Consider the following 54,940-nt stretch of genomic DNA (forward strand, 5'->3'; position numbering starts at 1 on the left):
ACAACCCGTTCTCGATGCCGCAGGGCGGGCTGGATGCGCTGGAGGGCGACCCGCTGGCGGTCAAGGGCTATCAATACGACCTGGCCTGCAACGGCTATGAACTGGTCTCGGGCGCGATCCGCAACCACCGCCCCGAGATCATGTTCCGGGCCTTCGAACTGGCCGGCTATGGCCGCGACGAGGTGGAAAAGCGGTTCGGCGGCATGGTCAAGGCCTTTCGCTATGGCGCGCCGCCGCATGGCGGCTGCGCGGCGGGGATCGACCGCATCGTCATGCTGCTGGCCGACGAGGTGAACATCCGCGAGGTCATCATGTTCCCGATGAACCAGCGCGCCGAAGACCTGATGATGGGCGCCCCCAGCGAGCCGACGAACGAGCAGCTGCGCGAATTGCGCCTGCGGGTGCTGCCGCGCGAGTAAGCGTGGCGGCGCTGCGTCGGCAGTCTGTTGCCGCATCGCCGCATGCTGAAGAAAGCGTGAACTGACCTTGGGCCGAGGCCGTGCCATAACCCTGTGCATGGGGGCGATTTCCCCTGCAAGGATGATTGCATGAGCTTTGGATTTCCCGAACTGGCGGCGATCCGGCTGGGCTTTGGTCTGTCGCCGCTGATGCCGCCGCCCGCCGATGTCGAGGCGGTTCTGGCCGGTCCCGCAAGCGCCGGTCCTGGCCCCGAGGCGATGACCACCGAAAAGGCCAGCGCCTTCGCGACGCGGTTTCGCGAACTCCGCCTGGCCCGGCGCGAGGAGCGGCCCGAGCCGCCCGAGGGGCAGGAGGCCGAGCGCCGGCTCGGCGAACTGCCGGTCGAGGGCCTGCGCCTCCGGGTGATCCGCGCCCTGGACGACCCGATCGGCTTCGGCGAAAGGCTGGTGCAGTTCTGGGCCGACCATTTCACCGTCCGCGCGGCCGACAAGATGAACAATGCGCTGGCGCTGGCCTTCGTGGACGAGGCGATCCGCCCGCATGTGAACGGCCGGTTCGAGGACATGTTCCTTGCCGCCGACACCCATCCGATGATGCTGGTCTATCTGGACCAGATCTCCAGCCGCGGACCGGGCTCGCCCGTCGCCCGGCGCCGCCCGGATCGCCATTTCGGGCTGAACGAGAACCTGGCCCGCGAGGCGCTGGAGCTGCATTCGCTGGGCGTGGGCGCCGGCTACGACCAAAAGGACGTGCGCGAACTGGCCAAGCTGCTGACCGGGCTCAGCTTCTCGCATCAGGCGGGCTTCGCCTTTCGCCCGCTCTGGGCCGAGCCGGGCGCCGAGACGGTGTTGGGCCGGGCCTATGGCGGCGGCCGGCGCGACGGGCTCGACGCCATCCGCGACGCCTTTCGCGACATCGCCCGCCGGCCCGAGACCGCGCGGCATCTGTCGCGCAAGCTGGCGGTGCATTTCGTCTCGGACGACCCGTCCGAGGATCTGGTCGAGGCCATGGCGGCCACCTGGCGCGACACGGGCGGCGACCTGCCGCAGGTCTATCGCGTGCTGGCCAGCCATCCCGACCTGGCGTCCGGCCTGCGGCAGAAGGTGCGCCAGCCCTTCGATTTCTGCGTGGCCGGGCTCAGGGCGCTGGGCATCCGCGGCGAAGGGATCGCCCGGCTGGAACTGTCCGCGTTCCGCCGCATCGCCTGGGGCCCGCTCGAGGCCATGGGCCAGCCCTGGGGCCGGCCCAAGGGCCCCGACGGCTGGCCCGAGGCGGCCGATGCCTGGATCGCGGCGCAGACCCTGGCCGCGCGGATCAACTGGTCGCTGCGCATTCCCCGCCTGCTGCTGGACGAATTGCCCGACCCGCGCGAGATGCTGGTCTCGGCCTTCGGCGGCACGCAATCGGCGGAACTGGCCTGGGCCGTACCCAAGGCGGAATCGGCGGCCGAGGGCGTGGCGCTGATCCTCGCCTCGGGCGATTTCAACCGGCGATAGGAGGATGGGCAGATGCTGACACTGGACCGGCGCCTGTTTCTGAAGGGGGCGGCGCTGATCGGCTGCTCGGCCGCGGCGCATCCGCTGATGAGTTCGATGACCTTCGCGGCGCTGCCGGGCGAGAACCGGCTGGTCGTCATCATCCTGCGCGGGGCCATGGACGGGCTGGACGCGATCCAGCCCTATGGCGACCCGATGCTGCGCAAGCTGCGCCGCAGCCTGTCGGTCGGGCCGGAAAACGGTGCGCTGGACCTCGATGGCTTCTATGCGCTGCATCCGCGGCTGGAGCCGCTCTTGCCGCTGTGGCAAAAGGGCGAGCTGGCCTGCGCCCATGCCGTCTCGACCCCCTATCGCGACAAGCGCAGCCATTTCGACGGCCAGGATCTGCTGGAGGCGGGCACCGGCAACGACCTGCCGGTGGACCGGCGGGTGGGTGGCTGGCTGAACCGGCTGCTGCAGGCGATGCCGGACGCCACGGCCGAGACCGCCTATTCCGTCGGCGTCGAGCAGATGAAGATCCTGACCGGCAAGGCCGCGCATCTCAGCTGGGCGCCGCGGGCCTGGCTGAAGCTGTCGCCGCAGGCGCAGATGCTGCTGGAGCATGTCTATCACGACGACCCGCTGTTTCGCGACGCGGCGCAGGATGCGACGCAGATCAGCGCCGAGACCTCGGACCTGGGCAAGATGCCGGGGCCGACCGCCGATGCGCAGGCGCTGGCCGCCTTTGCCGCCAGCCGGCTGAATGCCGCAAGCCGCATCGCCGCCTTTTCGCTGGCCGGCTGGGACAGCCATGCCAACCAGGCCGCCGTGCTGGGCCGGGGGTTGGACCGGCTGGCGGCGGCGATCCTGAAGCTGCGCGAAGGCCTGGGGCCGAACTGGGATCGCACCACGGTTCTGGCCATGACCGAGTTCGGCCGCACCGTGCGCGAGAACGGCTCGGGCGGGACAGATCACGGCACCGGCGGCGCGCTGTTGATGGCAGGCGGCGCGATCCGGGGCGGTCGCGCCTTCGGCGACTGGCCGGGCCTGGGCGAGGGCCAGCTTTATGCCGGCCGCGACCTGATGCCCACGCGCGACATCCGCGCCTATGCCGCCTGGGCCATGCATGGGCTGTTCGGGATCGCGCGCGACAGGCTGGAGCGCGAGATCTTTCCCGGCCTTGACCTTGGCGGCGATCCGCGGATGCTGGCCTGAGCCTTCGCCGGAGCTCTGCCCATGTCCCAGGATCATCTCGACCGCGCGCCCGCGCCTTCGGCCCAGGGCGGCGGCTTGCGGCCGACCGGCCCGCTGGTCGCGGGCTTCGCTCCGCCGTCCCCGCCCGGTCCTGACCGGATCGAGGGCCGCCATGTGCTGCTGGAGCGCCTGGACCCCGACCGCCATGCCGAGGATCTGTTTGCGGCCAACCAGGGGCAGGATTGGGTCTGGGACTACCTGGGCTATGGCCCCTTTGCCGATCTGCCGGCCTATCGCGCCTGGCAGGCCGGGATGGCGGCCAAGGCGGACCCGTATTTCTATGCCCTGCGCGACCGCGCGACCGGCAAGGTCGGCGGGCTTGCCTCGTTCCTGCGCATCGACCCGGCCAATGGGGTGATCGAGATCGGCCATATCGAGATCGCGCCGCCGATGCAGCGCAGCCCGGCCGCGACCGAGGCCATCTCGCTGATGATCGGCTGGGCCTTCGATGCGGGCTATCGTCGGGTCGAATGGAAATGCGACGCGCTGAACGCCCCGTCCCGCCGGGCGGCACTGCGCTATGGCTTCGCCTTCGAGGGCGTTTTCCGCCAGCACATGATCTACAAGGGCCGCAACCGCGACACGGCCTGGTATGCGATCATCGACCGCGACTGGCCTGCCCTGGCGCGTGCGCACCAGGCATGGCTCGCGCCCGGCAATTTCGATGCCGAGGGGCGCCAGCGGCAAAGCCTGTCGGCGCTGACCGCGGGCTAGGCTTATGCGTTCCGCGCGCTTGCCAGCCGGTCCTGCACCAGCCCGCTGATCCGCGCCAGGCCGGTGGCGAGCGCCCGGCCCTGTGCATGGTCGCGCGCCAGCGTGGCCGCCGCATCCTCCAGCATCCGGTCATGGGCCGAGCGCGCAACCCCGGCCAGGAAGCGCGCGATATAGTCGATGGCCGCGGTGTCCTCGGCCTCTGCCAGCACGTCGGCGACATGCGCCAGATCGTCGCGCAGCGCCTCGGGATCGGCGGGGATCGTCTCGTCGGGCAGGATGCGCAGTCCTTGCGGCCGCGCATCGGGCGGCAGGGCGGCCAGGATCGCCTCCTGGAACAGCGCCAGGCTTTCGACGGGTTTCGCCAGGAAACCGTCCGCGCCGGCCGCGATCGCCGCCTCGCGCCTGGCCGGGTCGCCCGAGATGCCCAGGATTACCGGCACCCGCGGCATGGCGCGGGCGATGGTGGCGATCATGTCGGCACCGTCGCCGTCGGGCAGGCCCATGTCCACGATCACCGCCCCCGGCCGGTAGGTCTTTAGATGCCGCAGGGCCGAGCGGATGCTGTCGGCCCGCCGGATGCGCGCGCCCGAGCGCAGGCACAGCAGCCGCACCGCCTCCGAGGCGACGCGCGAATCCTCGACCACCAGCACCGTCAGCCCGGTCAGCGGCCGGTTCGGCAGGGTGGCCCGCCAGGTGGGAAAGTCTTCCGCACCGATGTTTTCCTGTTCCATCTCGTAAAATCCTAACTGGGAATCACATTCTGTCCCAAGGATTGCGCGTTTTCCCTAAGAAGCGGTTAACGGCGGCTTCTTTTCCTTTCCCCCGCGGGGCTCTGGCCTTAGAAGGGCGCAAATGACGGAGGAAGTGATGATCGGACGCCTGAACCATGTCGCCATCGCCGTGCCCGACCTGAAGGCGGCGGCAGCGCAATATGAAAACAGCCTTGGCGCCAGGGTGGGCGCGCCGCAGGACGAGCCCGATCACGGCGTCACCGTCGTCTTCATCGAATTGCCGAACACCAAGATCGAATTGCTCTATCCGCTGGGCGACGAAAGCCCGATCAAGGGCTTCCTGGAAAAGAACCCCTCGGGCGGCATCCATCACATGTGCTTCGAGGTCGACGACATCCTGGCCGCCCGCGACAAGCTGAAGGCCGAGGGCGCGCGCGTGCTGGGCAATGGCGAGCCGAAGATCGGCGCGCATGGCAAGCCGGTGCTGTTCTTGCATCCCAAGGATTTCAACGGCTGCCTGATCGAGCTGGAGCAGGTCTGATGAGCCTGACCGGGGGCATCGTCCTTTACGCCGTGCTGTGGTTTCTGGTGCTGTTCGTGCTGCTGCCGATCGGCCAGCAAAGCCAGGCCGATGTCGGGCAGGTGACGCCCGGCACCCCGGCCGGCGCCCCGCATGAGCCCAAGCTGAAGAAGAAGGCGCTGTGGGCGACGCTGATCGCCGCCCTGGTCTGGGGCGTGATCGCCTATGTCATCATCGCCGGGGTCATCACCCGCGCCGACCTCGAGGCCTGGACGCGCTGAGATGGTAGAGGTGGGTGAAGCCCGCCGCCGCCAGCACCGGGACGACCACGTTCAGGACCGGCACCGTCAGCAGGGCCGCGATCAGCACCCCCAGCGCCGTGGCCTGCACCGCCAGGCCGCGGCGCAGCGCGGTCGCCTGCGGCTCGTGCAGGTGGCGCCGCGCCGCCATCTGGAAGAACTCGCGCCCCAGCAGCCAGCCGTTGCCGCCATAGAACAGCAGCGAGGCCAGCGGGCCCAGGAAGGGCGCCAGCGCCAGCGTGACCAGCGTGACCAGGATCACCGCGCCCATGACCGCCAGCGATTCCCAAAGCCCGTCCCAGAAATCGATGGGCAGGCCCTTGTTGCCGGGATAATGCGTCTCTTCGATCGCTTCCGAAACCCGCTCGGCGAACAGCCCCGAAAAGCTCGCGGCGACCGGGATCATCAGGAAGATGCTCATCAGCGGGAACAGCAGCGGCGAGCCCCAGGACAGCGCCGGCGCCAACGGCACCGGGCCGATCCAGGGCAGGGCCAAGGTCTCGGGCGCAAAGGCGCGGATCGCCCAGAACGCCCCGACCTGCAGCGCCACCAGCAGGGCCAGCGTCAGCGCCACGCCAAGCGCGACCACGCCGAAGATGCGCGGCCGCAGCAGGTCGCCCCAGGCCAGAATCAGCGCCCGCAGCACCATCACAGGAAGGTCGTCTTGGCCGCGACATCCGGGCGCGGACGCTCGGGCGGGGTCGGGCCGCGCCGGCCGATATGGATCAGCCCGACGATGCGCTCGCCCGCGCCCAGGCCCAGATGGGCGCGGGCGAAATCCGGCTCGGCCGCCGGGCCGGTCAGCCAAGCCGCGCCATAGCCCGCCGCCAGCGCCGCGTTCACCAGCTCCAGGCAAACCGCGCCCGCGGACAGGAACTGCTCCCATTCCGGCACCTTGGGGCTTTCGACCGGGGTCGAGACCACCGCCACGATCACCGGCGAGCCAAAGGCGGAGCGCGCCTTTTCCGCCGCCGCCTCGTCCCCGCCCTTGGCCAGCACATGCTGGGCCAAGACGGGCGCCAGCCGGTCCAGCGTCGCGCGCTCCAGCACCGTGAAGCGCCAGGGTTCCAGCTTGCCGTGGTCGGGCACGCGGGCGGCCAGTTCCAGCAGTTCCATCAACGCCTCGCGCGAGGGGGGCGGGCCGGTCAGCAGTTTCGGCGGGTGCGAGCGTCGGCGTGCCAGGAAGGCCAGGGTGGCGGGATCGGCATATTCCATTCGGTCCTCGTCGGGTTCGCGCATGTCCTGCCCTTCAGATAGCCGCGCCGGCCCGCCGGCACCAGCCGGCATTGCCTTTTTCGCCGCGCCCGGCTTGAAAGGGGCATGACCGACCTTAGCCATCTTGCCCGGCCCGGCGCCGAAATCGCCGTCCGCGTCACCCCGCGCGCCTCGCGCAACGCGGTGATCCTGGACGGCGAGGCGATCCGCGTCACCGTCACCGTGGTCCCCGAGGACGGCAAGGCCAATGCCGCGGTGGTCAAGCTGCTGGCCAAGGCGCTGGGGGTGGCCAAGTCGCGGCTGGTGCTGGTCCGCGGCGCCACGGCGCGCGACAAGCTGTTCCGCATCGACTAGCCGGCCCGACTGGCTGGACCGACGAGCTAGCCGCGTTGCAGCCGATAGTTGCCCTCGGGCAGGTTCAGCGCGGCGCGCAGCTCTTCCAGCTGCTCGATGGTCAGGACGATCTGCGCCAGCTCGCCGGTATCGGGGTCGAATTGCTCGACCACGACGCGGTCGTCGAAGCTGTGGATGACCACATCCTCGTTCAGCGGGCGCGAACCGATCTCGCCCTGCGGCAATTCGTCGATCAGGGTGATGACGGTCGCGTCGAAATCATGCTCGATGGTGAACATCGGGGATCCTTCCCGTTCGGCTTTCCCCGACAATCGCGTGATATTGCGGCCGGGGCAAGTCCGGGGCTTGGCGCGGGGCGGCCGCCACGGCTAAAGTGGCGCAAACACCGGGCAGGCGAGGGCGGCAGATGATCAGGACATGGCAGGCGGTGGCGGCGGTCGTGCTGGTGCTTGCGGGCTGTGTCGCCGCGCCCGTGCCGCAGCCGGGCGGGCCCGATGTCGTCATCACTCCCGCCCCGGACACGCCGGCCAATGCCTCGGCCTCGGCGCGCACCTTCGTCTCGGTCGTCAGCCGCATGGAGCCGGCGGTTGAGCGCGAATGCCTGCAGCGGCGCACCCAGCCGATCAACTGCGATTTCCAGTTCGTCGTCGATGACCGCGCGGGGCTCGAGCCGAATGCCTTCCAGACCGTCGATCCCAGCGGCCGGCCGATCATCGGCTTTACCCTGTCGCTGATCGGCGAGGCGCGCAATGCCGACGAGCTGGCCTTCGTCATCGGGCACGAGGCGAGCCATCACATCCTGGGCCATATCAGCCGCAAGACCGGCGCCGCGACCGTGGGCGCGGTGATCCTGGGCGGGCTGGCCAGCGCCTATGGCGGCGATCCCGAGACGATTCGCACCGCGCAGGATTTCGGCGCCCAGTTCGGCGCCCGCTACTACTCGAAGGATTGGGAGCTTGAGGCCGATTACCTGGGCGCGATCATCACGCTGAATGCCGGTTTCGATCCCGAGCACGGCGCGCTGTTTTTCGCCCGCATCCCCGATCCGGGTGATAAAATTCTGGGCACCCACCCGTCGCGCAGCGCGCGGATGGGGCAGGTCGCGCGGGCGGTGGCCGATTACCGGGCGGGCCGGGTGCGCTAGCGTGGCCGCCGCGGCATTGCCGCAAGGGCTACGATCCGAACGGAACGGTTTGTTTTTGCGAAGGAAAGTTGCGATCCTGGCAATCTGCGGACGTAAAAGATCAATTTGCTTGCCGATTCTGCCCCGAACTGAACTGTTCCGCCAAAAATTGCTTTCATAGGCGAGAAATTGCCGATAGTTTCCCGCTTGGGCTGGGTCACGTCCTCGTTTGCCGGGCGGCTTTGTGTTTAGGAGCTTTCATGATCGGGGTTATTTTATGGAGCAGTCCGGCCAAGGAAAAGGCCGTGATCTGGTGCGAGGATCATGGCGCCCTGGCCTATTTGCAGGGCAGGGAGAACCTGTTCGTCCCGACGGAATGGCCCGAGGCCGGCGATCTGGTCGAGCTTGAGTTCGAAATGCAGGCCGACCTGCGCCATGCCCGCCTTGTCAGCATCGTCGGGGGCGACAAGCGGTCGCAACTGCCCGGCCTGCTGCGGGACATGGGCGAAAGGAACAGGGACGGAAAGGCCGCACCGGCCCGTCCTGTGTTGCGGGTGATCTCGAACGCCGAAGGCGAGGCGCAAGAGCGGCCACTGAAACTGGTGGCCGCCCGCTGATTCGTTCAGGCGCCGCGCGCCAGCGCGGCGACGCCGGTCCGGGCCTGGTCCGACAGGCCCAGCGGCCGCATCAGCTCGGCGAAGGCGTCCAGCTTTTCGGGCGTGCCGGTGATCTCGAAGACAAAGCTTTCCAGGGTCGAATCGACCACGCTGGCGCGGAAGATCTCGGCGATCCGCAGCGCCTCGACCCGCTTGTCGCCCTTGCTCGTGACCTTGAACAGGCCCAGTTCGCGCTCGACGCAGGGGCCCTCGACGGTCAGGTCGTGGACATCATGCACCGGCACGATGCGGCCAAGCTGCGCCTTGATCTGCTCGATCACCGCGGGCGTGCCGCGGGTGACGATGGTGATGCGCGAACGGTGGCCCAGGTGGTCCACCTCGGCCACGGTCAGGCTGTCGATATTGTAGCCGCGCCCGGAAAACAGGCCGATGACCCGCGCCAGCACGCCCGGCTCGTTCTCGACCAGCACGGCAAGCGTGTGGCTTTCGATGATCTGGGCGTTCGGGTCGCGCAGGTCATAGGCCGAATGGCTGGATGCGCCTTTCTGGATGTTCAGTGCCGCCATGTTCTTCTCCTAACCTCAGACCAGGGCCGCGCCGGCGCCGGTGATGGCGCCTTCGGTCGATGCCTCGCCCAAGAGCATCTCGTTATGCGGCTTGCCCGAGGGGATCATCGGGAAGCAGTTCTCGTGCTTTTCGACCAGCACGTCCAGGATGAACGGGCCGTCATGGTCGATCATCTCCTGGATGGCCGCGTCCAGGTCGGCCGGATCCGAGACCGTGCGCCCGCCGCAGCCAAAGGCCTCGGCCAGCTTGACGAAATCGGGCAGGCTTTCCGACCAGCTCTGGCTGTAGCGTTCGCCATGCAGCAACTGCTGCCATTGCCGGACCATGCCCAGGCGCTCGTTGTTCAGGATGAACTGCTTGACCGGGGCGCGGAACTGCACCGCCGTCGCCATTTCCTGCATGTTCATCAGCCAGGACGCCTCGCCGGCGACGTTGATCACCAGCGCCTCGGGATGCGCGACCTGCACCCCGATCGAGGCGGGCAGGCCATAGCCCATGGTGCCCAGCCCGCCCGAGGTCATCCAGTGGTTCGGATCCTCGAAATGCAGGAACTGCGCCGCCCACATCTGATGCTGGCCGACCTCGGTGGTGAAATAGGGCTTGCGCGCAGCGGTCAGCGCCTGCAGGCGCTGCAAGGCGTGCTGCGGCTTGATGACCTTGTCCGAGTTGCGATAGGCAAGGCAGTTGCGCGCCTTCCATTGCTCGATCTGCGCCCACCATGCCCGCAGCGGCTCGGCATTGGTCTTGCGGCCGCGGGCCTTCCAGACCTTCAGCATGTCTTCCAGCACATGGCCGACATCGCCGACGATGGGCAGGTCGACATGGATCACCTTGTTGATCGAGCTGGGGTCGATGTCGATCTGCGCCTTGACCGAGCCGGGGCTGAAATCCGCGACCCGCCCGGTGATGCGGTCGTCGAAGCGCGCGCCGACCGCGATCATCAGGTCGCAATCGTGCATGGCCATGTTGGCCTCGTAAAGCCCGTGCATGCCCAGCATGCCGATCCAGCCCTTGCCCGAAGCCGGATAGGCCCCCAGCCCCATCAGCGTCGAGGTGACGGGAAAGCCCGTCGCATCCGCCAGTTCGCGCAGCAGCTGGCTGGCGCCGGGGCCGGAATTGATGACGCCGCCGCCGGTATAGAAAATCGGCCGCTCGGCCGTCTCCATCAGCTCGACCAGCCGGGTGATGGTGGCCAGGTCGCCCTTTTTCGCCGGCTGGTAGCTGGGCGTCTCGATCTGCTTGGGGCCGACATATTCGCCGGTGGCGAATTGCACGTCCTTTGGGATGTCGATCAGCACCGGCCCCGGCCGGCCCGAGGTGGCAATGTGGAAGGCCTTGTGGATCGTCGCCGCCAGCTCGTCCGTTTCCTTCACCAGCCAGTTGTGCTTGGTGCAGGGTCGGGTGATGCCGATTGTGTCGGCCTCCTGAAAGCCGTCGGTGCCGATCAGGAAGGTCGGAACCTGGCCGGTCAGCACGACGATGGGGATCGAATCCATCAGCGCGTCGGTCAGCCCGGTGACGGCATTGGTCGCGCCGGGACCGGACGTGACCAGCACCACCCCCGGCTTGCCGGTCGAGCGGGCATAGCCCTCGGCCATGTGGACGGCGCCCTGTTCGTGGCGCACCAGGATGTGCTTGATGTCGTTCTGCTGGAAGATCTCGTCATAGATGGGAAGTACCGCCCCGCCCGGATAGCCGAATACCGTATCGACGCCCTGATCGCGCAGAGCCTCGATAACCATCCTTGCACCCGTCATCTGTCGGGACATGCCCATTCTCCATCTCTGAACAAAAACGCGGCGGGGATGCCGCCCCGCTGCGACGCGGAAAACTATGGGTCTGGCGCGGTGCGGTCAATGGCGATTGTCCAAGAAAATGACCCGCTGCCGCAAAATCTTGAAATATTCTTACCGAAGCCGCGCTTTTTCGGTAATCATTTCCGGCTCGCGGGCAGGTTGATGCGCGCCACCTGCTCGACGATGGGGTCGATGGACAGCGGGTGAATGTCGGAGGTGTGCTGCGCCGGGTCGCCGATCGGCTGCCAGACGCCGCCCTTGTAGATCTCCAGCGCCGAGAACTTGGCCTTGTAATCCATCTTGCGGCTGCCCGGCACCCAATAGCCCAGATAGACGAAAGGCAGGCCGGCGCTGCGCGCCAGCTCGATATGGTCCAGGATGATGTGGGTGCCCAGGCTCATGCCCTCCAGCGCCGGGTCGTAGAAGCTGTAGACCAGGCTCAGCCCGTCATCCAGCACATCGGTCAGGCAGACCGCGACCAGCCGGTCGCTGCCGGGCGGGGGCGGAGTTTCGCTGCTGTCGCACTGGTGCGTGCGATATTCGATGACGCGGGTGCGCACCGGCGTCTCCTCGATCATCGCGGCGAATTCGAAGATGTCCATGTCGGCCATGCCGCCATCGGCGTGGCGTTCGTCCAGATAGGCGCGAAACAGCTCATATTGCTCCTCGGTCGCCCAGGCGCTGGTGGCGAGGCGGCGCAGATGCGCGTTCCTGCGCAAAACCCGGCGCTGCGTGCGCGAGGGATGGAACTCGGACACCCGGATGCGCGCCGACATGCAGGCGACGCAGCTTTCGCAACTGGGCCGGTAAAGCACGTTCTGCGAGCGGCGGAAGCCCTGGCGCGACAGGGCGTTGTTCAGCTCATTGGCCGAATCGCCGGTCAGCGCGGTGAACAGCTTGCGCTCGGCCCGGCCATGCAGATAGGGGCAGGGCTGCGGCGCCGTCACATAGAATTGCGGCGCATGAGGCAGGCTGTGCCGCATCAGCCGCGCCCCCGGCGTCTGGGGCGCGCCGCGCCTGGCGGCGCATGCTGCGGTCGGGTCATTCTCATCTCGGCGCGCATTGGCGGCGGTCGGGGCTGCGTTGTCGATTGCTCTCAGGCCGAGCCTAGCAACAGTTGCACCTCGCGCCAAGCAGGGAAAGCCGCAAGCATTGAACCTCTCGGTCCATTCGCGCGGCATTGACGCGGCCTTGGCTGCGGCTAGGCTGCGGCCATGGATTTCGTCGCCCGCATCACTCGCCTGCCCATCCCTGCCGACCCTGCCCGCGGCCTCTCTGCGCTGCAAGCGACCGGGATCGCCGATCCCCGCCTGGGCGAGCTGATCCGGGGCGCCGCCGGGTGCAGCCCCTATCTGGCCGGGCTGATCGAGCGCGAGGCCGACTGGCTGACCGGCGCGCTGGCGCATGAGGATGTCGTCACCCGCGAGACGGCGGGGTTCGAGACGCTTTCCGCCGATGCGCTGGGCCCGGCGCTGCGCCGCGCCAAGCGGCGGGTGGCGCTGTGGACGGCGCTGGCCGATCTGGGCGGGGTCTGGCGGCTGGAACAGGTGACCGGGGCGCTGACCGACCTGGCCGACCGGGCCACCGACCTGGCCCTGCGCGCCCATGTCGCAGCCGAGCAGGCGCGCGGCAAGCTGCCCCCGACCGGGGCCGAGGCCGGCGGCATCGTCGCGCTGGCCATGGGCAAGATGGGCGCGGGAGAGCTGAACTATTCCTCGGATATCGACCTGATCGTGCTTTACGACGACGGCGCCTATGACCCCGACGACCAGTATGATGCCCGCGCCGCCCTGATCCGCGCCACCCGCAAGGCGGCGGCGACGATCTCGGATAATACCGACCAGGGCTATGTCTTCCGCACCGACCTGCGGCTGCGGCCGGATGCGGCGGTGACGCCGGTCTGCATCTCGATCTCGGCGGCGCTGGCCTATTACGAGGCCGAGGGCCGCACCTGGGAACGCAGCGCCTATATCAAGGCGCGGCCCTGCGGCGGCGATCTGGCGGCGGGCGCGCGCTTCCTGCGCGAGCTGCGCCCCTTCGTCTGGCGGCGGCACCTGGACTTCGCCGCCATCCAGGACGCCCACGACATGCGGCTGCGCATCCGCGACCACAAGGGGCTGCACGGCCGCATCGAGGTGCCAGGCCACAACATGAAGCTGGGCCAGGGCGGCATCCGCGAGATCGAGTTCTTCACGCAGACCCGCCAGCTGATCGCCGGTGGCCGCGACCCCGACCTGCGCGCGCGCGGCACGGTCGAGGGGCTGGCGCGGCTGGCCGAAAAGGGCTGGGTGCCGCCCGAGGTCGCCGATGAGCTGACCGCGCATTACCGCGAGCATCGCGAGATCGAGCACCGCATCCAGATGGTGAACGACGCCCAGACCCATTCGCTGCCCGCCTCGGCCGAGGGGCTGGACACCATTGCCCGCATGATGGGCGAGGCCGACACCGCCGCCTGGTCGGCGCGCCTGGCCGGACGGCTGGCGCGGGTCGAGGCGCTGACCGGCGATTTCTTCGCCCCCGGCGAGCAGCGGGCGCGCCCGAAGCTCTCGGCCGAGGCCGAGGCGATGGTGGAACGCTGGCGCAGCTATCCCGCGCTGCGCTCGGCCCGCGGCCGCGAGGTCTTTGCCCGGATCGAGCCGGACCTCCTGACCCGCCTGACCGCCGCCGCCCATGCCGAGGAGGCGCTGGCGCGGTTCGACGCCTTCCTGGCCGGGCTGCCGGCGGGGGTGCAGCTCTTCTCGCTTTTCGAGGCCAATCCGCAGCTGATCGAGTTGATCGCCGACATCTGCGGCACGGCGCCGGGGCTGGCGGCCTATCTGGCGCGCCACCCCGAGGTGCTGGACGGGGTGCTGGCCGGCAGCTTCTTTTCCGCCTGGCCCGGCGCGTCCGCCCTGCGCCGCCAGCTCGACCAGGTGCTGGATGCGGCGCTGGCCGCGCCGGACGGCGGCTATGAACAGGCGCTGGACGCGGCGCGGCGCTGGGCGCATGAGGGGCAGTTCCGCATCGGCGTGCATCACCTGCGCAGCCTGATCGGCGCCGAGGAGGCGGGCGGGCAATATGCCGATGTCGCCGATGCCGCCGTGGCCGCGCTGTTTCCGGTCGTCGCGGCCGAGCTTGCCCGTCGCCACGGGCCGCTGCCGGGCCGGGGGGCGGTGGTGCTGGGCATGGGCTCGCTGGGCGCGCGGCAGCTGAACGCCGCGTCGGACCTGGACCTGATCGTGATCTACGACGCCGCCGGACAGGACAGTTCGGACGGGCCGAAGCCGCTGGCGACGCGGGCCTATTACGCGCGGCTGACCCAGGCGATGATCACCGCGATCTCGGCGCCGACCTCGGCCGGGCGGCTTTACGAGGTGGACATGCGGCTGCGCCCCTCGGGGCGGCAGGGGCCGGTGGCGACCTCGGTGCAAAGCTTCCGCGACTACCAGATGACCGAAGCCTGGACCTGGGAGCATCTGGCCCTGACCCGCGCCCGGGTGATCGGCGTCTGCGGCGCCGATGCCGCCGCGCTGGCCGAGGAGGTCGAGGCGCTGCGCGTCGAGGTGCTGCAAAGCCGCGGCACCGACCCGCGGGTGATGCCGGACCTGTCCGGGATGCGGGCCCGCATCTTTGCCGCCAAGGCCCCGGACGGCGCCTGGGAGGCCAAGATCGGCCGCGGCCGGTTGCAGGACATCGAGCTGCTGGCGCAATGTTTCGCGCTGCGGGCCGGTTCGGCGGCGCGGGCGGTGCAGGCGCAGTTGCGCACCGGTCCGCGGACCGGGCTGATCGGCGGCGCGGAGGGCGAGACGCTGGCCTCGGCCCGGCGTTTCCTGTGGAGCCTGCAATGTGCCGGCCGGCTGCTGACGGAAAAGCCCTTGGACATGGACAACCTGGGCAAGGGCGGTCAGGCCTTCCTGTTGCGCGAGACCGGCACGGCCTCGCTGGAGGAACTGGCCGCGCGGCTGGCCGCGACGGTCGAGACCGCGGGCGCGATCATCGACGGCGTCCTGGCCGGGGTCGAGGCGCAGGCCGGATAGGCGCCGGGGGGATCCGGCGTCGCCGGTTCGCGACCGGTCGAGCCAGGCAGGAAGCCCGCGGTGGGTCAAGCGCCCGCCTTAGTCGCCCATGCCCGCAGGGCGCTGCGACAGGCATTGCGCCATGCGCTGCGAGCGGGAACCGGGCGGCAGAAGCATCTGGCCCCGGCCGGTTCTGTCTGGTGCCAAGAAGCCGTTGCAGGCTCCGCCACCCGCGCTGCAGCCGATGCCGAGCCCGGCTTGGCCGCTCCTGCCTGCCGGGTCTGTGACGGGCTTTGCTTCGCATGCTGCAAGTGAAAACAAGGCGGCAGCAGACGCGCCCGGTCCGGCGGCGCCTGCTCGCATCCGGAAGCCGCGGCGGGGAGGCGCCCGCCCGTGGTTCAGTCTGCACCGAGCGCCCGGCTTGGCCGCTCCTGTCCGCAGGCGGTCGCGACGGGCATCGCTTGGCGCGCGGCAAGCGAAAACCGGGTAGGAAACGCACCCGGCTTGGCTGAACTGCGCGACGACCTGGTCCGCCTGATGCAGGACTTGGTCCGCATTCTGACCCTGAATTCGCCGGGCCGCAGGCCCGCGAAGACCTGCAGGCGCGGCTGGCGCCCCCCAGGGCTGGGCCTGTACACTGGTTCGCGCCCATCGCGCGCCCGGCGGCAGCCAGAGCTTTCCGCGTCGGAACCTGGTCGCTGGCCACCGGGCGCATGCCCGCCAGGGCTTTGCTCCGCGCCAAGGGGCCCCCGCAACCCGCGGTTCGCGCGGCCGGCGTCGCCAAGCAGCAGCATCGGCTCAGTCGATCTTGCCCAGCAGGGGGACCAGCAACGGGTCCGCTGTGGCGGCGATGGCGCGCGCGGGCTGCCCGGCGGCGGTTTCGCGCAGGGGGATCAGCCGGCCGGCGGGCGGCGGGGCGGGCTCGGGCGGCTCGTCCAGACTGGCCTCGAAGATGCCGTGCTGGGTCTTGTCCCAGTAGAAGGGCTTGACCACAACCTCGTAGATCGCCTTCCAGGCCGCCAGGCAGCCGAGCGGGAAATATAGGTGCAGCGTCGGCACCCAGGGCAGCAGGTGGCGATGCGCCCGCCCGCGCACCGCCCAGAGGCCGATGGCGATGTTGAGCAGTTCCGAAGCCACGAACAGCGCGAACAGCAGGGCGATGGCATGGCCGCCCAGCAGGCCCGACAGCATGTCCCGCATCGGATGCGGCAGGCCCAGGCTGAGCAGCCAGAAGCTCCACAGCACCGGCGCCAGCAGGTATTGCGAGACCGAGGCGAAAAGCTGCACCTGCAAGCCGACGAAGCGCCGCGTTCCCAGGTCGCGCCACAGCGCCGCCGGGTCGCGCATATGCACGCCCCAGGTCATCGCGAAGCCCTTGAGCCAGCGCGAGCGCTGCTTGACCCAGGGGATCAGGCGGCAGTTCGCCTCTTCATGGGTCACGGTGTCCAGCATCTGCGTGCGATAGCCGCGCCGGGTCAGGCGCACGCCCAGGTCGGCGTCCTCGGTCACGTTCCAGGCGTCCCAAGCACCGATCTCCTCCAGCGCCTCGCGGCGAAAGAACAGCGTCGTCCCGCCAAGCGGGACCACCAGGTCCAGCGCCGCAGCCCCGGCCAGCGTGGCGCGGAACCATGATGCGTATTCGATGGTGAAGGCGCGGGCCAGCCAGTTGGTGCGCGGGTTGTAATAGTCCAGCACGCCTTGCAGGCAGGCCACTTCGGGCGGGGCGAAATGAAAGCCGCGCGCGACCTTGTGCAACTGGCCGGGCTCGGGGCGGTCCTCGGCGTCCCAGACGCCGATGATCGAGCCGCGGCAGAAGTTCAGCGCATAGTTCAGCGCCCGCGGCTTGGTGCGCACCGGCCCGTCGGGCACCTCGACCACGCGCAGCCAGCGCGGCAGCCGGACGCCACGCAGCGCCTCGCAGGTGACGCGGTCGGTCTCCTCGACCACGATCAGGATGTCCATCAACTCGCGCGGGTAGTCCAGCCGCGACAGCCGGCCGATCAGCTTTTCGGCGATATCGGCCTCGGCGAACAGCGGCACCATGACCGAGATCACCGGCAGCGGCGCCGTCATCTCGGGCTGCGGCCGGGCGCCGCGCGCCGGCTTTTGCAGGCGGTCCTGCCGGTGCCGGCGCAGGATGGCGGCAAAGGAGAACAGCTTCAGCGTGGCCGAGGCGACCAGCGTCAGCACCGCCCAGGCCGTCAGCAGCGCGATCACCGCAGCAGGCGCCAGCACCAGCCCCAGCGCCGCCGCCGCCATCAGGCCCAGGGCGATGCGGCCCAGGCGGCGCTCGTTGCGGGTGCGGCAACTTTCCTGGGCGGGCACGCGGGTTTCGGCCTGGCGGATCAGCGCGGTGCGGCGCAGGGCCAGGATCGCCTCGCGCGCGTCGTTTTCCGAACACAGCAGCATGCGCACCGCGCCGAAGCCCCTGGGCAGGCGGTCCTGCAATGCTTCGAAGCCTTCGGGCCGGGCGGTGGCGATGAAGGTGACACCGCCGACCCGGCGCCAGGGCACCGCGCCCTCGGCCAGGCAAAGCTGGGCGCCCATCGCGTCGACCAGCCGCGGATCGGGCGGCAGCGCCTTGAGGTCCAGCACGCTGGCGCGCCATTGCCGGGACAGGGCGCGCAGCAGCGCCTCTTCCCGCACCCAGCCGTTCGCCAGGAGGATCCCGCCCAGCCGCGCGGATTGGCGCTGGCGCATGACCAGGGCCTTGAGCAGGTCGCGCGGCTCGACCGCGCCGTCCTCGATCAGTATCTGGCCCAGCGGGCGCAGGTCGCGGGTCGCGATTACCGTGCCGGTCGTGGCGGGCGCGGCGTCCTCGGCCGGGGCGCCGGCAAGGGGCCAGATGAGGGCGGTGCGGGCCATAGGCGATTCCCGGTCTGGGTCGTTCCGACCCCCTCTCTGGCATGCAGAGGGTTAAGAACCGGTTAACCGCGGTCTGGCCCGTCCTTAGCCGGCGTTTCGATCAGCCGCGCCGGCTGCGCATCGCCTCGGTGAAACGCTCGAACAGATAGGCGCTGTCTTGGGGACCGGGGCTGGCCTCGGGATGGTATTGCACCGAGAAGACCGGCTTATCGGCCACGCGCAGCCCGCAGTTCGAGCCGTCGAACAGGCTGACATGGGTCTCGATCACGCCTGCGGGCAGGGTCTGGGCATCGACGGCGAAGCCGTGGTTCATCGAGGTGATCTCGACCTTGCCGGTTTCCACGTCCTTGACCGGGTGGTTCGCGCCGTGATGGCCGTGGTTCATCTTCACGGTATGGGCGCCAAGCGCCAGCGCCAGCATCTGGTGGCCCAGGCAGATACCAAAGATCGGCAGGTCGCGGTCCAGCAGTTCCCGGATCATCGGCACGGCATATTCGCCGGTTGCGGCCGGGTCGCCCGGACCGTTGGACAGGAACACGCCCTCGGGGTCATGCGCCAGCACCTCCTCGGCGGTGGCGGTGGCGGGCAGCACCGTCACCTCGGCGCCGCTTTGCGCCAGCGAGCGCAGGATATTGCGTTTCGCACCGTAATCGACGGCAACGACGCGGAAGGGCTTCTTTTCCTCGGACTGGCCGAAGCTGCCGGGCCAGGACCACAGCCCCTCGCTCCAGCGATAGCTTTGCCGGCAGCTGACCTCCTTGGCGAGGTCCAGGCCGACGATGCCCTTCCAGCCGCGCGCCTTGGCGACCATGGCGGCGATGTCGAAATTGCCCTCGGGGTCATGGGCCAGCACGACATGGGGCGAGCCCTGCTGGCGGATCGCGCGGGTCAGGCGGCGGGTATCGACGCCGCCGATACCGATGCGGCCGCGCCGGGTCATCCAGTCGATCAGGTCGGCGCTGGCGCGCCAGTTCGAGGGCTCGGTCGGATCCCATTTCACCACGATGCCCGAGGCAACGGGCTCGGGCGCCTCGTCGTCCTGTTCGGTCACGCCGGTATTGCCGATATGGGGGAAGGTGAAGGTCACGACCTGGCTGGCATAGGAGGGATCGGTCATGATCTCCTGATAGCCGGTCATCGCGGTATTGAAGACCAGTTCGGCCACCACTTCCCCGACCGCGCCGAAGCCCTGGCCGTGGAACACGGTGCCGTCGGCAAGCGCAAGACATGCGGTCGGTTTCTGGGGCATCGTCACTCTCCGGGTAAATCGGCGGGAACCTAGGTAAAGGGCGCAGGCGCGTCAAGGCGGGAACGGGCGGCATGCGGAACTTTGCGGCCGGGGCGGGGTTGAGCGCACGGCTTGACGGCGGGGGCGAAGCCGGGCACCACCCGGCGGAATACATTCAGCGAGGATCACATGGGACTGCGCGAACGCATTCTGGCCGATACGAAAGAGGCGATGAAAGCCAAGGACTCGGCGCGGCTCTCGACGCTGCGGCTGATCTCGGCCGCGATCAAGGACCGCGAGATCGCCGCCCGCGGCGAAGGCGGCGACGAGGCCGGGCTGGCCGAGGCCGACCTGACCGCCATCCTGTCCAAGATGGTCAAGCAGCGCCAGGAATCGGCCAAGGCCTATGAGGAGGGCGGCCGGCTGGAACTGGCCGAGCGCGAGCTGGAGGAGATCAAGGTGATCCAGTCCTACCTGCCGCGCCAGCTGGACGCCGAGGAAACCCGCGCCGCCATCGACAAGGCCATCGCCGAGCTGGGGGCCGAGTCGATCCGCGACATGGGCCGGGTCATGGCCGAGCTGCGCGCCCGCCATGCCGGCCAGATGGATTTCGGCGCCGTCGGGCCGATGGTCAAGGACCGGCTGATGAAGTGAGCTGATTCTCGGGCCTCACCGGGTCCGAGCATCGCCGCAGCTCCGCCGCGCATAGCTTTCGCGGCTCAAGGCTGATACAATTATTCTTCTGATGGGCAAAAGCTCGCGCGGCGCGCGGGTTTTTGTTTACAGTGGCCCCGACTCGCCGCCAAAGACGCGAGTCGAGGGCGCCCGAAGCGCGGCGCGGCCATCAGGAGGACGGGCGATGAAGGCATTGGTGCTGGAAGAAAAGGGCAAGCTGTCGCTGCGGGATTTCGACATCCCCGCCACGCTGGGGCCCAGGGACGTGCGGATCAGGACGCATACGGTCGGGATCTGCGGCTCGGACGTGCATTATTACACCCATGGCAAGATCGGGCATTTCGTGGTCCGCGACCCGATGGTGCTGGGGCATGAGGCTTCCGGCACGGTGATCGAGGCCGGGGCCGAGGTCACGAACCTGAAGCCCGGCGACCGCGTCTGCATGGAGCCGGGGATTCCCGACCCGACCTCGCGCGCCGCGAAGCTGGGGATCTACAACGTCGATCCCGCCGTGACCTTCTGGGCGACGCCGCCGGTGCATGGCTGCCTGACGCCCGAGGTGATCCATCCCGCCGCCTTCACCTACAAGCTGCCCGACAACGTGAGCTTTGCCGAGGGCGCGATGGTCGAGCCCTTTGCCATCGGCATGCAGGCCGCGCTGCGGGCGCGCATCCAGCCGGGCGACGTGGCGGTGGTGACGGGCGCCGGCCCTATCGGCATGATGGTGGCGCTGGCGGCGCTGGCCGGTGGCTGCGCGCGGGTGATCGTGGCCGATCTCGCCCAGCCCAAGCTGGACATCATCGGCGCCTATGACGGCATCGAGACCGTCAACATCCGCAACCGCCCGCTGGCCGAGGCGGTGGCCGAGGCGACCGAGGGCTGGGGCGCGGACCTGGTCTTCGAATGCTCGGGCGCCGCGCCGGCGATCCTGTCGATGCACCAGCTTGCGCGGCCGGGGGGCGCCATCGTGCTGGTCGGCATGCCGGTCGATCCGGTGCCGGTGGACATCGTCGGGCTGCAGGCCAAGGAACTGCGGGTCGAGACCGTATTCCGCTATGCCAATGTCTACGACCGCGCCATCGCGCTGATCGCCTCGGGCAAGGTGGACCTGAAGCCGCTGATCTCGGCCTCGATTCCCTTTGCGGACAGCATCGCCGGTTTCGACCGCGCCGTCGAGGCGCGCGAGACCGATGTGAAATTGCAGATCGTCATGCCGGAGTGAACGCCATGTATCTGGGGATCGACCTTGGCACCTCGGGCATCAAGGCGATGCTGGTGGACGAGACCTTCGCGACCGTCGGTGTCGCCCATGCGGGCCTGACCGTCAGCCGCCCGCATCCCGGCTGGTCCGAACAGGCGCCGGCCGACTGGATCGCCGGGGCCGAGGCCGCCATCGCCACGCTGCTGCGCGAGCATCCCGAGGCCATGGCGCGGCTGCAGGCCATCGGCCTGTCGGGGCACATGCACGGGGCGACGCTGCTGGACGCTTCGGACCGGGTGCTGCGGCCCTGCATCCTGTGGAACGACGGCCGTTCGGGGCCGCAATGCGCCGAGCTGACGGCGCGGGCGGATTTCCACGGCATCGCCGGCAACCTGGTGATGGCCGGGTTCACCGCGCCGAAGCTGCTGTGGGTGGCGCAGAACGAGCCCAAGAACTTCGAGCGGACCGCCAAGGTGCTGCTGCCCAAGGATTACCTGCGGCTGTGGCTGACCGGCGAGCATGTGGCCGAGATGTCGGATGCCGCGGGGACGCTGTGGCTGGACGTGGGCCGCCGCGACTGGTCGGATGTGCTGCTGGCCGCGACCGGGCTGACGCGCGCCCAGATGCCGCATCTGGTCGAGGGCAGCGACGTGTCCGGCCATCTGCGCGCCGATCTGGCGGACCGCTGGGGCATCCCGCGCGTGCCGGTGGCGGGCGGCGGCGGCGACAATGCCGCCACGGCCTGCGGCATGGGGGTGATGGTGCCGGGCACCGGCTTCCTGTCGCTGGGCACCTCGGGCGTGCTGTTTGCCGCGACCGAATCCTACGCGCCGAATACCGGAGACGCGGTACATACCTTCTGCCATGCCGTGCCGGACACCTGGCACCAGATGGGGGTGATCCTGTCTGCGACCGACAGCCTGACCTGGCTGTCCGAGATCACCGGCAAGGCGGTGCCCGACCTTGCCGCGCTGGTCGGCGAGGTGACGGCGCCCTCGCCGGTGCTGTTCCTGCCTTACCTGTCGGGCGAGCGCACGCCGCTGAACGATCCGGGCGCCACCGGCGCCTTTCTGGGCCTGCGCCGCGCCACCGGGCTGGCCGACCTGGCGCAGGCGGCGATGGAGGGCGTGGCCATGGCCTTTGCCGATTGCGTCCATGCGCTGCGCAAGGCCGGCACCCCGATCGAGGCCGCCTATGCGGTCGGCGGCGGTGCGCGCTCGCGCGCCTGGCTGCGGATCATGGCCTCGGCCACCGGGCTGACGCTGCTGGAGCCCGAGGATGGCGATTTCGGTGCCGCCTTCGGGGCGGCCAAGCTGGCGGCGGCCTGCGCCACCGGCGACAGGTCCGAGCGCGTCTTCGCCAAGCCGGCTGTTCGCGCCGAGGTTGTGCCAGATGCCGGATTGGCGGATGCCTATGCGAAAAAGTATGAGGCCCATCACGCGGCTTATCCGCGGCTGCGGGATCTGGCTGCGCCACACGCGCGATAGCGTTAACAGCGGGTTTTTCCGAAAAAGCAGGCCCATGACGCTGCGGTGCGGCATAAATTTTCTGCCGTGCAGAAAGATCTTGCCGCGCCGATTTCCTTGGGCCTCTTCAATTCCCGCGCGATTTTGGTCAAAAAAGTATCGGTATTTTTTTCGCCCTGATGTGGATCGCCGCCGGGCATGAAGCCTATGGTTCCTGAACGTCCGCGGCAGGTCCGGCAGGGCCCGCGACGTGCAGGGAGGAAGGCGAATGCAACCCGATCTGGAACTGGTCCACATCCGCAAGGGCGAATCCTTCGCCGCGTGGATGCACGGCTATCCGTTCCGCACGGTGCGCTGGCACTACCATCCCGAATACGAAATCCACCTGGTCGTCGCCACCTCGGGCACATTCTACATCGGCGACCATGTCGGCAGCTTCCAGCCCGGCCAGCTGATCATGACCGGGCCGAACCTGCCGCAGAACTGGATCAGCGACATCCCGCCCGGCGAGGCGGTGCCGCTGCGCTCGCTGGTGATCCAGTTCCCCGAAGCCTTCATCGAGGAGGCCAGCGCCGCCATGCCCGAGATGGAGGCGCTGCGCCCGCTGCTGGACCGCTCGCGCCGCGGCTTGCTGTTCGACGGCGCGACCAGCGCCCGCGTCCGCCCGCTGATGGAACGGCTGGTCGAGGCGCAGGGCCTGCGCCGCCTGGCGCTGTTCTGGGAGATCCTGGACCTGCTGGCCCATGCGCCGGAATACGAGGTGCTGGCCAGTCTCAGCTTCGAGCTGGACCTGACGCGCACCCATGACGGCGGCATCAACCGCGCGCTGGCCTATCTGCGCGAACACCTGACCGAGCAGGTCGAGGAGGGCGAGCTGGCCGAGATGGTCGGGCAAAGCCAAAGCGCCTTTTCCCGCGCCTTCAAGCGCCATACCGGCACGACGCTGGTGCGCTATCGCAACCAGCTGCGCGTCGACCTGGCCTGCCAGATGCTGCTGACTGATCCCGACATCAAGGTAGCCGAGATCTGCTATGAGGTCGGATTCTCGAACCTGTCGAACTTCAACCGGCATTTCCTGAAGCTCAAGGGAATGTCCCCCTCGCAGTTCCGCGCGACATTCGCGGCCCAGAAGGCGCTGGTCATGGCGGACTGACAAGAACCGACATTGCGAATTTCACCAATTCGGGCGGCGCGGCGCCGCCCGGAGACGCGCAGGCTTTGCCTGCTTTCATCCAGATGGGAGGGAACCCAGATGAAATCGAAACTGCTTACCGCCTCGGCCGCGCTGGCGCTCATGGCGGCCCCGACGCTCGCGCAGGACAAGCTGAAAATCGGCATGACCTTCCAGGAGCTGAACAACCCCTATTTCGTGTCCATGCAGGAGGCGCTGAACGAGGCCGCCGCCAGCCTGGGCGCGGATGTGGTCGTCACCGATGCCGGTCATGACGTGGCCAAGCAGATCTCGGATGTCGAGGACATGCTGCAGCAGAACATCGACATCCTGCTGCTGAACCCGACCGACAGCGCCGGGATCGAGGCCGCCGTCCACGCCGCCAAGGCCGCGGGCGTCACCGTGGTCGCGGTCGATGCGAACGCGAACGGCCCGGTCGATACCTTCGTCGGCTCGAAGAACCGCGATGCCGGCTACATGTCCTGCAAGTATCTGGGTGAGGCGCTGGAGGGCAAGGGCGAGGTCGCGATCCTCGACGGCATCCCGGTGGTGCCGATCCTGCAGCGCGTCGAGGGCTGCAAGGCCGCGCTGGAAGAGTTCCCGGATATCACCCTGGTCACCACTCAGAACGGCCGCCAGGACCGCTCGGTCGCCCTGGGCGTGGTCGAGAACATGATCCAGTCGCATCCGAACCTGGCCGGCATCTTCTCGGTCAATGACGGCGGCGCCATGGGGGCGCTGGCGGCGATCCAGGGCGCGGGCAAGGACATCAAGCTGACCTCGGTGGACGGCGCGCCCGAGGCGGTCCAGGCCATCGCCGCGGGCGGCCCCTTCATCGAGACCACCGCGCAATTCCCGCGCGACCAGGTCCGCGTCGGCCTGGCCATGGCGCTGGCGCAGAAATGGGGCGCCCGCGTGGTGCCGAAGGAAGTGCCGATCGACGTGATGATCGTCGACGCCGAGAACGCTGCCGAGTTCAGCTGGTAAGGGTTCCTCCCCGCTCCCGTCCCCGCATGTCGCGGGGGCGGGACATTTCCCAGCCATTCAGGAGGGCATCATGCTGGAACTGAAGGGAATCCGAAAAAGCTTCGGCAAGATCGAGGTGCTGCACGGCGTCGACATGCAGGTCCGCGCCGGCGAGGTCCATGCGCTTCTGGGCGAGAACGGCGCGGGCAAGTCCACGCTGATGAAGATCCTCTGCGGCATCGTCCAGCCCAGCGAGGGCACGATCCGCATCGAGGGGACCGAGCGCCATTTCGCCGATTACGACCAGGCCATCGCGGCGGGCGTCGGCATCGTGTTCCAGGAGTTCAGCCTGATCCCCTATCTCGACGCGGTCGAGAACATGTTCCTGGCGCGCGAGATGCGCGGACCGCTGGGCATGCTGGACCGCAAGGCGATGCGCGCCCGCGCCGCCCAGATCATGCGCCAGCTTGCGGTGGACGTGGCCCTGGACGTGCCGGTGCATCGCCTGTCGGTGGCCGAGCAGCAATTCGTCGAGATCGCCAAGGCGCTGTCGCTGAATGCCCGCATCCTGGTGCTGGACGAACCGACCGCGACCCTGACCCCCTCCGAGGTCGAGCACCTGTTCAAGGTCATGCGCGAGCTGCGCAAGCAGGGCGTGGCGATCATCTTCATCTCGCATCACCTCGAAGAGATCTTCGAGATCTGCGACCGCATCACAGTCCTGCGCGACGGCGAGTTCATCGGCTCTTGCGCGGTTTCCGAGGTCGATAACGACCGGCTGGTCGAGATGATGGTCGGCCGCCGGATCGAGAGCAACTTTCCGCCCAAGCCCGCCACCGCCCCCGCCGCCCCGCTGGCGGTCGAGGTCGAGGAGGTGCAGTTGAAGAAGGGCGGCCCCGTCTCGCGCTTTGCCCTGCGCAAGGGCGAGATCCTGGGCTTTGCCGGGCTTGTCGGCTCGGGCCGCACGGAAACCGTGCTGGCCATGCTGGGCGCATACCCGGCCCAACGCTGCAAGGTCAGGGTGGACGGGGTCGAGACGCGCTTTTCCGGCCCCGATCAGGGGCTGGCGCATGGCATCGGCCTTCTGCCCGAAAGCCGCAAGGAACAGGGGCTGATCACCAGCTTCTCGATCCTGCAGAACGTGTCGCTGAACAATTACGGCAAGTATCGCAAGAACCGCTGGTTCATCGACCTCAAGAAGGAACTGGCCGCGACCGAAACCGCCATGGCGCAGGTCCGCGTCAAGGCGCAGGGGCCGCATGCCCGCGTCGACACGCTGTCGGGCGGCAACCAGCAAAAGGTCGTCATCGCCCGCTGGCTGAACCACGACATGAATGTGCTGATCTTCGACGAGCCGACGCGCGGCATCGATGTCGGCGCCAAGGCGGAAATCTATGCGCTGATGCGCGCCTTCACCGAGAAGGGCGGCGCCATCATCATGATCTCGTCCGAACTGCCCGAGGTGATCGGCATGTCCGACCGGGTCTGCGTGTTCCGCTCGGGCGGGATCGTGGCCACGGTCGAGGGCGCCGAGATCGATTCCGAAACCATCATGACCCATGCCACGACCGGGAGAGTTGAACATGTCGCATGACGCAAACACCGGCGCGGCCGGGAAAACCGGCGGCTTCTCGTTTGGCCGCCTGCTGCATTCGCCCCTGGCGCTGCCGTTGATCGGGCTGATCGTCGTCTCGATCCTGATGGGGCTGGCCAGCGAAAATTTCTTCAGCCTGAACAACATCATGAATGTGCTGCGGCAGGTGTCGGTCGTCGGCATCCTCGCGGTCGGCATGACCTTCGTGATCCTGACCGGCGGCATCGACCTGTCGGTCGGCGCGGTCATGGCGCTGGTCGGCACGCTAAGCGCAGGGTTGATGGTCAACATGGGCCTGCCCGCGCCGGTGGCGCTGCTTGTCGGGCTGCTGATCGGGCTGGGCATCGGGCTGGCGAACGGCGTGCTGGTCGCCTGGGGCCGGATGCCGGCGATCATCGTGACGCTGGCCACCATGGGCATGGCGCGCGGCCTGGGCCTGATCTATTCCGGCGGCTATCCGATCAGCGGCATCCCCAGCTGGATTTCCTGGTTCGGGGTGGGGCGCATCGGCGTGGTGCCGGTGCCGGTCATCATCATGGTGGTGATCTATGCCCTGGCCTGGGTGCTCTTGCAGCGCACCGCCTTCGGCCGCCATGTCTATGCGCTGGGCGGCAACGAGACCGCGGCGCGGCTTTCCGGCGTCAAGACCCAGCGCGTCAAGCTGGTTGTCTACGGCATCTCGGGCCTGACCTCGGCGCTTGCCGCGGTGATCCTGACCGGGCGGCTGATGAGCGGCCAGCCCAATGCCGGCGTGGGCTTCGAGCTTGACGCCATCGCCGCCGTGGTTCTGGGCGGCACCGCCATATCGGGCGGGCGCGGGCTGATCCTGGGCACGCTGATCGGCGCGGTGCTGCTGGGCATCCTGAACAACGGCCTGAACCTGATGGGCATCAACCCCTATCTGCAGGACGTCATCAAGGGCGCGATCATCCTGCTGGCCATCTATATCGGGCGCGAATGGCGCTGAGCCCCGCCCAACCCATTAGAAAGACAGGAGAACGGAATGTCTGAATCGCTGGACGGCAAGGTCGCCGTCATCACCGGCGCGGCCTCGGGGATCGGGCTGGCCACCACCGAGCGGCTGCTCGCGCGCGGCGCCACCGTGGTCATGGTGGACTGGAACGAGGCGGCGCTGGCCGAGCTGGCCGGCAAGCTGGGCGACAAGGCGATCCCGCAGGTGACGAACCTGCTCGACCCCGAAAGCTGCAACGCCATGATCCCCGAGATCCTGGCCAAGGTCGATCATATCGACATCCTCTATTGCAACGCCGGCACCTATATCGGCGGCGAGCTGACCGAGACGACGCCCGAGGCCATCGACCGGATGCTGAACCTCAACGTCAACGCGGTGATGAAGAACGTCCGCGCCGTGGTGCCACACATGAGCGAGCGCAAGACCGGCGACATCGTCGTCACCTGCTCGATCGCCGGCCATTTCCCGACCTATTGGGAGCCGGTCTATTCCGGCTCGAAATGGGCGATCACCAGCTTTGTCCAGGGCATGCGCCGGCAGATGATCTCGCATGGCGTGCGGGTGATGCAGGTCTCGCCCGGCCCGGTCGTCTCGGCGCTTCTGGCCGACTGGCCCGAGGAGAACCTGCGCAAGGCCAGGGAATCCGGCAGCCTGATCGACGCGGAGGAGGTCGCGGATGCGGTCGAATACATGCTGACCCGCAAGCGCACCGTCACCATCCGCGACATGCTGGTGCTGCCGACCAATTTCGACCGCGTCTGACGCCCGGCACCCGGAACGGAGTAGCGCCATGGACCAGTATCTGATCGGCATCGACGTGGGCACCGGCTCGGCGCGGGCCGGGGTCTTCGACCGCGCAGGCCGCCTGCTTGCCACCGCCAAGCGCCCCATCGAGATGCATCGCGAGCGCGGCGTGATCGCCGAGCAGTCGAGCGAGCAGGTCTGGCGCGCGGTCTGCGACTCCGTCCGGGACAGCGTGGCCCGCGCCGGGATCGACCCGGCGCAGGTCGCGGGCATCGGCTTCGACGCCACCTGCTCGCTGGTCGTGCGCGGGGCGGGGGATGCGACGCTGCCGGTGGGCGATCCCGCCCATCCCGAGCGCGACATCATCGTCTGGATGGACCATCGCGCCGTCGAGCAGGCCGAGCGCATCAATGCGCAGGGCCATGACGTGCTGAACTATGTCGGTACCCGCATCTCGCCCGAGATGGAGACGCCGAAGCTCTTGTGGCTCAGCGAGAACCGGCCCGAGGTCTATGCCGCGGCGGCGCATTTCTTCGACCTGACCGATTTCCTGACCTGGAAGGCAACCGGCGCGCTGGAGCGGTCCGCCTGCACCGTCACCTGCAAATGGACCTATCTGGCGCATGAAGGGCGCTGGGACGCGGATTATTTCCGCCAGATCGGGCTGGGCGATCTGGCCGATGACGGTTTCGCCCGCATCGGCGCCCGCGTCGTCGATCCCGGCACGCCGCTGGGGCAGGGGCTGACCAAGGCCGCGGCCGGGGCCATGGGGCTGCGCCCCGGCATCGCCGTGGCGGCGGGGCTGATCGACGCCCATGCCGGCGGCGTCGGCACGGTCGCGGCCGGCGGCGATGCGACGAAATGCCTGGGCTATGTCTTCGGCACCTCCTCCTGCACCATGACCACGACGCGCGAGCCGGCCTTCGTGCCGGGCGTCTGGGGGCCCTATTACTCGGCCATGGTGCCTGGCATGTGGCTGAACGAGGGCGGCCAGTCTGCCGCCGGCGCCGCCATCGACCAACTGGTGCAGCTGCATCCCGCCACGGCCGAGGCGACGGCGCTGGCCGTGGCGGCGGGCAAGTCCCTGCCGCAATGGCTGGCCGACCGGGCGCTGGAACTGGCGGGCGAGGCCAGCGCCGCCGTGCGGCTGGCGGATGAGCTGCATGTGGTGCCCGAATTCCTGGGCAACCGCGCGCCCTTTGCCGATCCCCATGCCCGCGCCGTCATCATGGGGCAGGGGATGGAGACCGGGCCGGATTCGCTGGTCGCGCTTTACGTCGCCGGGATCTGCGGCCTCGGCTACGGGCTGCGGCAGATCATCGAGACCCAGGCCCAGAACGGCGCCCCGGTCGAGACGATCAGCGTCAGCGGTGGCGCCGGCGCGCATCCGCTGACCCGGCAGCTGCTGGCGGATGCCACCGGGCTGCCGGTCGAGGTGACGGAATGCCCCGAGCCGGTGCTGCTCGGCTCGGCCATGCTGGGCGCGGTGGCGGCGGGGCTGTTTCCCGACCTGCACAGCGCCATGCCCGCCATGTCGCGCATCGCCACGCGCTGCGCCCCCGATCCTGCCAGCCGCGCGCGGCAGGACGCGCGCCATGCCGCCTTCCTGGCGCTGCAATCCACGGCGCGGCAGATCCGCACCGCCATGGCGGCGCTGTCGCCGAACTGAACATGGCGGCGCTGCCGCCGAACCGAACATGCGAGGAACCATGCAATTCTCGGGCAAGACCGTCATCATCACCGGCGCGGGCAAAGGGATCGGCCGCGCCTGCGCGCGCCTGATGGCCGAGCGCGGCGCGAAGGTCGTGGCGCTGTCGCGCACGCAATCCGACCTCGACAGCCTCGCGGTCGAGATCGGCGCGCGCGGCATCCGTGTCGACCTGGCCGACCCGGCCGCCACCCGCGCCGCCATGGCCGAGGCGGGGGCCGCCGACTACCTGATCAACAGCGCCGGCATCAACGTGCTGGAAAGCGTGCTCGACATGACCGAGGCCGGCTATGAGGCGGTGCTGGGCATCAACCTGCGCGCGGCGCTGATCTGCTGCCAGGCATTCGCCCGCGCCCGCGTGGCGGCGGGCGGCGGCGGCGCCATCGTCAACATCACCTCGATCGCCGGCCATCGCGGCTTCCAGGATCACCTGTGCTATGCCGCCTCCAAGGCGGGTCTGGAGGGCGCGACCCGCGTGCTGGCCAAAGAGCTTGGCCCGCACGGCATCCGCGTCAACGCGGTCGCGCCCACCATCACCCTGACCGAACTGGCGGCCGAGGCCTGGTCGAACCCGGCGAAAAGCCAGCCGATGATGGTGCGCCACCCGCTCAATCGCTTCGCCGAGGCCGAGGAGGTCGCGCAAGGCATCGCGCTGCTGCTCTCGGACGACAGCCGCATGGTCACGGGCGCGGTGCTGCCGCTGGATGGCGGTTTCCTGGCCGTCTGACCGCTTCAGGCCGGGGCGTGGAACCGGCGCCGCACGTCGCGGCTTGTCTCTCGGCGCCAGAACCGGCGCGGGCCGGGGGGACAGCCATGCTCGAAGACCTTCACCGCATCTTCCTGGGCGATCAGCAGCTGGGCTTCGCCTGGGAGGTCTTTTTCCGCACCGTCATCATTTATTTCTACACGCTGGCCCTGATGCGCTGGCTGGGCGGGCGCACGGTGGCGCAGCTTTCCATCGTCGAGTTCCTGCTGGTCATCGCCATCGGCTCGGCGGTGGGCGATTCGCTGTTCTATCCCGACGTGCCCCTGCTGCCGGCGATGTTCGCGATCTTTCTGGTCGCGGCCTTCAACAAGCTGGTGGACGAGGCGATCCTGTCCTCGGACCGGCTGTCGCGGATCTTCGAGGGCCGGCCGCGCATCGTCGTCACCGAGGGCCGCGTCCACCACGACCGCCTGCGCCGGCAGGGCATCGGCATCGGCGAGCTTCACGCCAAGCTGCGCGAGAAGGGCGTGGCCGACCTTGCCGATGTCAAGTTCGCCATTCTCGAGGCGGACGGCACGCTTTCGGTGCTGAAGCGGGACCGGGACGGCGCGGCCGGGCTTTACCAGCCCCCTGCCATCCCGCAGCACGAAATGGCCTGGTCAGGCAAGGCATGACCGCGCCGCGCCGTACCCGCCGGCGCCAGTTGCGCACCGCGCAACCCTTCTGGGCCGAGACGCCGCATATCGCCGTCGCGCATCGGGCGGCGCCCTCGCAGCGGCGCTGGGACGTGGTGATCATCGGCACCGGCATTTCCGCGGCGCTGCTGGCCGAGCGGCTGACGCGGCGCAAGCGGCGGGTGCTGCTGGTGGATCGCCGCCAGCCGGTGCGGGGCTCGTCGCTCGCCTCGACGGCAATGATCCAGCACGAGATCGACGTGCCGCTCAGCCGGCTCATGCGCCAGATCGGCCCCGACAAGGCAGCGCGGGCCTGGCGACGCTCGGTCAAGGCGGTCGAGGAACTGCTGCGCCTGTCGCGTCGCCTGGGCCTCGATTGCCAGATGCAGCGCAAGCGGGCGCTCTATCTTGCCGGGGACGAGATGGGCTTTCGCGCGCTGCGGGCCGAGGCGGCGCTGCGCCGCGAGACCGGCATCGCCGCCGAGTTCATCCCCCGCCAGCGCCTGCTTGCGGAATACGGCATCGACCGCACCGGGGCCATCCTGTCCACCGATTCGGCCTCGGCCAATCCGGCGCAGCTGACGGCCGGGCTGCTGCGGCTGGCGCAGGAGCGCGGGGCCGAGATCGTCTCGCCCTTCGAGGTCACGGATTTCGCGGAACTGGCGGACGGGGTGGCGCTGGCCTCGGCCGGCGGGCGCGTGGTGGCGGCGGGGCATGCGGTGTTCTGCACCGGTTACGAATTCCTGCCGCAGCTTGCCTCGGCGCATCACCGGATCATCTCGACCTGGGCCATCGCCTCGGCCGAGGGGGTGCGCCGGCCGGACTGGCTGGCCGAGCTGCTGGTCTGGGAGGCGGCCGATCCCTACCTGTATTTCCGCGCCACGCCCACCGGCCGGATCATCGCCGGCGGCGAGGACGAGGCCGGCGCCCATGCCCATGAGGATGCCGGCAAGCTGCGCCGCAATGCCGCCGGGATCGCGCGCAAGCTGGCCGAGACCGCCGGCATCCGCATCGGCCGGCCCGCCTATGCCTGGGCGGCCGCCTTTGGCGACAGCGACGACGGGCTGCCCATCATCGACCTGGTGCCGGGCTGCCGGCGCTGCCATGCGGTGATGGGCTTTGGCGGCAACGGCATCACCTATTCCGCCATCGCCGCCGAACTGACCGCGCGGCGCATCGACGGGCGCAGCGATCCCGACGCCGACCTCTATCGCTTTCGCTGAGCGGGGCGGCATCCCTGGCCTGCGCAGCCGGAATTTGCCGGGCGAAAGGGCAATGACGCAAGGCCGCACCGGCTTCGTCGTCTGCGTCTTGGCCGGCGCTCTACAAGTGAGTTGCATTCCCTGACGGGCGCTGCTTACTGTTGGCGGGCGGAACGAAGAACCAATAGAAACAGGGAGCCCGCATCGTGACAGCAGACCCCGGCAACGACGCTTTCGTTGTCTTCGATCACGTCCAAAAAAGCTATGACGGGCAAACGCTTGTCGTCAAAGACCTGAACCTGACCATAGGCAAGGGCGAGTTCCTGACCATGCTTGGCCCGTCCGGTTCGGGCAAGACCACCTGCCTGATGATGCTGGCCGGATTCGAGACGGCCACGCATGGCGAGATCAGGCTGGACGGGCGCAACATCAACGACGTGCCGCCCCATCGGCGCGGCATCGGCATGGTGTTCCAGAACTACGCGCTTTTCCCGCATATGAGCGTGGGCGAGAACCTGTCCTTTCCGCTGGAAGTGCGCGGCATGGGCAAGGACGAGCGCGAAAGCCGCATCGCCCGCGCGCTCGACATGGTGCAGATGGGCCAGTTCAAGAACCGCCGCCCGGCCCAGCTGTCGGGCGGCCAGCAGCAGCGCATCGCGCTGGCCCGCGCGCTGGTCTTCGACCCCAAGCTGGTCCTGATGGACGAGCCGCTGGGCGCGCTCGACAAGCAGCTGCGCGAACACATGCAGTTCGAGATCAAGGCGCTGCACGACCGGCTGGGCATTACCGTGGTCTATGTCACCCACGACCAGGGCGAGGCGCTGACCATGTCCGACCGCATCGCCGTGTTCAACGACGGCCGCATCCAGCAGCTTGCGCCGCCGCCGGTGCTGTACGAGCAGCCCGAGAACAGCTTCGTCGCCGGCTTCATCGGCGAGAACAACGCCCTGCGCGGCACCATCGAGCAGCTCCAGGGCGACAAGGCGCTGGTCCGGCTGGGCAATGGCGAGCTGATCGACGCCACCGCCGTCAATATCCGCGAGACGGGCCAGGTCACCACGGTCTCGATCCGGCCCGAGCGGGTCGAGTTCAAGCCCGAGCTGATGCCGGCCGGCGCCCATACCATCGAGGCGCAGGTGCGCGACGTGATCTACATGGGCGACATCCTGCGGGCGCGGCTGCATGTCGCCGGCCAGGACGATTTCGTGATGAAATACCGCAATACGCTGGGCCAGGTGAAGCTGTCGCCCGGCCAGACGATACGGATCGGCTGGCATCCCGAGGATGCCCGCGCCCTCGATCCGGTGTGACCGTGCATTATCCAAGGAACCAGGGAGTTATGATGAAACGCACGCTGATACTGTCCTCTGCGCTGGTCGTCGTCGCGGCTGCGGCCCAGGCGCAGGACAAGCAGGTGAACCTGCTGTCCTGGGGCGGCGCTTATGGCATGAGCCATGTCGAGGCCTATGCCAAGCCCTTCGAGGCCCAGACCGGCATCAAGGTCGTGGTCTCGGATGCCGACAACCCGGCGACCCCGGTCAAGGCCCAGGTCGAGGCGGGCAATGTCTCGATCGACCTGGCTTCGGTCGAATATGCCGATGCCGTGCGGCTTTGCGACGAGGGGCTGCTGGAGGAAATCGACCCGGCGATCCTGACCCCCGCCGCCGACGGCACCGCCGCCGCCGATGACTTCATCGAGGGCGCGATCACCGAATGCTTCGTGGGCACGGATGTCTATTCGATGATCCTGGCCTATGACGACAGCAAGTTCCCCGATGCCAAGCCCGCCGGTGCGGCCGATTTCTTCGACACGGCCAAGTTCCCCGGCAAGCGCACCATGCGCAAGGGCGCCAAGTTCAACCTGGAATTCGCGCTGATGGCCGATGGCGTGGCGCCCGACCAGGTCTACGAGGTGCTGGGCACCCCCGAGGGCGTGGACCGGGCCTTCGCCAAGCTCGACACCATCAAGAACGACGTGATCTGGTGGGAAGCCGGCGCGCAGCCGCCGCAGCTGCTGGCCGATGGCGAGGTCTCGATGGCCTTTGCCTTCAATGGCCGGATCTTCAACGCCGCCCAGCAGGAGGGCAAGCCCTTCAAGATCGTCTGGGACGGCCAGATCTACGAGATGGAGGGCTGGGTCATGCCGAAGGGCGCCCCCAACCCCGAGGCCGCGAGGGAGTTCATCGCCTTCTCGACGGCGCCCGAGCAGCAGGCCCGCGCCGCCGAGTTCATCAGCTACGGTCCGCCGCGCACCTCTGCCGCCGCCCTGGTCGGCAATATCGAGGGCACCGACGTGCCGATGGGCCCGAACCTGCCCACCTATGCCGAGAACCTGGAAAACGCGCTGGCCTCGAACCTGGATTTCTGGGTCGATCACGACGCCGAGCTGCAGGAACGCTTCAACGCTTGGCTGGCAAACTGACGCATGCGGTCCGCGGCGGGCAGACCGCCGCGGCCATCCCCAAGCCCGAAACGGGCAGGAAGCGGCCAAAGAGCCGCAAACACCAACGGGAGTAGAACATGAAAACCACATTGATCCTGACCTCGGCGCTATGCAGCCTTGGCCTGGCGGCGCAGGCCCAGAACAAGGAGGTCAACGTCGTCTCCTGGGGCGGCGCCTATGAGCGTTCGCAGGTCGAGGCCTATAACATCCCCTTCGCCGAGCAGACCGGCATCAAGGTGAACATGCTGGCCGCCGACAACCCGGCCACGCCGCTGAAGGCGCAGGTCGAGGCGGGCAATATCACCGGCGACGTGTTCGACATCGAGGTCTCGGACGCGATCCGGCTTTGCGACGAGGGCGCGCTGGTCGAGATCGACCCCGCCATCTTGCCGCCCGCCCCCGACGGCACCCCGGCGACCGAGGATTTCATCCCCGGCGCGCTGCAGGAATGCGCGGTCGCGAACATCTTCTGGGGCACGGTCATCGCCTTCGACACCACGAAGTTCGACGGCGAGAAGCCCTCGACCGCGGCGGATTTCTTCGACACCGCCAAGTTCCCCGGCAAGCGCGGTCTGCCCAAGAACCCCAAGCGCACCCTGTATCTGGCGCTGATCGCCGACGGCGTGGCGCCCGACCAGATCTACGAGGTGCTGGCCACCCCCGAGGGCGTGGACCGCGCTTTTGCCAAGCTCGACACCATCAAGCGCGACGTGGTTTGGTGGGAGGCCGGCGCCCAGCCGGTGCAGCTGCTGGCCGATGGCGAGGTGGTGATGGCCACCGGCTATAACGGCCGCTTCTTCGACGCCATGGTCGGCGAGGGCAAGCCCTTCGAGATCATCTGGGATGGGCAATACATGGACATGGACATGTTCGCCATTCCCAAGGGCTCGCCCAATCCCGAGGCGGCGCTGGAATACCTGAAATTCGCCACCGCCACCGAACAGCTGGCCAACCAGGCGAAATACATCGCCTATGGCCCGGCGCGCAAAAGCTCGGCGGCGCTGGTCGGGCTGTTCCAGGACGGCAAGACCGAGATGGGGCCGCATATGCCCACCAGCGAGGAGCATATGAAGACCGCCGTCATGGACGACCCGGAGTTCTGGGCCGATCATTCCGCCGAACTGGCCGAGCGTTTCAACGGCTGGCTTGCCAACTGACCTGCGCAATGCCGCGGCCCGGACCGTCCGGGCCGCGGCCTCGACCCCGGATTGCCCGACAAAGGACCAAGATGGCCAAAGCCCTCGACCCCCATGCCGCCATCGTCACCGAGGCCGGCGGCCTTGACCAAGGCGGAACGCTGAAAACCGCGGACGGCCGCCCGTTGAAGGCAGCCTTGGCGCGCAGCTCGCGCCGGGCGCGGCGGCGCGCCTTCCTGCTGGTACTTCCGCTTCTGCTGTTCGTCCTGATCACCTTCGTGGTGCCGATCGGGCAGATGCTGCAGCGTTCGGTCAAGAACGACGGCTTCTCGGCCAACATGCCGCAGCTCAGCGCCTGGTTCCACGACAACCCCCGCGGCACCGAGCCCGACGATGCGGCCTGGGCGGCGCTGGCCGCCGACCTGACCGCCGCCGCCCAGGCCCGCACCGTCGGCGTGGTCGGTACCCGCATCAACTACGACATGCCGGGCACGCGCTCGCTGTTCACCTCGGCCGGCCGCCAGGCGCGCGGCGGCATCGAGCCGCCCTATCGCGAGGCGATCCTCGAGATGGACGCGAAATGGGGCGACCCGCGGCTGTGGTCGGTGATGCGCGAGGCCTCCTCGCCCTATACCACCAACTTCTACCTCGCGGCGGTGGACCGCACCCGCGACGAGCAGGGCGAGGTGGTCGCCGCCCCGGCGCAGCAGCAGATCTACGGCAAGCTGTTCCTGCGCACCTTCTGGCTGTCGCTGGCCATTACCGCCACCACCTTCCTGCTGGGCTTTCCCGTCGCGCATCTGCTGGCCACCCTGCCGATGCGGCAGTCGAACCTGCTGATGATCCTGGTGCTGCTGCCGTTCTGGACCTCGCTTCTGGTCAGGACCACGGCCTGGATCGTGCTGTTGCAGCAGCAGGGCGTGGTCAACGACGTGCTGGTCTGGCTGGGGGTGATCGGCAACAACCAGCGGCTGCAGATGATCTTCAACCAGACCGGCACGATCATCGCCATGACCCATATCCTGCTGCCCTTCATGATCCTGCCGCTCTATTCGGTGATGCGCACCATCAATCCCAGCTATGTGCGCGCCGCGCGCAGCCTGGGCGCGACCAGCTGGACCGCCTTCCGCCGCATCTATTTCCCGCAGACCCTGCCGGGGCTGGGGGCGGGGGCGCTTCTGGTCTTCATCCTGGCGGTGGGCTATTACATCACCCCCGCGCTGGTCGGCGGCTCGTCGGGGCAGCTGATCTCGAACATGATCGCGATGCACATGACGCAGACGCTGAACTGGTCCATGGCGGCGGCGCTGGCGGCGCTGCTGCTGGGCGGGGTCTTGATCCTCTACTGGGTCTATGACCGGCTCGTCGGCATCGACAACCTGAAACTGGGATAACGGCCATGGCGCTTCCAACCTACGCATCGCCGCTGGAGAAGGTCTGGCACTACACCTATCTGGCGATCTGCGGCGCGATCTTCTTCTTCCTGATCGCGCCCATCGTGGTGATCATCCCGCTGAGCTTCAACGTCGAGCCCTATTTCACCTTCACCGACCGGATGCTGTCCTTCGACCCCGACGGCTATTCGCTGCGCTGGTACGACAGCCTGCTGACCTTCGGCATGGCGCGGCCGGACGCGCCGCGCGACCTCAGCTGGTGGGCGGATGCCTGGCGGAACGCGAAATGGGTGAACGCGGCGAAAAGCTCGATCATCATCGGCTTCTTCTCGACCATCCTCGCCACCGTGCTGGGCACGCTGGCGGCGCTGGGGCTGTCGCGGCCCGAGATGCCCTATCGCCGCGCGATCATGGCGATGCTGATCTCGCCCATGATCGTGCCGATCATCATCACCGCGACGGGGATGTTCTTCTTCTACTCGAACCCCTGCGAGCCCCTGACCTGGATTGGCCTGAACCCGGAATGCGGCCGGCTGGCCGGTACCTATCTGGGGGTGATCCTGGCCCATGCCACGCTGGGCATTCCCTTCGTGATCATCACGGTGACGGCGACGCTGATCGGCTTCGACCAGTCGCTGAACCGTGCGGCGGCCAGCCTGGGGGCGAACCCGCGCACCACCTTCTTCCGCATCACCATGCCGTTGATCCTGCCTGGCGTGATCTCGGGGGCGCTGTTCGCCTTCGTGACCTCCTTCGACGAGGTGGTGGCGGTGCTGTTCATCGCCGGGCCGGACCAGCAGACCATCCCGCGCCAGATGTGGAACGGCATCCGCGAGCAGATCTCGCCCGCCATCCTTGCCGTGGCGACGCTGCTGGTGATCTTTTCCATCGCGCTGCTCACAACCGTCGAGTTGCTGCGGCGAAGATCCGAACGGCTGCGCGGCCTGACGCCGAGGTGAGGGCGGACGCCGCCCTTGGGGGCGGCGTTTGCGCATCAGGGCAGGGCGGCAAGCCAGAACCAGACCGTCAGCATCGACAGCCCCGTCGCCACCAGCACCGCCGAGGCCGAGACGCGCTTGGCCACCCCGTAAAGCGCGGCGAAGAGATAGGCATTGACCCCCGGCGGCATGGCGGCCGTCACCACGGCCGAGCGCATTTCGGCCAGGTTCAGCGCGAAGATCCGGCCCAGGCCGAAGGTCACGGCCGGATGCAGCAGCAGCGAGATGCAGCAGCACATCGCGATGGCCCGCGCCTCGCCCTCGGGGCGGTAGCGATAGAGCACGCCGCCCAGCCCGAACAGCGCCGCCGGCAGCGCGGCGCTGGACATCATCCGGACAGCGGCCCAGAAGCCCTCGGGCATGACCAGCCCGGCCTGAGTCAGCAGATTCATGGCAAAGCCGCCGAGGATGCCGATGACCAGCGGCGTGTGCAGCACGCCCGACAGCGCCCGCAGCGCCACCCCGCCCACGGACAGGTTCTGGCCCCGCGCCCGGGCGAATTCCATCGCGGTGATGCCGAAGGTGTAAAGCAGCGGCGAATGCACCGAGATGATGGTAAAGTTGCCCAGCATCGCCTCGGGGCCATAGGCGCGTTCGGTGATCGGCACGCCCAGCAGCAGCGAGTTCGAGAACAGGCAGACGAAGCCGATGGCGATGGCGTCCTCGATCGGCCGCCTCAGCCAGTAAAAGGACAGGCCGGTTCCCAGCGCAAAGGACAAAAGCGCGCCGCTGTAAAAGGCCAAGAGCAACAGTGGGTTGTAATTCGCCCCCAGGTCCAGCCGGGCGATGGCGCCGAACAGCAGTACTGGCAATGCGAAGTTCTGCGCAAAGCGCATGACACCATCGACCGCCACCTCGGTCAGCCATCTGCGCCAGCAGACCAGGTAGCCGAAGCCAACCACCAGGAACACCGGCAGGATGACGTCGAAAAGCGCGGTCATATCAGCTCGATCCGCATGCCGTCATGGGCGGGCACGACGTTTTCGGGCGTCTCGCGCATGACGGCGTCGTAATCCAGGTCGACATGCATGTTGGTCAGAACGCCGCGCGCGCAGCCCGAGCGGGCGATCCATTCCAGCGTCAGCGCCAGATGGGCGTGGCTGGGATGCGGGATGCGTCGCAGCGCGTCGCAGATGAACACCTCGCAACCCGTGATCACCGGCCAGGCTTCCTCGGGAATCGCCAGCACGTCGGGCAGGTAGACCAGGCTCTGCTCGACCCCGCCGATGCGGAAGCCGAGCGCGTTCATGTCGCCGTGGTTGACCTCGAAAGGCGCCAGCTCGATGCTGCCCCCCGCGCCCTCGATGGCGAAGGGGCCGCGGATCGGCTGCAAATCGCAGATTGGTGGATAGGAGGAACCCGGCGGCGTTTCGAAGATATAGCCGAAGCGGGTCTTCAGCGCCGCCGCGGTCGGCTGGTCGGCCCAGACCGGCATCCGGCGGCGCATGTTGAAGACGATCTGCCGCAGGTCGTCGATGCCGTGGATATGGTCGGCATGGGCATGGGTATAGGCGACCGCATCCAGCTCGGCGACATCGGCATCCAGCAGCTGCGGCACCAGGTCGGGCCCGGTGTCGATCAGCAGCCGCGTCACCCCGTCATGGCCATGGCGCTCGACCAGAAGCGCGCAGCGGCGGCGGCGGTTGCGCGGATTGGCCGGATCGCATTCGCCCCAGCGATTGCCCAGCCGAGGCACGCCGCCCGAAGAGCCGCAGCCCAGGACGGTGGCGCGGATCATGCCGCGGCCTTGCGAAACAGCCGCTCGAAGTTCAGCGTGGTGAGGCTGGCGAATTCATGCTCGGTCATGCCCAGCAGCTCGGCGCCGACCTTGGCGGTATGGGCGACGAAGGCCGGCTCGTTGCGCTTGCCGCGATGCGGCGGCGGGGCGAGATAGGGCGCATCGGTCTCGACCAGGATGCGGTCGGCGGGCGCGGCGGCAAAGATCTCGCGGATCGAGGTGCTGCGCGGGAAGGCCGCGATGCCGGACATGGACAGGTAGAAGCCCAGGTCCAGCGCCGCCCGCGCCAGGTCCCGCCCGCTGGTATAGCAATGCATGACGCCGGTGAAGGCGCCGGCCCGATGTTCCTCGGTCAGGATGCGGGCCATGTCCTCGTCCGCGTCGCGCGAATGGACGATCAGCGGCAGGCCGGTGCGGCGCGCGGCCTCGATATGGATGCGGAGGCTTTCGGCCTGCACCGCGGCGCTGTCGGCGGTGTAGTGATAGTCGAGCCCGGTCTCGCCGATGCCGACGAAACGCGGATGGCGCGACAGGGCGACCAGCTCCTCGACCGTGGCCAGCGGCTCTTCGGCGGCATGCATCGGATGGGTGCCGGCGGCATAGAACACGCCGGGATGGGTTTCGGCGATGGCGCGCACGGCGGGTTCGTTGCGCAGCCGGGTGCAGATGGTCACCATGCGGGTCACGCCCGCCGCATGGGCGCGCGCGACCAGTTCGGTCTGTTCGCCCTCGAAATCGGGGAAGTCCAGGTGGCAATGGCTGTCCACCAGGATGGGAAGATCGGGTTCGGGCATGGTTGGTTTCCGTCAGACGGCGGGCTGGTTCGCAAGCCCGACCAGCATATCCAACACCAGCGCGGAAGGGTCAAGGTTGACCGCCCGCCCGGCGCGGGCCCGCGCTGACAGCTCGGCCTGGGCGGCCGCCCAAAGCCGTGCCACCGCCGGATCGGGGGCGATGCGGCTCAGCACCTCGGCCTCGCCCTCGGCCGCCTCGGGCAGGGGGGCGCCCAAGAGGCCGGTGCGCGCGGCGCGAGTCAGAAAACGGTCGAGAAGGGTTACGACCAGGTCGAAGGGATCGCCCTCGGCCCCCGCGCGTCCCGCCGCCAGTTCGGCCAGGGCGGCGGCGGCGCGGCGGTCCATGCGCGGATAATCGGCGAACAGCCCGGCGATGCGCTGGTAAAGCGCCAGCCCGTCCTGCCCGGCCAGCCGCAGCGCCTCGCCGATCGAGCCGCCGGACAGCGCCGCCAGCCGGGCCGCGTCATGGTCAAGGCCGAGGTCGTGCAGAACCCGGCCCATGTCCTCGGGGCTCAGCGGCTGCAGCCGCAACTCGCGGCAGCGCGAGCGGATGGTCGGCAAAAGCCGCGCCGGCTGATGCGCGACCAGCAGCAGCGTCGCTTCCTGCGGCGGTTCTTCCAGCAGCTTCAGCAGCGCATTGGCGGCGGCCTGGTTCATTTCGTCCGCGGCGTCGATGATGGCGATGCGCCGCCCGCCCTCGGCCGCGCTCATGTGGAAGAAGCCCTGCAGGCGGCGGACCTCGTCCACGGTGATCTCGGCGCGCAGGCGCAGGGTCTTTTCATCCACCGGGCGCCGGACCAGGTGCAGCCGCGGCTCGGACAGCGCGCGGATGCGGCGGACGGTGGGATCGTCCTGCGGCGTGGTCAGGTCGGGCGACGCGGCACCGCTCAGCAGCCATTTGGCGATGGTCCAGGCCAGCGTCGCCTTGCCGGTGCCGCGTGGCCCCGAGATCAGCCAGGCATGGTGCAGCCGATGCGCCTGGGCGGCGGCCAGGAAATCCGCGACCGCGGCGTCCTGGCCGATGATGCGCGCCGCCTCGCGGGGATGGGGCGCGCCCGGCACGCGGTCGGGTTCGGGCAGCGGCTCGTCGCTGATGCCGGGCCGGCTCATGTCAGGGCGGCCAGTACGCGGGCGGCGACCTCGTCCTCGCTGCCGCGGCCGTCGATCACCCGGATGCGTTCGGGCGCCTCGGCAGCCAGCGCCAGGAAGCCCGCGCGCAGCTTCTGCTGGAAGCCCAGGCCCAGCGTCTCGAACCGGTCCTCGGCCCCGCCGCGGGCCTGGCCGCGGGCCAGCGCCACCGCCGGGTCGATGTCGATGATGAAGGTGCGGTCGGGCTCGATGCCGATGGTCAGCCGGTGCAACTCTTCGACCAGCTGGCGCAGCTCGGCGCGGGCGAGGCCCTGGTAGACTCGGCTGGAATCGGCGAAACGGTCGGTCACGATCCAGGCGCCGCGGTCCAGCGCCGGTCGGATCAGCCGCTCAACATGGTCGCGGCGGGCGGCGGTGAACAGCAGCAGCTCGGTTTCGGGGGACCAGCGTTCGCCCGCGCCCTCGACCAGCAGGCGGCGGATCTCCTCGGCGCCCAGGCTGCCGCCGGGTTCGCGCGTCAGCAGCGTCTCGGTGCCGCGCGCGTTCAGCGCCTGTGCCAGCCGCCGCGCCTGGGTGGATTTTCCCGATCCGTCGATGCCCTCGAAACTGATGAACATGGGTGGCTGCGGCGTCAGTTGCGCATCGCCTGGACGGCCCTTTCGCCCAGGCGGAAGGCTGCGCTTTGCATGCGGCCCAGCACGCCGGTCCGGGCGACGTTGCTGGCTGCGAACAGCGGCAGGCGCGATTGTCCGGCGCCGGGAATGTCCACGATCAGTTCGCCCAGCCGGTCGCCTTGGGCGATGGGGGCTTCGATGGGGCCGTTGAAGACAGCTTCGGCCTTGACGCCCGCATGCGAGCCGGCGGGGATCAGCACCCGGACCCCGTCCTTGGTGGTCAGTCCGACGCGGCTCTTGTCGCCCAGCCAGACCGGGGCCTGGACCACGATCTCGTCCTTGGGGATGATGGTGCGCATGGTGAACTGGCGATAGGCCCAGTTCACGATCTGCTCGGATTCCTCGGCGCGGGCCTTTTCACTGGGCAGGCCGGTGATGACGAAGACGATGCGCCGGTCGCCCTGTACGGCCGAGCCGACAAGCCCGTAGCCCGCCTCCTGCGTGTGCCCGGTCTTCAGCCCGTCGGCCTTCCAGTCGCCGGTTCCAAGCCGCAGCAAGGGGTTGCGGTTGCCCGCATTCGAGGGCACCCGCCCCTTGTAGTTGTATTCGGTAAGGGCGAAGTTCTTGTAGAGTTCCGGGAACTCGGTGATCAGCCGGGTGGCGAGCAGGCCCAGGTCGTGCATCGACATCCGGTGCTGGGGATCCGGCCAGCCCGAGGCGTTGACGAAATGCGAGTTCGTCATGCCCAGCTGCCGGGCGCGCTCGTTCATCAGCCGGGCAAAGGCTTCTTCGGTCCCGGCCAGCCCCTCGGCCACGACGACGCAGGCATCATTGCCCGAATTGATGATGATGCCGTGGATCAGATCCTCGACCGTCGGCCGATCTGCCGGTTCGACGAACATCTTCGACCCACCCATCTGCCAGGCCTTGGTCGAGACGGGAAAGGTCGTGTCCATCGCCACCCGACCGTCGTGCAGTGCCTCGAACAGCATGTTCAGGGTCATCAGCTTGGACATGGAGGCCGGCGGCAACGGCTCGTCGGCGTTCTTTTCCATCAGCACGGTGCCGGTCGCCACGTCATAGACCCAGGCTGCACGGGCCGTGGTGTCGAAGGCCTGCGCCGGCAGCGCAAGCAGCATGGCCAGAGCGAAGATGCGGAACGTCAGTGCGCGCATGGATTATCCTTGACCTGTCGCCTTTGGCCCATGGTTATCCCAGCCGGCCGAGACCCGCAACGCCGCCCGGCGATCTGTGCCGCGCAAGTGAACGGTGGTCGCCGCCTAATAGCTGCGGATCAGCCCCACCAGCCGGCCCTGGATCCGGACCTTGTCCTCGGGCAGCATGCGGGTTTCGTAAGCCGGGTTTGCGGCTTCCAGCGCGATCATGCCCCCCTTGCGGCGATAACGTTTCAGCGTGGCTTCGAAACCCTCGATCAGCGCCACCACGATATCGCCGTTTTCGGCCGCGTCCTGTTCGCGGATCACCACCACGTCGCCGTCGTTGATCCCGGCCTCGATCATCGAATCGCCGCGCACCTCAAGCGCGTAATGACGATCCTGGCCCGAGAGCATCGAGCCGGGCACGGCGATGTGATGTGAGATTTCCGAGATCGCCTCGATCGGGACGCCGGCGGCGATGCGGCCCATCACCGGCAATTCGATGGCCGAGACGGAGACGTCCATGGCGCCGCGCGGCAGGGGAGCGGGACGGTCGGGAACCACCCCTTCGATCACGCGGGGCTGGAAGCCCGGACCCTTGCTGAGGCTGTCGGGCAGGCGGACGATTTCCAGCGCGCGGGCGCGATGCGGCAGGCGGCGGATGAACCCGCGTTCTTCAAGGGCGGTCACGAGGCGATGTATTCCCGATTTCGAGCGCAGGTCCAGCGCGAGCTTCATTTCGTCGAAGGACGGCGGCACCCCGTCGCGAGCCATCCGCGCCTGAATGAATTCAAGAAGCTGGATCTGTTTCTTCGTCAGCATGCTCTGCCCCCGATCTGCTGCGGCCGCCATCATGTTCATCGAATGTTCTAGCGCGCCCCGTCCCATGCGTCAATCGTTATGGCGATTCGGGTAAATTTCCGGTTAACCGGGCTAGAGCGGCAGGTAGCCCATGCGCTCGCCGGCCCGGCGTGCCGGGTCGTGTGCGGGACGGATCAGCAGCGCGTCGGCCTCGGCCAGAAGCCAGAGCCGGGCGGAATCCTGGTCGCCGAAGGGCTCGATCCGGGGCAGTGTCTCGCCGGGGGCGAGGCGGGCGCGCAGATAGTGCTGCCGGTCGCCCTCGGGCGGCAGGTCGCGGGCGAGCGTCGCCTGCAAGGGCTCGGGCCCCGCCGGCAGGCCCTGCATGGCCCGGATCAGCGGCTGCATGAAGAGTTTCGCGCAAACCACGGCAGAAACGGGGTTTCCGGGCAGGCCCAGCATGGCGGCGAGGCCGATCCGCCCGGCCATCAGCGGCTTGCCCGGCCGCATGGCCAGCTTGTAGAAGGCCCGCTCCATGCCGAGATCGGCCGCCACCTTGCCGATCAGGTCGTGATCGCCCACCGAGGCGCCGCCGATGGTTACGATCAGGTCGCCCCCTTGGGCCTGGGCAAAGCGGTCGCGCAGGCTTTGTTCGGTGTCGCGGGCGAGCGGCAGGATGACGGGATCGGCCCCGGCTTCGCGCGCCAATGCCGCGATGGCGAGGTCGTTCGAGCTGATGATCTGGCCCGGCGCAGGCTCGGAGCCGGGGGGAACCAGTTCGTCGCCGCCGGCCAGGACGGCGACGCGCGGGCGGCGCGCGACCGTCACCTGCGGCACGTTCATTGCCGCGATGAGTGCCAGATCGGCGGGGCGCAAGGGGCGCCGCGGCAGAAACTCGGAGCCTTGTGCGAAATCATTGCCCTTGGCGCGGATATTACGACCGTGGCCGGGCTCGGCCACCGTGATGTGGTCGCCTTCGCGCACCACCAGCTCCTGCATGACCACGCGGTCGTAGCCTCCGGGAACCGGCGCGCCGGTGAAGATGCGGATGGCGCTGCCGGGGTGCGTTTCGCCGGCATAGGGCTGGCCGGCGGCGGCGGTGCCGATTACCGGCAAGGGGCCGGGCAGGTCGGCCGAGCGCAGCGCATAGCCGTCCATGGCCGAGGCGTCGAAGGGCGGCTGCGTCAGCCGGGCCACGGCGGGCGCCAGCAGCGCGCGGCCAAGCGCCTCGGCCAGCGCCACCTGCTCTGGCTCGGGGGCGGGTGCAAGGGCCAGGACGCGGGCGCGGGCTTCTTCGACGCTGATCATGGGTTCCCCCTTCAGGGTGCGGCGCGGAACGGGCCGGATTTGCCGCCGGTCTTGGACAGCAGGCGGATGCCTTCGATCCGCATGTCCTTCTGCGCGGCCTTGAGCATGTCATAGACGGTCAGGCAGGCGGTCGAGACGGCGGTCAGCGCCTCCATCTCGACCCCGGTCTTGCCGGCGGTGCGAACGGTGGCGGTGACGCGGATGCCGGGCAGGGCGGGGTCGGCCGCCAGATCGACCGAGACCTTGGTGATCGGCAGCGGGTGGCACAGCGGGATCAGCTCGGCGGTGCGCTTGGCGCCCATGATGCCGGCCAGCCGCGCCACGCCCATCACGTCGCCCTTGGCCGCGCCGCCCTGCGCCAGCACCAGCGTTTCGGGGGCCATGATCACCATGCCCTCGGCCACCGCCTCGCGCGCGGTCTCGGGCTTGTCCGAGACATCGACCATATGCGCCTGGCCCTGGGCGTCGAAATGCGTCAGGCTCATGCGGCAAGACCCAGGATCTGGCGGGTGGCGCCGGTCACGTCCGGCTGGCGCATCAGGCTTTCGCCGATCAGGAAGCGCCTGACCCCGGCCCCGGCCATGCGGTTCAGGTCGGCAGGCGTGAACAGCCCGCTCTCGCAGACCAGGTCGCGATCCGCGGGCACATGCGGCGCCAGGTCCAGCGTCACCTCCAGGCTGACCTCGAAGGTCTTCAGGTTGCGGTTGTTCACCCCGATCAGCGGCGACTTCAGGCGTAGCGCGCGGTCGAGTTCGGCGCGGTCATGCACCTCGACCAGCGCGTCCATGCCCCAGTGGAAGGCCGCATCCTCAAGCTCGGCGGCCAAGGTGTCGTCGACCGAGGCCATGATGATCAGGATACAATCGGCACCCCAGGCGCGGGCCTCGGCCACCTGATAGGTGTCGTAGAGGAAGTCCTTGCGCAGCGCCGGCAGGGCGCAGGCATCGCGCGCGGCGGTGAGGAATTCGGGCGCGCCCTGGAAGCTGGGGGCGTCGGTCAGCACCGAAAGGCAGGCCGCCCCCCCGGCCTCATAGGCGCGGGCCAGCGAGGGCGGGTCGAAATCCGGTCGGATCAACCCCTTGGAGGGGCTGGCCTTCTTGATCTCGGCGATCAGCGCATGGCCTTGCCCGGCCTTGTCGGCCAGCGCGCGGGCAAAGCCGCGGGGGGGCGAGGCTTCGCGGGCCGCGGCCTCGATGCCCGACAGCGGCCGGGCGGCCTTGGCGGCGGCGATTTCTTCCAGCTTGTAGGCCTTGATGCGGTCGAGAATATCCATGACGTCGGTTTACCCCGCGGCGGCGGTTTCGGAAAGGGCCCAGTCGATCACCGGCTCGCCCCGCGACCGCAGCCAGTCGTTGACCCGGCCGAAGGGGCGCGAGCCGAAGAAGCCGCGCCGCGCCGATAGCGGTGAGGGATGGGCGCTTTCGATCACCAGATCCTGCGGACGCGGCAGCCCGGCCAGCGCCTTTTGCGCGTGGCCGCCCCAGAGGATGAAGGTCAGCGGGCGCTCGGCCTGCGCGCGGGCGACGGCCTGCCGCGCCAGCTTCTCCCAGCCCCATTTCGCATGGGCGCCGGCTTGGCCGGGCAGCACGGACAGCGCGGTGTTCAGAAGCAGCACCCCCTGCCGCGCCCAATGGCTCAGGTCGCCGTTCGGGGGGGCGGCGCCGATATCCTCGCGCATCTCGGCATAGATGTTTCGCAGCGAACGCGGCAGCGCGGTTTCCGGCGTGACCGAAAAGGCCAGCCCGTTGGCATGGCCCGGCGTGGGATAGGGGTCTTGCCCCAGGATCACCACCCGGACCTGCTCCGGCGGCGTCAGCTCCAGCGCGGCGAAGACGCGGGCGGGGCCGGGCAGCCAGTCGCGGTCCCGCAACCGGGCCGCGATGGCCGGCCAGTCCTGGCGAAAGAACGGCAGGCCGGCCCAGGCGCCGGGAACGGGGATGGGCTCAGCCATGGGGCTCGGCCGGCGCGCCGACCTGGGCGGCCAGCGCGGCCAGCTTGGCCCTGGCCTTGCCGCTGTCGATGGAATCGCGGGCGATCTCGGCCCCTTCGCGCAGCGATGCGGCCTTGCCGGCGATCAACAGCGCGGCGGCGGCATTCAGCAGCACGGCATCGCGATAGGCGCCCGGCGCGCCGTCCAGCAGCGCCCGCAGCGCCGCGGCGTTCTGCGCCGGATCGCCGCCCAGGATCGCCTCGAACGGATGCACCGGCAGGCCGGCATCCTCGGGCGAGACCTGGAACTCGGTGATCTCGCCGTCCTTGAGCTGCGCCACCCAGGTCGGCTCGGCGATCGAGATCTCGTCGGTGCCGTCGCCGCCATGCACCAGCCAGGCGCATTCCGAGCCCAGTTCGCGCAGCGTCTCGGCCATCGGCCGGTTCCAGACCTTGTCGAAAGTGCCCGTCAGCTGCCGCTTGACCGAGCCGGGATTGGTCATCGGCCCCAGCAGGTTGAAGATGGTGCGGGTGCCCAGTTCAGCCCGCGCCGGACCGACATGGCGCATGGCGGGGTGATGCACCGGCGCCATCATGAAGCAGATGCCGGTTGCGGCCAGCGCGGCCTCGGCGATCTCGGGGGTGCCCATCACGTTCAGCCCCAGATGGGTGATGGCATCGGCCGAGCCGGATTTCGAGGACAGGTTGCGGTTGCCATGCTTGGCGACCGGCACGCCGGCGCCCGCGACCACGAAGGCGGTGGCGGTCGAGATGTTCAGCGTGCCCTTGCCGTCGCCGCCGGTGCCGACGATGTCCATGGCGCCCTCGGGGGCCTTGATGCGGTTCATCCGCGCGCGCATGGCGCGGGTGGCGGCAGCCATTTCCTCGACCGTCTCGCCGCGCACGCGCATGGCCATCAGCAGGCCGCCGATCTGGGCGGGGGTGGCGGCGCCCTCGAACAGGGCGGAAAAGGCTGCCTCGGCCTCGGTCCCGGTCAGCGGCCGGCTGGCGGCCAGGCCGATCAGCGGGCGGATATCGGTCGGCGCGCTCATGCGGCGCGGTCCAGGTTCGAGCAGCGGCGCAGGAAGTTGCGGATCATGTCGTGGCCATATTCCGAGGCGATGCTTTCGGGATGGAACTGCACGCCCTCGACCGGCAGGGTCCGGTGCATCAGCCCCATGATGGTGCCGTCGGCGGCGGTGGCGGTGACGCGCAGGCAATCGGGCAGGCTTTCCGGTTCCACGGTCAGCGAATGGTAGCGCGTCGCGGTCAGCGGCGAGGGCAGGCCGGCGAACACGCCGGTTCCGTCATGGGTGATGGCGTCGGTCTTGCCATGCACGATGCGGCTGGCGCGCACCACCTTGCCGCCGAAGGCCTCGCCGATGGCCTGGTGGCCCAGGCAGACCCCGAACAGCGGCACGCCCTTTTCCGCCGCCGCGCGGATCAGCGGCACGATGATCCCGGCATGGGCCGGATCGCAGGGGCCGGGCGAGATCACGATGCCCTGCGCGCCCATCCCCAGCGCCTCGTCGACGGACAGGGCGTCGTTGCGGCGCACGACGACCTCGGCCCCGGCCTCGCCCATGTAATGCACGAGGTTCCAGGTGAAGCTGTCGTAATTGTCGATGAGCAGGATCATGGTCTGGGCCTTCCGGCTGGGGCGCCTTGCATTGGGGGGTGAACCCCGGAAATTCTGCGGCTATAGATGGGCTAAAGCCTTGCCGCGGGTCAAGAGCGCAGGGCAAGAAAAACCGCGTTGGGGCGCATGTGGCGCGGCATGTGGGGCAGGGGCTGGGCAAGGGCATGGCAAGAGGGTTCGCGACGGGTCTGGTTCATGGCGCGCTGGTCTGCGGCGCGGCGCTGGTCGGGCTGTCGCTGGCGCTGCCGCAGCCGCCGCGCCCCGAGGCACCCGCCGCCGGCCAGGGCCCGGCGGCCGAGACGCTGTCCGTCCCGGCGGGTTCCGGGTTCTCGAACACCAGCGATATGCAGCCGCAGGCCCCCGCGCCGCTTGCCGCCGGGGCGCCGCGCCCCGCCGCGGCCCCGCTGGCGCCGCGCCCGGCCGACGAGCCTGCGCCGGCGCCCGCCGATCCGGCCGGGCTGCGCCCGCTTGCACCCGCCGAAAGCCCCGTCGCGCCCGAGATCGCCTTGCCCGAGGCCGATCCGGTCGACCTGCCCGATCCGGCAGCCGAGGCGCCGGTCCCCGTGCCGCCGCCCGGCCAGGTGGTGGTGCCGGCGCTGGACCGCGCCCCTGAACGCGCCCCTGAACGTACCATGCCGGCCCCCGCGCCCGGGCCGGACGCGGCATCCGCCGACGCGCTGTCCCAACCGGCCGCAGAGGCCCCCGCCGCGCCCGCCGTTTCCGCAGGGTCGGAACCGGCCGCAACTGCGCCCCCACCGCTGCCCGCCGCCCCGCCGCCCGAGCCAGCGCCAGAGGCGCGGCGCCAAGCGGCGCCCGAGGCCCCTGCCGTTTCCGCCGGGACGCAGCCGGCCGGAAGCGCGCATCCGTCGCCGGCCGTCGCCCCAGGGCCCGAGGCATCGGCCGGTCCCGAAGCGGCGCCCGGAACCGGGGCGGCGATGTCCGGTGCCGCGGTGCCGGACCCGCGGGCGTCGTCGCGATCGCCGGAAGCCTCCGGGTCCGGCCAGGAGGAGGGCCCGGCCCGGTCCGCACCCGGCGCCGGACCCGACCTGTCCACCCCGCCCGATTTCGGCGCCTTGCGCCTGACCGACTGAGGCCCGTCCCATGCTGCCGCTGAACCCCGCCCTTGCCGCGACCTTTCGCCCGCCCGTCATGGAGGCGCGGCGCTGGCTTGCCGGCCTGACCTTTCCGCCCGAGCGGCCGTTGATCAATCTCAGCCAGGCCGCGCCGGTCGAGCCGCCGCCCGAGCCCCTGCGCCGTGCCATGGCCGAGGCGGCGCTGGAGCGGGCCGATGCGCATCTCTATGGCCCGGTGCTGGGCCGTCCCGAGTTGCGCGAAGCGGTGGCCCGCGACTGGTCGCGCGCCTATGCCGGCACCATCCGCCCCGAAGAGGTGGCGATCACCCAAGGCTGCAACCAGGCTTTCTGCGCCGCGATCCAGAGCCTCGCCGGGCCGGGGGATGAGGTGATCCTGCCTGCGCCCTGGTATTTCAACCACAAGATGTGGCTCGACATGCAGGGCATCCGCACTGCCCCCCTGCGCTGCGGCGCGGAGATGGTGCCGGACGCGGCCGAGGCGGCCAGGCTGGTCACCGAGCGCAGCCGGGCCATCGTGCTGGTCAGCCCCAACAACCCCTCGGGGGCGGAATACCCGGCCGAGACCCTGCGCGCCTTTGCCGAGCTGGCGCGGTCGCGCAGCCTGGCGCTGGTTCTGGACGAGACCTATCGCGACTTCGACGCCCGCGAGGGCGCGCCGCACGACCTGTTCGCCGATCCCGACTGGGGCGAGGTGCTGATCCATCTCTACAGCTTCTCGAAAGCCTACCGGCTGACCGGGCATCGCGTTGGCGCGGTCATCGCCAGCCCCGCCCGCATGGCCGAGATCGAAAAATTCCTCGACACCGTCGCGATCTGTGCCGGTCAGATCGGCCAGATCGGCGCGGCCTGGGGCATGGCGAACCTGCGCGATTGGCTGGCGGGCGAGCGGGCCGAGATCCTTGCCCGCCGGGCCGCCATGGCCGAGGGCATGGCGCAGCTTCCCGGCTGGCGCGTCAAGGGCTGCGGCGCCTATTTCACCTGGGCCGAACATCCGTTCGACATGCCTGCGCCGGACCTTGCGCAGCGCCTGCTGCGCGAGGCGGGGGTGCTGCTGCTGCCCGGCACCATGTTCATGCCCGAGGGCGACGCGCAGGGCGCGCGCCATGTCCGGATCGCCTTTGCCAATGCCGACCGGGACGGCATCGCGGCGCTGATGCAGCGGCTCGAGGCGTTCCGGCCCTGACCGGCCGACCGGATTGTGACCGGCGGGCAAGGCGGCGCGGCGTCGCGGCTCTTGCCGCCGGGCCCTTGGCACCCTAAAGACTTGCGCTGACTGGCAAGAACAACGGCGGGGCACGGCGACAAGATGCGAGGCAAGGGCAAATCGACGATCGTCTGGTTGCTGATGGGCATGCTGGTCCTGGGGCTGGGCGGCTTCGGCGTCACCAATTTCTCGGGCGGCACGGCCGATATCGGCGCGGTGGGCGATGTCGAGATCTCGGCCCAGGACTATGCCCGCACCCTGCGCGCCGAGATGCAGGATTTCTCTGCCCGCACCGGCCGGCAGATCAGTGCCGCCGAGGCCAAGGCCATCGGCGTGGACCAGGCGGCGCTGGCGCGGCTTTACACCGCCGCGGCGCTGGAGGCCGAGGCGAACCGGCTGGGCGTCTCGGTCGGCGACCAGGCGGTGGCCGAGCAGATCACCGGCATCGCCGCCTTCCGCGGCCTGAACGGCCAGTTCGACCGCGCCATCTATGCCGACGCGCTGCGCCGCGAGGGCATGCGCGAGGCCGAGTTCGAACATGACCTGCGCATGGACATGGCCCGGCTGATCCTGCAGGACGCGGCGCTGGCCGGTGTCAGCGCGCCCGAGCCGGTGGTGGCGCAGACCCAGGGCTGGCTGCTGGAGACGCGCGACATCCATTGGCGCGAACTGACCGCCGAGGATCTGCCCGCGCCGGTTTCCACCCCCGACGAGGCGACGCTGCAAGCCTGGCACAAGGCCAATGCCGACCGCTTCACCGCGCCCGAGATCCGCCAGATCACCTATGTCTGGCTGACCCCCGAGATGCTGGAGGGCGAGGTCGAGGTCGACGAGGCGGCGCTGCGCGAGCTTTACCAGGACCGGATCGAGGAGTTCCAGCAGCCCGAGCGCCGCATGGTCGAGCGGCTGGTCTTCCCCACCATGGCCGCCGCCGAGGAGGCCAAGGCCCGCATCGAGCGCGGCGAGATCACCTTCGAGCAGCTGGCCGCCGAGCGCGGGCTGACGCTGGCCGATATCGACTTGGGCGAGGTGAGCCAGGCCGAGCTGGGTGCTGCGGGCGAGGCGGTGTTTGCGCTGGAGGAGCCCGGCGTCGCCGGCCCGGCCGGTTCCGACCTGGGGCCGGCGCTGTTTTCGATGAATGCGATCCTGGAACCGCTGGACATTCCCTTCGAGGAGGCGCGCGACGACCTGCGGCTCGAGGCCGCGGTGGACCGCGCGCGGCGCCAGATCGAGGAGCGTTCGGACGAGTTCGCCGACCTGCTGGCCGGGGGCGCGGCGCTGGAGGACATGGTCGAGGACACGCCGATGAAGCTCGGCCGCATCGATTGGAGTCCCGGCGCCGAGGCCCACCCGAACGGCATCGACGCCTATCCCGAGTTCCGCCAGCGCGCGGCGCAGCTGAGCGAGAAGGATTTCCCCGAACTGTTCGAGACCGGGGACGGCGGCGTCTTCGCCCTGCGGCTGGACAAGATCGAGCCGCCGGCGCTGATCCCCTTCGAGGAGGTGCGCGAGCGCGTGGCCGAGGATTGGGCGCGCAACGAGACGCATCGCCTGCTGCTCGCCCTGGCCGAGGAGCGCCGCGTCGAGGCCGAGGCGGCCGCCGAGACCGGCATCGAGCCGGCCCCGGCGGCGGCGACCGCGCCGGTCGCCCAGGCCCTCGGCGCCGCCGCGACCGCGCCGGGGACCGAGGCCCCCGCTCCGGCTGACCAGAAGCCCGCCCCCGATCCCGGCACGCCGGCGACCGGCCTTGCCCGCGGCGGTTTCATTAACGGTGTGCCGCAGGACGTGGTGACCCAGGCCTTCGAGATCGCCGAGGAGGGCGCGACCGAGGTGGTCGATGCCGAGAACCGGGTGTTCCTGGTCACGCTGGACAAGATCCACCCGGCCGAGACCAGGGGCGACGAGGCCGCGCAGATCCGCGAGGGCATCTCGGCCCGGCTGGCGGATTCGCTGCGCCAGGACGTCTTCGACTATTACACCCGCGCGCTGCAGTCCCAGGCCGGCATGACGCTGAACCAGACCGCGGTGGATGCGGTGAACGCGCAGGTCCAATGATGGAGATCACCCCGGATTTCGCGTCATTCGAGCGGGGCTGGGCCGAGGGGCGCAACCAGCTTCTGACCATCCGGCTGGCGGCCGACCTGGACACGCCGGTCAGCCTGATGCTGAAGCTGGCCGAGGCCGCGCCCAATTCCTTCATGCTGGAAAGCGTCACCGGCGGCGAGCTGCGCGGCCGCTATTCCTTCGTCGGCATGAAGCCCGACCTGATCTGGGAATGCCGCGACGGCAAGGCCCGCATCAACCGCAACGCCCGCTATTCGGACGAGTTCGCGGGTGACGACCGGCCGGCGCTGGACAGCCTGCGTGCCCTGATCGCGGAAAGCCGCATCGACATGCCGGACGGCGTGCCGGCGGGTGCGGCGGGGCTTTTCGGCTATCTGGGCTATGACATGATCCGCCTGGTCGAGCGCCTGCCCGACGTGAACCCCGATCCGCTGGGCCTGCCGGATGCGATGATGATGCGCCCCTCGGTCGTTGCGGTTCTGGACGGGGTCAAGGGCGAAGTCCTGCTCTGCGCCCCGGCCTGGCACGATGGGGAAACCCCCGCCCGCGCCGCCTATGCCCAGGCTGCCGAGCGGGTGATGGAGGCGCTGCGCGCGCTGGACCGCCAGCCCAGCGAGCCGCGCGCCCTGGGCCACGATCTGAAAATCGGCGAATTGCGCAGCAATTTCAGCAAGGAAGCCTATCTGGCGGCGGTCGAGAAGGCCAAGGAATACATCCGCGCCGGCGACATCTTCCAGGTGGTGCCCTCGCAACGCTGGGCGATGGATTTCCCGCTGCCGCCCTTTGCGCTTTACCGCGCGTTGCGGCGCACCAACCCATCGCCCTTCATGTTCTTCCTGAATTTCGGCGGCTTCCAGATCGTCGGCGCCTCGCCCGAGATCCTGGTGCGGCTGCGCGAAGGCGAGGTGACGATCCGCCCCATCGCCGGCACCCGCCCGCGCGGCGCCACTCCCGAGGAGGATCGCGCGCTGGAGGCCGATCTGCTGGCCGACCAGAAGGAACTGGCCGAGCATCTGATGCTGCTGGACCTCGGCCGCAACGACGTGGGCCGGGTGGCGCGCATCGGCACGGTGACCCCCACCGAACGGTTCATCGTCGAGCGTTATTCCCACGTCATGCATATCGTCTCGAACGTGGTGGGCGAGCTCAACGAAGGCGAGGACGCGCTGTCGGCGCTGCTGGCGGGGATGCCGGCGGGCACGGTCTCGGGCGCGCCCAAGGTCCGGGCGATGGAGATCATCGACGAGCTGGAGCCGGAAAAGCGCGGCGTCTATGCCGGCGGCGTCGG

53 protein-coding genes (2 of these 53 cut by a window edge) are annotated in these 54,940 nt (G+C 69.2%); 31 read left to right on the forward strand and 22 right to left on the reverse strand.

What is annotated here, in order from left to right; all coding sequences use genetic code 11:
• The 4 genes from aspS to ESD82_RS13185 all read left to right on the forward strand — a co-directional run.
• Window positions 1-419: the 3' portion of an aspartate--tRNA ligase gene (gene aspS, locus ESD82_RS13170; protein WP_024843107.1), read on the forward strand. Its footprint begins 1,357 nt before the window's first position; 419 of the gene's 1,776 nt are visible here — the last part of the coding sequence; the start codon falls outside the window, past its left edge; its stop codon occupies window positions 417-419.
• A 129-nt stretch (window positions 420-548) separates the two neighbouring features.
• Window positions 549-1,916 (forward strand): DUF1800 domain-containing protein, encoded by a 1,368-nt coding sequence (locus tag ESD82_RS13175; RefSeq protein WP_147428156.1) that lies wholly within the window; start codon window positions 549-551, stop codon window positions 1,914-1,916.
• A 12-nt stretch (window positions 1,917-1,928) separates the two neighbouring features.
• The gene (locus tag ESD82_RS13180; protein WP_147428155.1) at window positions 1,929-3,110 is read left to right on the forward strand and encodes a DUF1501 domain-containing protein; all 1,182 of its coding nucleotides are present in this window, start codon (window positions 1,929-1,931) and stop codon (window positions 3,108-3,110) included.
• 21 nt (window positions 3,111-3,131) lie between these two features.
• Window positions 3,132-3,863, forward strand: a complete 732-nt coding sequence (locus tag ESD82_RS13185) for a GNAT family N-acetyltransferase (RefSeq protein WP_147428154.1) — start codon at window positions 3,132-3,134, stop codon at window positions 3,861-3,863.
• A gap of 2 nt (window positions 3,864-3,865) precedes the next feature.
• On the opposite strand, the gene ESD82_RS13190 is transcribed toward ESD82_RS13185, so the two are convergent.
• Window positions 3,866-4,594, reverse strand: a complete 729-nt coding sequence (locus ESD82_RS13190) for a response regulator (protein WP_024843103.1) — start codon at window positions 4,592-4,594, stop codon at window positions 3,866-3,868.
• 136 nt (window positions 4,595-4,730) lie between these two features.
• Here ESD82_RS13190 and mce point away from each other — a divergent pair, with 136 nt between their 5' ends.
• Together mce and ESD82_RS13200 are read left to right on the forward strand one after the other, a co-directional pair.
• The gene (gene mce / locus ESD82_RS13195; RefSeq protein WP_024843102.1) at window positions 4,731-5,135 is read left to right on the forward strand and encodes a methylmalonyl-CoA epimerase; all 405 of its coding nucleotides are present in this window, start codon (window positions 4,731-4,733) and stop codon (window positions 5,133-5,135) included.
• Entirely contained in the window at window positions 5,135-5,395 is a 261-nt protein-coding gene (locus tag ESD82_RS13200) for a DUF1467 family protein (protein WP_024843101.1), read from the forward strand. The genes mce and ESD82_RS13200 overlap by 1 nt, the downstream gene beginning before the upstream one ends.
• On the opposite strand, the gene ESD82_RS13205 is transcribed toward ESD82_RS13200, so the two are convergent.
• Together ESD82_RS13205 and ESD82_RS13210 are read right to left on the reverse strand one after the other, a co-directional pair.
• Window positions 5,361-6,062 carry an EI24 domain-containing protein gene (locus ESD82_RS13205; RefSeq protein ID WP_147428340.1) on the reverse strand — a complete coding sequence of 234 codons (702 nt, stop codon included), beginning with the start codon at window positions 6,060-6,062 and terminating at the stop codon, window positions 5,361-5,363. The two genes, ESD82_RS13200 and ESD82_RS13205, sit on opposite strands and share 35 nt — an antisense overlap.
• Entirely contained in the window at window positions 6,062-6,628 is a 567-nt protein-coding gene (locus ESD82_RS13210; protein WP_147428338.1) for a nitroreductase family protein, read from the reverse strand. Before ESD82_RS13210 ends, ESD82_RS13205 begins: the two co-directional genes overlap by 1 nt.
• A 105-nt stretch (window positions 6,629-6,733) precedes the next feature.
• Here ESD82_RS13210 and ESD82_RS13215 point away from each other — a divergent pair, with 105 nt between their 5' ends.
• On the forward strand, window positions 6,734-6,982 hold the full coding sequence (locus tag ESD82_RS13215) for a DUF167 domain-containing protein (RefSeq protein WP_024843098.1): 249 nt from the start codon (window positions 6,734-6,736) through the stop codon (window positions 6,980-6,982).
• A gap of 26 nt (window positions 6,983-7,008) precedes the next feature.
• Here ESD82_RS13215 and ESD82_RS13220 read toward each other — a convergent pair whose 3' ends face one another.
• Window positions 7,009-7,260, reverse strand: coding sequence for a hypothetical protein (locus ESD82_RS13220; RefSeq protein WP_024843097.1), 252 nt, complete (start codon window positions 7,258-7,260; stop codon window positions 7,009-7,011).
• Window positions 7,261-7,388: 128 nt separating this feature from the next.
• Here ESD82_RS13220 and ESD82_RS13225 point away from each other — a divergent pair, with 128 nt between their 5' ends.
• Together ESD82_RS13225 and ESD82_RS13230 are read left to right on the forward strand one after the other, a co-directional pair.
• On the forward strand, window positions 7,389-8,126 hold the full coding sequence (locus tag ESD82_RS13225) for a M48 family metalloprotease (protein WP_024843096.1): 738 nt from the start codon (window positions 7,389-7,391) through the stop codon (window positions 8,124-8,126).
• Between the two features lie 239 nt (window positions 8,127-8,365).
• Window positions 8,366-8,722, forward strand: coding sequence for a hypothetical protein (locus tag ESD82_RS13230; protein WP_147428153.1), 357 nt, complete (start codon window positions 8,366-8,368; stop codon window positions 8,720-8,722).
• Between the two features lie 5 nt (window positions 8,723-8,727).
• Here the strand turns inward: ESD82_RS13230 and ilvN are convergent, their stop codons facing one another.
• The 3 genes from ilvN to ESD82_RS13245 all read right to left on the reverse strand — a co-directional run bounded on the left by ilvN (window position 8,728) and on the right by ESD82_RS13245 (window position 12,068).
• Window positions 8,728-9,288 carry an acetolactate synthase small subunit gene (gene ilvN / locus ESD82_RS13235; protein WP_024843094.1) on the reverse strand — a complete coding sequence of 187 codons (561 nt, stop codon included), beginning with the start codon at window positions 9,286-9,288 and terminating at the stop codon, window positions 8,728-8,730.
• A 15-nt stretch (window positions 9,289-9,303) separates the two neighbouring features.
• Window positions 9,304-11,058, reverse strand: coding sequence for an acetolactate synthase 3 large subunit (locus ESD82_RS13240; protein ID WP_024843093.1), 1,755 nt, complete (start codon window positions 11,056-11,058; stop codon window positions 9,304-9,306).
• Between the two features lie 164 nt (window positions 11,059-11,222).
• Window positions 11,223-12,068, reverse strand: coding sequence for an arginyltransferase (locus ESD82_RS13245; protein ID WP_024843092.1), 846 nt, complete (start codon window positions 12,066-12,068; stop codon window positions 11,223-11,225).
• Between the two features lie 231 nt (window positions 12,069-12,299).
• On the opposite strand from ESD82_RS13245, the gene ESD82_RS13250 reads away from it, so the two are divergent.
• A complete protein-coding gene (locus ESD82_RS13250) occupies window positions 12,300-15,101 on the forward strand; it encodes a [protein-PII] uridylyltransferase family protein (protein ID WP_147428152.1) in 2,802 nt (933 codons plus the stop codon).
• A gap of 777 nt (window positions 15,102-15,878) precedes the next feature.
• On the opposite strand, the gene ESD82_RS13255 is transcribed toward ESD82_RS13250, so the two are convergent.
• Window positions 15,879-17,945, reverse strand: coding sequence for a glycosyltransferase (locus ESD82_RS13255; RefSeq protein WP_147428151.1), 2,067 nt, complete (start codon window positions 17,943-17,945; stop codon window positions 15,879-15,881).
• Window positions 17,946-18,045: 100 nt separating this feature from the next.
• Window positions 18,046-19,194, reverse strand: a complete 1,149-nt coding sequence (gene carA, locus ESD82_RS13260) for a glutamine-hydrolyzing carbamoyl-phosphate synthase small subunit (RefSeq protein WP_024843089.1) — start codon at window positions 19,192-19,194, stop codon at window positions 18,046-18,048.
• A gap of 168 nt (window positions 19,195-19,362) precedes the next feature.
• On the opposite strand from carA, the gene ESD82_RS13265 reads away from it, so the two are divergent.
• The 17 genes from ESD82_RS13265 to ESD82_RS13345 all read left to right on the forward strand — a co-directional run bounded on the left by ESD82_RS13265 (window position 19,363) and on the right by ESD82_RS13345 (window position 38,185).
• Complete coding sequence (locus tag ESD82_RS13265; RefSeq protein WP_024843088.1) at window positions 19,363-19,827, forward strand: GatB/YqeY domain-containing protein; 465 nt, start codon at window positions 19,363-19,365, stop codon at window positions 19,825-19,827.
• Window positions 19,828-20,032: 205 nt separating this feature from the next.
• Window positions 20,033-21,070 carry an NAD(P)-dependent alcohol dehydrogenase gene (locus ESD82_RS13270; RefSeq protein WP_147428150.1) on the forward strand — a complete coding sequence of 346 codons (1,038 nt, stop codon included), beginning with the start codon at window positions 20,033-20,035 and terminating at the stop codon, window positions 21,068-21,070.
• Window positions 21,071-21,075: 5 nt separating this feature from the next.
• Complete coding sequence (xylB, locus tag ESD82_RS13275) at window positions 21,076-22,536, forward strand: xylulokinase (RefSeq protein ID WP_147428149.1); 1,461 nt, start codon at window positions 21,076-21,078, stop codon at window positions 22,534-22,536.
• A 247-nt stretch (window positions 22,537-22,783) separates the two neighbouring features.
• Entirely contained in the window at window positions 22,784-23,668 is an 885-nt protein-coding gene (locus tag ESD82_RS13280; RefSeq protein WP_147428148.1) for a helix-turn-helix domain-containing protein, read from the forward strand.
• Between the two features lie 99 nt (window positions 23,669-23,767).
• Entirely contained in the window at window positions 23,768-24,673 is a 906-nt protein-coding gene (locus tag ESD82_RS13285) for an ABC transporter substrate-binding protein (RefSeq protein ID WP_024843084.1), read from the forward strand.
• A 70-nt stretch (window positions 24,674-24,743) separates the two neighbouring features.
• Window positions 24,744-26,246: a sugar ABC transporter ATP-binding protein gene (locus ESD82_RS13290; protein ID WP_147428147.1), complete on the forward strand. Its 1,503-nt coding sequence runs from the start codon at window positions 24,744-24,746 to the stop codon at window positions 26,244-26,246.
• Window positions 26,236-27,213 (forward strand): ABC transporter permease, encoded by a 978-nt coding sequence (locus ESD82_RS13295; protein ID WP_024843082.1) that lies wholly within the window; start codon window positions 26,236-26,238, stop codon window positions 27,211-27,213. Before ESD82_RS13290 ends, ESD82_RS13295 begins: the two co-directional genes overlap by 11 nt.
• Before the next feature lie 36 nt (window positions 27,214-27,249).
• Window positions 27,250-27,981: an SDR family oxidoreductase gene (locus ESD82_RS13300; protein WP_147428146.1), complete on the forward strand. Its 732-nt coding sequence runs from the start codon at window positions 27,250-27,252 to the stop codon at window positions 27,979-27,981.
• Between the two features lie 28 nt (window positions 27,982-28,009).
• Window positions 28,010-29,632 (forward strand): FGGY-family carbohydrate kinase, encoded by a 1,623-nt coding sequence (locus tag ESD82_RS13305; RefSeq protein WP_147428145.1) that lies wholly within the window; start codon window positions 28,010-28,012, stop codon window positions 29,630-29,632.
• A 40-nt stretch (window positions 29,633-29,672) separates the two neighbouring features.
• Complete coding sequence (locus ESD82_RS13310) at window positions 29,673-30,398, forward strand: SDR family oxidoreductase (RefSeq protein ID WP_147428336.1); 726 nt, start codon at window positions 29,673-29,675, stop codon at window positions 30,396-30,398.
• A gap of 86 nt (window positions 30,399-30,484) precedes the next feature.
• Entirely contained in the window at window positions 30,485-31,051 is a 567-nt protein-coding gene (locus tag ESD82_RS13315) for a DUF421 domain-containing protein (RefSeq protein ID WP_147428144.1), read from the forward strand.
• On the forward strand, window positions 31,048-32,274 hold the full coding sequence (locus ESD82_RS13320; RefSeq protein WP_147428143.1) for an NAD(P)/FAD-dependent oxidoreductase: 1,227 nt from the start codon (window positions 31,048-31,050) through the stop codon (window positions 32,272-32,274). The genes ESD82_RS13315 and ESD82_RS13320 overlap by 4 nt, the downstream gene beginning before the upstream one ends.
• A gap of 185 nt (window positions 32,275-32,459) precedes the next feature.
• Window positions 32,460-33,563, forward strand: a complete 1,104-nt coding sequence (locus tag ESD82_RS13325) for an ABC transporter ATP-binding protein (RefSeq protein ID WP_028709917.1) — start codon at window positions 32,460-32,462, stop codon at window positions 33,561-33,563.
• A 32-nt stretch (window positions 33,564-33,595) separates the two neighbouring features.
• Window positions 33,596-34,675: an ABC transporter substrate-binding protein gene (locus tag ESD82_RS13330; RefSeq protein WP_024843075.1), complete on the forward strand. Its 1,080-nt coding sequence runs from the start codon at window positions 33,596-33,598 to the stop codon at window positions 34,673-34,675.
• Window positions 34,676-34,773: 98 nt separating this feature from the next.
• Window positions 34,774-35,853: an ABC transporter substrate-binding protein gene (locus tag ESD82_RS13335; protein ID WP_024843074.1), complete on the forward strand. Its 1,080-nt coding sequence runs from the start codon at window positions 34,774-34,776 to the stop codon at window positions 35,851-35,853.
• Window positions 35,854-35,924: 71 nt separating this feature from the next.
• On the forward strand, window positions 35,925-37,226 hold the full coding sequence (locus ESD82_RS13340; protein WP_036764673.1) for an ABC transporter permease: 1,302 nt from the start codon (window positions 35,925-35,927) through the stop codon (window positions 37,224-37,226).
• Window positions 37,227-37,231: 5 nt separating this feature from the next.
• Window positions 37,232-38,185 carry an ABC transporter permease gene (locus ESD82_RS13345; RefSeq protein ID WP_024844960.1) on the forward strand — a complete coding sequence of 318 codons (954 nt, stop codon included), beginning with the start codon at window positions 37,232-37,234 and terminating at the stop codon, window positions 38,183-38,185.
• Between the two features lie 35 nt (window positions 38,186-38,220).
• Here ESD82_RS13345 and ESD82_RS13350 read toward each other — a convergent pair whose 3' ends face one another.
• The 13 genes from ESD82_RS13350 to ESD82_RS13410 form a co-directional block, all read right to left on the reverse strand.
• The gene (locus ESD82_RS13350) at window positions 38,221-39,165 is read right to left on the reverse strand and encodes an AEC family transporter (protein WP_147428142.1); all 945 of its coding nucleotides are present in this window, start codon (window positions 39,163-39,165) and stop codon (window positions 38,221-38,223) included.
• Complete coding sequence (locus ESD82_RS13355) at window positions 39,162-39,962, reverse strand: MBL fold metallo-hydrolase (RefSeq protein WP_024844962.1); 801 nt, start codon at window positions 39,960-39,962, stop codon at window positions 39,162-39,164. Before ESD82_RS13355 ends, ESD82_RS13350 begins: the two co-directional genes overlap by 4 nt.
• Window positions 39,959-40,756, reverse strand: a complete 798-nt coding sequence (locus tag ESD82_RS13360; RefSeq protein ID WP_147428141.1) for a TatD family hydrolase — start codon at window positions 40,754-40,756, stop codon at window positions 39,959-39,961. The genes ESD82_RS13355 and ESD82_RS13360 overlap by 4 nt, the downstream gene beginning before the upstream one ends.
• A gap of 12 nt (window positions 40,757-40,768) precedes the next feature.
• Window positions 40,769-41,851 (reverse strand): DNA polymerase III subunit delta', encoded by a 1,083-nt coding sequence (locus tag ESD82_RS13365; protein ID WP_167521810.1) that lies wholly within the window; start codon window positions 41,849-41,851, stop codon window positions 40,769-40,771.
• Between the two features lie 11 nt (window positions 41,852-41,862).
• A complete protein-coding gene (gene tmk, locus ESD82_RS13370) occupies window positions 41,863-42,462 on the reverse strand; it encodes a dTMP kinase (protein WP_024844965.1) in 600 nt (199 codons plus the stop codon).
• Between the two features lie 14 nt (window positions 42,463-42,476).
• The gene (locus ESD82_RS13375; protein WP_147428139.1) at window positions 42,477-43,634 is read right to left on the reverse strand and encodes a D-alanyl-D-alanine carboxypeptidase family protein; all 1,158 of its coding nucleotides are present in this window, start codon (window positions 43,632-43,634) and stop codon (window positions 42,477-42,479) included.
• A gap of 105 nt (window positions 43,635-43,739) precedes the next feature.
• Window positions 43,740-44,438, reverse strand: coding sequence for a transcriptional repressor LexA (lexA, locus tag ESD82_RS13380; RefSeq protein WP_024844967.1), 699 nt, complete (start codon window positions 44,436-44,438; stop codon window positions 43,740-43,742).
• A gap of 111 nt (window positions 44,439-44,549) precedes the next feature.
• On the reverse strand, window positions 44,550-45,722 hold the full coding sequence (locus tag ESD82_RS13385) for a molybdopterin molybdotransferase MoeA (RefSeq protein ID WP_147428138.1): 1,173 nt from the start codon (window positions 45,720-45,722) through the stop codon (window positions 44,550-44,552).
• A gap of 11 nt (window positions 45,723-45,733) precedes the next feature.
• Window positions 45,734-46,207: a cyclic pyranopterin monophosphate synthase MoaC gene (gene moaC / locus ESD82_RS13390; RefSeq protein WP_024844969.1), complete on the reverse strand. Its 474-nt coding sequence runs from the start codon at window positions 46,205-46,207 to the stop codon at window positions 45,734-45,736.
• Complete coding sequence (gene trpC, locus ESD82_RS13395) at window positions 46,204-46,995, reverse strand: indole-3-glycerol phosphate synthase TrpC (RefSeq protein ID WP_147428137.1); 792 nt, start codon at window positions 46,993-46,995, stop codon at window positions 46,204-46,206. Before trpC ends, moaC begins: the two co-directional genes overlap by 4 nt.
• Before the next feature lie 9 nt (window positions 46,996-47,004).
• Window positions 47,005-47,673, reverse strand: a complete 669-nt coding sequence (locus tag ESD82_RS13400; protein WP_147428136.1) for a uracil-DNA glycosylase — start codon at window positions 47,671-47,673, stop codon at window positions 47,005-47,007.
• Entirely contained in the window at window positions 47,666-48,703 is a 1,038-nt protein-coding gene (gene trpD, locus ESD82_RS13405; protein ID WP_024844972.1) for an anthranilate phosphoribosyltransferase, read from the reverse strand. Before trpD ends, ESD82_RS13400 begins: the two co-directional genes overlap by 8 nt.
• On the reverse strand, window positions 48,700-49,290 hold the full coding sequence (locus ESD82_RS13410) for an anthranilate synthase component II (protein WP_024844973.1): 591 nt from the start codon (window positions 49,288-49,290) through the stop codon (window positions 48,700-48,702). The genes trpD and ESD82_RS13410 overlap by 4 nt, the downstream gene beginning before the upstream one ends.
• A 164-nt stretch (window positions 49,291-49,454) precedes the next feature.
• On the opposite strand from ESD82_RS13410, the gene ESD82_RS22210 reads away from it, so the two are divergent.
• From ESD82_RS22210 to trpE, 4 genes are all read left to right on the forward strand, one after another.
• Window positions 49,455-50,381 carry a hypothetical protein gene (locus tag ESD82_RS22210; RefSeq protein WP_244314575.1) on the forward strand — a complete coding sequence of 309 codons (927 nt, stop codon included), beginning with the start codon at window positions 49,455-49,457 and terminating at the stop codon, window positions 50,379-50,381.
• Between the two features lie 10 nt (window positions 50,382-50,391).
• Window positions 50,392-51,567, forward strand: coding sequence for an aminotransferase (locus tag ESD82_RS13420; RefSeq protein ID WP_147428135.1), 1,176 nt, complete (start codon window positions 50,392-50,394; stop codon window positions 51,565-51,567).
• Between the two features lie 123 nt (window positions 51,568-51,690).
• Window positions 51,691-53,643: a peptidylprolyl isomerase gene (locus tag ESD82_RS13425; protein WP_147428134.1), complete on the forward strand. Its 1,953-nt coding sequence runs from the start codon at window positions 51,691-51,693 to the stop codon at window positions 53,641-53,643.
• Window positions 53,643-54,940, forward strand: partial view of an anthranilate synthase component I gene (trpE, locus tag ESD82_RS13430; protein ID WP_147428335.1) — the 5' portion only. It continues 205 nt past the right edge of the window; 1,298 of the gene's 1,503 nt are visible here — the first part of the coding sequence; it begins with the start codon at window positions 53,643-53,645; its stop codon lies off the right edge, out of view. Before ESD82_RS13425 ends, trpE begins: the two co-directional genes overlap by 1 nt.

Source organism: Paracoccus pantotrophus (assembly GCF_008824185.1).
Taxonomy (GTDB): Bacteria; Pseudomonadota; Alphaproteobacteria; order Rhodobacterales; family Rhodobacteraceae; genus Paracoccus; species Paracoccus pantotrophus.

Excerpts from the sequence above, each read along its gene's own strand:
- ESD82_RS13175 (WP_147428156.1), top strand. The coding sequence starts at position 549 with ATGAGCTTTGGATTTCCCGAACTGGCGGCGATCCGGCTGGGCTTTGGT.
- ESD82_RS13180 (WP_147428155.1), top strand. The coding sequence starts at position 1,929 with ATGCTGACACTGGACCGGCGCCTGTTTCTGAAGGGGGCGGCGCTGATC.
- ESD82_RS13185 (WP_147428154.1), top strand. The coding sequence starts at position 3,132 with ATGTCCCAGGATCATCTCGACCGCGCGCCCGCGCCTTCGGCCCAGGGC.
- ESD82_RS13190 (WP_024843103.1), bottom strand. The coding sequence starts at position 4,594 with ATGGAACAGGAAAACATCGGTGCGGAAGACTTTCCCACCTGGCGGGCC.
- mce (WP_024843102.1), top strand. The coding sequence starts at position 4,731 with ATGATCGGACGCCTGAACCATGTCGCCATCGCCGTGCCCGACCTGAAG.
- ESD82_RS13200 (WP_024843101.1), top strand. The coding sequence starts at position 5,135 with ATGAGCCTGACCGGGGGCATCGTCCTTTACGCCGTGCTGTGGTTTCTG.
- ESD82_RS13205 (WP_147428340.1), bottom strand. The coding sequence starts at position 6,062 with ATGGTGCTGCGGGCGCTGATTCTGGCCTGGGGCGACCTGCTGCGGCCG.
- ESD82_RS13210 (WP_147428338.1), bottom strand. The coding sequence starts at position 6,628 with ATGGAATATGCCGATCCCGCCACCCTGGCCTTCCTGGCACGCCGACGC.
- ESD82_RS13215 (WP_024843098.1), top strand. The coding sequence starts at position 6,734 with ATGACCGACCTTAGCCATCTTGCCCGGCCCGGCGCCGAAATCGCCGTC.
- ESD82_RS13220 (WP_024843097.1), bottom strand. The coding sequence starts at position 7,260 with ATGTTCACCATCGAGCATGATTTCGACGCGACCGTCATCACCCTGATC.
- ESD82_RS13225 (WP_024843096.1), top strand. The coding sequence starts at position 7,389 with ATGATCAGGACATGGCAGGCGGTGGCGGCGGTCGTGCTGGTGCTTGCG.
- ESD82_RS13230 (WP_147428153.1), top strand. The coding sequence starts at position 8,366 with ATGATCGGGGTTATTTTATGGAGCAGTCCGGCCAAGGAAAAGGCCGTG.
- ilvN (WP_024843094.1), bottom strand. The coding sequence starts at position 9,288 with ATGGCGGCACTGAACATCCAGAAAGGCGCATCCAGCCATTCGGCCTAT.
- ESD82_RS13240 (WP_024843093.1), bottom strand. The coding sequence starts at position 11,058 with ATGTCCCGACAGATGACGGGTGCAAGGATGGTTATCGAGGCTCTGCGC.
- ESD82_RS13245 (WP_024843092.1), bottom strand. The coding sequence starts at position 12,068 with ATGCGGCACAGCCTGCCTCATGCGCCGCAATTCTATGTGACGGCGCCG.
- ESD82_RS13250 (WP_147428152.1), top strand. The coding sequence starts at position 12,300 with ATGGATTTCGTCGCCCGCATCACTCGCCTGCCCATCCCTGCCGACCCT.
- ESD82_RS13255 (WP_147428151.1), bottom strand. The coding sequence starts at position 17,945 with ATGGCCCGCACCGCCCTCATCTGGCCCCTTGCCGGCGCCCCGGCCGAG.
- carA (WP_024843089.1), bottom strand. The coding sequence starts at position 19,194 with ATGCCCCAGAAACCGACCGCATGTCTTGCGCTTGCCGACGGCACCGTG.
- ESD82_RS13265 (WP_024843088.1), top strand. The coding sequence starts at position 19,363 with ATGGGACTGCGCGAACGCATTCTGGCCGATACGAAAGAGGCGATGAAA.
- ESD82_RS13270 (WP_147428150.1), top strand. The coding sequence starts at position 20,033 with ATGAAGGCATTGGTGCTGGAAGAAAAGGGCAAGCTGTCGCTGCGGGAT.
- xylB (WP_147428149.1), top strand. The coding sequence starts at position 21,076 with ATGTATCTGGGGATCGACCTTGGCACCTCGGGCATCAAGGCGATGCTG.
- ESD82_RS13280 (WP_147428148.1), top strand. The coding sequence starts at position 22,784 with ATGCAACCCGATCTGGAACTGGTCCACATCCGCAAGGGCGAATCCTTC.
- ESD82_RS13285 (WP_024843084.1), top strand. The coding sequence starts at position 23,768 with ATGAAATCGAAACTGCTTACCGCCTCGGCCGCGCTGGCGCTCATGGCG.
- ESD82_RS13290 (WP_147428147.1), top strand. The coding sequence starts at position 24,744 with ATGCTGGAACTGAAGGGAATCCGAAAAAGCTTCGGCAAGATCGAGGTG.
- ESD82_RS13295 (WP_024843082.1), top strand. The coding sequence starts at position 26,236 with ATGTCGCATGACGCAAACACCGGCGCGGCCGGGAAAACCGGCGGCTTC.
- ESD82_RS13300 (WP_147428146.1), top strand. The coding sequence starts at position 27,250 with ATGTCTGAATCGCTGGACGGCAAGGTCGCCGTCATCACCGGCGCGGCC.
- ESD82_RS13305 (WP_147428145.1), top strand. The coding sequence starts at position 28,010 with ATGGACCAGTATCTGATCGGCATCGACGTGGGCACCGGCTCGGCGCGG.
- ESD82_RS13310 (WP_147428336.1), top strand. The coding sequence starts at position 29,673 with ATGCAATTCTCGGGCAAGACCGTCATCATCACCGGCGCGGGCAAAGGG.
- ESD82_RS13315 (WP_147428144.1), top strand. The coding sequence starts at position 30,485 with ATGCTCGAAGACCTTCACCGCATCTTCCTGGGCGATCAGCAGCTGGGC.
- ESD82_RS13320 (WP_147428143.1), top strand. The coding sequence starts at position 31,048 with ATGACCGCGCCGCGCCGTACCCGCCGGCGCCAGTTGCGCACCGCGCAA.
- ESD82_RS13330 (WP_024843075.1), top strand. The coding sequence starts at position 33,596 with ATGAAACGCACGCTGATACTGTCCTCTGCGCTGGTCGTCGTCGCGGCT.
- ESD82_RS13335 (WP_024843074.1), top strand. The coding sequence starts at position 34,774 with ATGAAAACCACATTGATCCTGACCTCGGCGCTATGCAGCCTTGGCCTG.
- ESD82_RS13340 (WP_036764673.1), top strand. The coding sequence starts at position 35,925 with ATGGCCAAAGCCCTCGACCCCCATGCCGCCATCGTCACCGAGGCCGGC.
- ESD82_RS13345 (WP_024844960.1), top strand. The coding sequence starts at position 37,232 with ATGGCGCTTCCAACCTACGCATCGCCGCTGGAGAAGGTCTGGCACTAC.
- ESD82_RS13350 (WP_147428142.1), bottom strand. The coding sequence starts at position 39,165 with ATGACCGCGCTTTTCGACGTCATCCTGCCGGTGTTCCTGGTGGTTGGC.
- ESD82_RS13355 (WP_024844962.1), bottom strand. The coding sequence starts at position 39,962 with ATGATCCGCGCCACCGTCCTGGGCTGCGGCTCTTCGGGCGGCGTGCCT.
- ESD82_RS13360 (WP_147428141.1), bottom strand. The coding sequence starts at position 40,756 with ATGCCCGAACCCGATCTTCCCATCCTGGTGGACAGCCATTGCCACCTG.
- tmk (WP_024844965.1), bottom strand. The coding sequence starts at position 42,462 with ATGTTCATCAGTTTCGAGGGCATCGACGGATCGGGAAAATCCACCCAG.
- ESD82_RS13375 (WP_147428139.1), bottom strand. The coding sequence starts at position 43,634 with ATGCGCGCACTGACGTTCCGCATCTTCGCTCTGGCCATGCTGCTTGCG.
- lexA (WP_024844967.1), bottom strand. The coding sequence starts at position 44,438 with ATGCTGACGAAGAAACAGATCCAGCTTCTTGAATTCATTCAGGCGCGG.
- ESD82_RS13385 (WP_147428138.1), bottom strand. The coding sequence starts at position 45,722 with ATGATCAGCGTCGAAGAAGCCCGCGCCCGCGTCCTGGCCCTTGCACCC.
- moaC (WP_024844969.1), bottom strand. The coding sequence starts at position 46,207 with ATGAGCCTGACGCATTTCGACGCCCAGGGCCAGGCGCATATGGTCGAT.
- trpC (WP_147428137.1), bottom strand. The coding sequence starts at position 46,995 with ATGGATATTCTCGACCGCATCAAGGCCTACAAGCTGGAAGAAATCGCC.
- ESD82_RS13400 (WP_147428136.1), bottom strand. The coding sequence starts at position 47,673 with ATGGCTGAGCCCATCCCCGTTCCCGGCGCCTGGGCCGGCCTGCCGTTC.
- trpD (WP_024844972.1), bottom strand. The coding sequence starts at position 48,703 with ATGAGCGCGCCGACCGATATCCGCCCGCTGATCGGCCTGGCCGCCAGC.
- ESD82_RS13410 (WP_024844973.1), bottom strand. The coding sequence starts at position 49,290 with ATGATCCTGCTCATCGACAATTACGACAGCTTCACCTGGAACCTCGTG.
- ESD82_RS22210 (WP_244314575.1), top strand. The coding sequence starts at position 49,455 with ATGGCAAGAGGGTTCGCGACGGGTCTGGTTCATGGCGCGCTGGTCTGC.
- ESD82_RS13420 (WP_147428135.1), top strand. The coding sequence starts at position 50,392 with ATGCTGCCGCTGAACCCCGCCCTTGCCGCGACCTTTCGCCCGCCCGTC.
- ESD82_RS13425 (WP_147428134.1), top strand. The coding sequence starts at position 51,691 with ATGCGAGGCAAGGGCAAATCGACGATCGTCTGGTTGCTGATGGGCATG.